The 43042-nt window shown below is 33.3% G+C and carries 42 protein-coding genes (1 of these 42 only partly in view); 32 read left to right on the plus strand and 10 right to left on the minus strand.

All coding sequences use genetic code 11. The features are described from left to right. Positions 1 to 553, minus strand: the beginning of a protein-coding gene (gene gdhA, locus SOM12_RS16415; protein WP_095928401.1) for an NADP-specific glutamate dehydrogenase. It extends 791 nt beyond the left edge of the window; the window shows 553 of its 1344 coding nt (coding positions 1–553); the start codon lies at positions 551 to 553; its stop codon lies off the left edge, out of view. Positions 554 to 880: 327 nt separating this feature from the next. Here gdhA and SOM12_RS16420 point away from each other — a divergent pair, with 327 nt between their 5' ends. Continuing rightward, the gene (locus SOM12_RS16420; protein WP_320494286.1) at positions 881 to 1672 is read left to right on the plus strand and encodes a THC0290_0291 family protein; all 792 of its coding nucleotides are present in this window, start codon (positions 881 to 883) and stop codon (positions 1670 to 1672) included. 171 nt (positions 1673 to 1843) lie between these two features. Here SOM12_RS16420 and SOM12_RS16425 read toward each other — a convergent pair whose 3' ends face one another. Further along, positions 1844 to 2986: a cystathionine gamma-synthase gene (locus tag SOM12_RS16425; RefSeq protein WP_320494287.1), complete on the minus strand. Its 1143-nt coding sequence runs from the start codon at positions 2984 to 2986 to the stop codon at positions 1844 to 1846. 104 nt (positions 2987 to 3090) lie between these two features. Between SOM12_RS16425 and SOM12_RS16430 the strand changes: the two genes are divergently transcribed. Further along, positions 3091 to 3834 carry a DUF3298 and DUF4163 domain-containing protein gene (locus tag SOM12_RS16430; RefSeq protein WP_320494288.1) on the plus strand — a complete coding sequence of 248 codons (744 nt, stop codon included), beginning with the start codon at positions 3091 to 3093 and terminating at the stop codon, positions 3832 to 3834. 113 nt (positions 3835 to 3947) lie between these two features. On the opposite strand, the gene SOM12_RS16435 is transcribed toward SOM12_RS16430, so the two are convergent. From SOM12_RS16435 to SOM12_RS16450, 4 genes are all read right to left on the minus strand, one after another. After that, the gene (locus SOM12_RS16435; protein WP_095928406.1) at positions 3948 to 5093 is read right to left on the minus strand and encodes an ATP-binding protein; all 1146 of its coding nucleotides are present in this window, start codon (positions 5091 to 5093) and stop codon (positions 3948 to 3950) included. A 109-nt stretch (positions 5094 to 5202) separates the two neighbouring features. Continuing rightward, positions 5203 to 5958: an SDR family NAD(P)-dependent oxidoreductase gene (locus SOM12_RS16440; RefSeq protein WP_095928407.1), complete on the minus strand. Its 756-nt coding sequence runs from the start codon at positions 5956 to 5958 to the stop codon at positions 5203 to 5205. An 88-nt stretch (positions 5959 to 6046) separates the two neighbouring features. Further along, the gene (locus SOM12_RS16445; RefSeq protein WP_320494290.1) at positions 6047 to 6553 is read right to left on the minus strand and encodes a GNAT family N-acetyltransferase; all 507 of its coding nucleotides are present in this window, start codon (positions 6551 to 6553) and stop codon (positions 6047 to 6049) included. 18 nt (positions 6554 to 6571) lie between these two features. Then, a complete protein-coding gene (locus SOM12_RS16450; RefSeq protein ID WP_320494291.1) occupies positions 6572 to 7447 on the minus strand; it encodes an aldo/keto reductase in 876 nt (291 codons plus the stop codon). Positions 7448 to 7659: 212 nt separating this feature from the next. Between SOM12_RS16450 and SOM12_RS16455 the strand changes: the two genes are divergently transcribed. The 11 genes from SOM12_RS16455 to SOM12_RS16505 all read left to right on the plus strand — a co-directional run bounded on the left by SOM12_RS16455 (position 7660) and on the right by SOM12_RS16505 (position 18075). Further along, complete coding sequence (locus tag SOM12_RS16455) at positions 7660 to 8664, plus strand: AAA family ATPase (protein ID WP_095928410.1); 1005 nt, start codon at positions 7660 to 7662, stop codon at positions 8662 to 8664. Positions 8665 to 8744: 80 nt separating this feature from the next. Continuing rightward, positions 8745 to 9608 carry a DUF58 domain-containing protein gene (locus SOM12_RS16460; protein ID WP_320494292.1) on the plus strand — a complete coding sequence of 288 codons (864 nt, stop codon included), beginning with the start codon at positions 8745 to 8747 and terminating at the stop codon, positions 9606 to 9608. 185 nt (positions 9609 to 9793) lie between these two features. Further along, positions 9794 to 10039, plus strand: a complete 246-nt coding sequence (locus SOM12_RS16465) for a four helix bundle protein (RefSeq protein WP_320494328.1) — start codon at positions 9794 to 9796, stop codon at positions 10037 to 10039. Positions 10040 to 10126: 87 nt separating this feature from the next. Continuing rightward, positions 10127 to 11764 (plus strand): hypothetical protein, encoded by a 1638-nt coding sequence (locus SOM12_RS16470; protein WP_320494293.1) that lies wholly within the window; start codon positions 10127 to 10129, stop codon positions 11762 to 11764. Beyond that, the gene (locus tag SOM12_RS16475; RefSeq protein WP_095928412.1) at positions 11764 to 12765 is read left to right on the plus strand and encodes a vWA domain-containing protein; all 1002 of its coding nucleotides are present in this window, start codon (positions 11764 to 11766) and stop codon (positions 12763 to 12765) included. Before SOM12_RS16470 ends, SOM12_RS16475 begins: the two co-directional genes overlap by 1 nt. Before the next feature lie 120 nt (positions 12766 to 12885). Next, positions 12886 to 13920 (plus strand): vWA domain-containing protein, encoded by a 1035-nt coding sequence (locus SOM12_RS16480; protein ID WP_248728578.1) that lies wholly within the window; start codon positions 12886 to 12888, stop codon positions 13918 to 13920. A 39-nt stretch (positions 13921 to 13959) separates the two neighbouring features. Beyond that, positions 13960 to 14721, plus strand: a complete 762-nt coding sequence (locus tag SOM12_RS16485; RefSeq protein WP_320494295.1) for a tetratricopeptide repeat protein — start codon at positions 13960 to 13962, stop codon at positions 14719 to 14721. A 108-nt stretch (positions 14722 to 14829) separates the two neighbouring features. Then, positions 14830 to 16578 (plus strand): BatD family protein, encoded by a 1749-nt coding sequence (locus SOM12_RS16490; protein WP_320494296.1) that lies wholly within the window; start codon positions 14830 to 14832, stop codon positions 16576 to 16578. A 90-nt stretch (positions 16579 to 16668) separates the two neighbouring features. After that, entirely contained in the window at positions 16669 to 17415 is a 747-nt protein-coding gene (locus SOM12_RS16495; protein ID WP_095928415.1) for a tetratricopeptide repeat protein, read from the plus strand. A 41-nt stretch (positions 17416 to 17456) separates the two neighbouring features. Next, on the plus strand, positions 17457 to 17681 hold the full coding sequence (locus tag SOM12_RS16500; protein WP_320494298.1) for a hypothetical protein: 225 nt from the start codon (positions 17457 to 17459) through the stop codon (positions 17679 to 17681). A 58-nt stretch (positions 17682 to 17739) separates the two neighbouring features. Further along, complete coding sequence (locus SOM12_RS16505; protein ID WP_320494300.1) at positions 17740 to 18075, plus strand: hypothetical protein; 336 nt, start codon at positions 17740 to 17742, stop codon at positions 18073 to 18075. 75 nt (positions 18076 to 18150) lie between these two features. On the opposite strand, the gene SOM12_RS16510 is transcribed toward SOM12_RS16505, so the two are convergent. The 3 genes from SOM12_RS16510 to SOM12_RS16520 form a co-directional block, all read right to left on the minus strand. After that, positions 18151 to 19698, minus strand: coding sequence for a vWA domain-containing protein (locus SOM12_RS16510; RefSeq protein ID WP_320494302.1), 1548 nt, complete (start codon positions 19696 to 19698; stop codon positions 18151 to 18153). 303 nt (positions 19699 to 20001) lie between these two features. Further along, on the minus strand, positions 20002 to 20571 hold the full coding sequence (locus SOM12_RS16515) for a 5-formyltetrahydrofolate cyclo-ligase (protein ID WP_320494304.1): 570 nt from the start codon (positions 20569 to 20571) through the stop codon (positions 20002 to 20004). Beyond that, positions 20558 to 21535 carry a succinylglutamate desuccinylase/aspartoacylase family protein gene (locus SOM12_RS16520; RefSeq protein WP_095928419.1) on the minus strand — a complete coding sequence of 326 codons (978 nt, stop codon included), beginning with the start codon at positions 21533 to 21535 and terminating at the stop codon, positions 20558 to 20560. Before SOM12_RS16520 ends, SOM12_RS16515 begins: the two co-directional genes overlap by 14 nt. A gap of 137 nt (positions 21536 to 21672) precedes the next feature. On the opposite strand from SOM12_RS16520, the gene uvrC reads away from it, so the two are divergent. The 14 genes from uvrC (at position 21673) to SOM12_RS16590 (ending at position 39165) form a co-directional block, all read left to right on the plus strand. Next, positions 21673 to 23466 (plus strand): excinuclease ABC subunit UvrC, encoded by a 1794-nt coding sequence (gene uvrC / locus SOM12_RS16525; protein WP_320494305.1) that lies wholly within the window; start codon positions 21673 to 21675, stop codon positions 23464 to 23466. A 7-nt stretch (positions 23467 to 23473) separates the two neighbouring features. Continuing rightward, entirely contained in the window at positions 23474 to 25744 is a 2271-nt protein-coding gene (locus SOM12_RS16530) for a patatin-like phospholipase family protein (protein ID WP_320494306.1), read from the plus strand. A gap of 318 nt (positions 25745 to 26062) precedes the next feature. Next, positions 26063 to 27220, plus strand: coding sequence for a homogentisate 1,2-dioxygenase (locus tag SOM12_RS16535; protein ID WP_320494307.1), 1158 nt, complete (start codon positions 26063 to 26065; stop codon positions 27218 to 27220). A gap of 146 nt (positions 27221 to 27366) precedes the next feature. Next, the gene (locus SOM12_RS16540; protein WP_320494308.1) at positions 27367 to 27726 is read left to right on the plus strand and encodes a four helix bundle protein; all 360 of its coding nucleotides are present in this window, start codon (positions 27367 to 27369) and stop codon (positions 27724 to 27726) included. Positions 27727 to 27805: 79 nt separating this feature from the next. Next, positions 27806 to 28966: a 4-hydroxyphenylpyruvate dioxygenase gene (hppD, locus tag SOM12_RS16545; protein ID WP_320494309.1), complete on the plus strand. Its 1161-nt coding sequence runs from the start codon at positions 27806 to 27808 to the stop codon at positions 28964 to 28966. Between the two features lie 297 nt (positions 28967 to 29263). After that, positions 29264 to 30034, plus strand: a complete 771-nt coding sequence (locus SOM12_RS16550; RefSeq protein ID WP_095928424.1) for a DUF3108 domain-containing protein — start codon at positions 29264 to 29266, stop codon at positions 30032 to 30034. Then, positions 30034 to 30975 (plus strand): tryptophan 2,3-dioxygenase family protein, encoded by a 942-nt coding sequence (locus tag SOM12_RS16555; RefSeq protein WP_320494310.1) that lies wholly within the window; start codon positions 30034 to 30036, stop codon positions 30973 to 30975. Before SOM12_RS16550 ends, SOM12_RS16555 begins: the two co-directional genes overlap by 1 nt. A 26-nt stretch (positions 30976 to 31001) precedes the next feature. Beyond that, complete coding sequence (locus tag SOM12_RS16560) at positions 31002 to 32222, plus strand: peptidoglycan DD-metalloendopeptidase family protein (RefSeq protein ID WP_095928426.1); 1221 nt, start codon at positions 31002 to 31004, stop codon at positions 32220 to 32222. A gap of 33 nt (positions 32223 to 32255) precedes the next feature. Beyond that, positions 32256 to 32876 (plus strand): hypothetical protein, encoded by a 621-nt coding sequence (locus SOM12_RS16565; protein WP_320494312.1) that lies wholly within the window; start codon positions 32256 to 32258, stop codon positions 32874 to 32876. Positions 32877 to 32905: 29 nt separating this feature from the next. Continuing rightward, positions 32906 to 33238, plus strand: a complete 333-nt coding sequence (locus tag SOM12_RS16570) for a hypothetical protein (RefSeq protein ID WP_320494314.1) — start codon at positions 32906 to 32908, stop codon at positions 33236 to 33238. Positions 33239 to 33350: 112 nt separating this feature from the next. After that, entirely contained in the window at positions 33351 to 34994 is a 1644-nt protein-coding gene (gene pgi / locus SOM12_RS16575) for a glucose-6-phosphate isomerase (RefSeq protein WP_320494315.1), read from the plus strand. Between the two features lie 321 nt (positions 34995 to 35315). Next, the gene (locus SOM12_RS16580) at positions 35316 to 38054 is read left to right on the plus strand and encodes a TonB-dependent receptor (RefSeq protein ID WP_320494316.1); all 2739 of its coding nucleotides are present in this window, start codon (positions 35316 to 35318) and stop codon (positions 38052 to 38054) included. 108 nt (positions 38055 to 38162) lie between these two features. After that, a complete protein-coding gene (locus SOM12_RS16585; RefSeq protein WP_095928431.1) occupies positions 38163 to 38585 on the plus strand; it encodes a hypothetical protein in 423 nt (140 codons plus the stop codon). Between the two features lie 91 nt (positions 38586 to 38676). Continuing rightward, the gene (locus SOM12_RS16590) at positions 38677 to 39165 is read left to right on the plus strand and encodes a septal ring lytic transglycosylase RlpA family protein (protein WP_095928432.1); all 489 of its coding nucleotides are present in this window, start codon (positions 38677 to 38679) and stop codon (positions 39163 to 39165) included. Positions 39166 to 39194: 29 nt separating this feature from the next. Here SOM12_RS16590 and SOM12_RS16595 read toward each other — a convergent pair whose 3' ends face one another. Continuing rightward, the gene (locus SOM12_RS16595; RefSeq protein ID WP_095928517.1) at positions 39195 to 39650 is read right to left on the minus strand and encodes a DinB family protein; all 456 of its coding nucleotides are present in this window, start codon (positions 39648 to 39650) and stop codon (positions 39195 to 39197) included. A gap of 80 nt (positions 39651 to 39730) precedes the next feature. Between SOM12_RS16595 and SOM12_RS16600 the strand changes: the two genes are divergently transcribed. The 5 genes from SOM12_RS16600 (at position 39731) to nadD (ending at position 42925) form a co-directional block, all read left to right on the plus strand. Further along, a complete protein-coding gene (locus SOM12_RS16600; RefSeq protein WP_095928433.1) occupies positions 39731 to 40078 on the plus strand; it encodes an arsenate reductase family protein in 348 nt (115 codons plus the stop codon). Positions 40079 to 40173: 95 nt separating this feature from the next. Then, positions 40174 to 41034 carry a YicC/YloC family endoribonuclease gene (locus SOM12_RS16605; RefSeq protein ID WP_095928434.1) on the plus strand — a complete coding sequence of 287 codons (861 nt, stop codon included), beginning with the start codon at positions 40174 to 40176 and terminating at the stop codon, positions 41032 to 41034. A gap of 2 nt (positions 41035 to 41036) precedes the next feature. Next, positions 41037 to 41633 (plus strand): hypothetical protein, encoded by a 597-nt coding sequence (locus SOM12_RS16610; protein WP_320494319.1) that lies wholly within the window; start codon positions 41037 to 41039, stop codon positions 41631 to 41633. A 26-nt stretch (positions 41634 to 41659) separates the two neighbouring features. After that, positions 41660 to 42232 carry a guanylate kinase gene (gene gmk / locus SOM12_RS16615; RefSeq protein WP_250834881.1) on the plus strand — a complete coding sequence of 191 codons (573 nt, stop codon included), beginning with the start codon at positions 41660 to 41662 and terminating at the stop codon, positions 42230 to 42232. Positions 42233 to 42343: 111 nt separating this feature from the next. Beyond that, positions 42344 to 42925 carry a nicotinate (nicotinamide) nucleotide adenylyltransferase gene (nadD, locus tag SOM12_RS16620; RefSeq protein WP_320494322.1) on the plus strand — a complete coding sequence of 194 codons (582 nt, stop codon included), beginning with the start codon at positions 42344 to 42346 and terminating at the stop codon, positions 42923 to 42925. The last annotated feature ends 117 nt before the right edge of the window (positions 42926 to 43042 follow it).

The raw sequence follows: 43042 nt of genomic DNA on the forward strand, positions 1-43042 counted from the left end.
TAATTCTTTTATATTGACCAAATAAGTAACCGATTTCACGTGCACCAACACCAATATCTCCAGCTGGAACGTCAAGATCTGGACCAATATGACGGCATAATTCTGTCATGAATGACTGGCAGAAACGCATAATTTCAGCATCAGATTTTCCTTCTGGGTCAAAATCAGAACCTCCTTTTCCACCTCCCATCGGAAGTGTTGTCAAACTGTTTTTAAATACTTGTTCAAATGCCAAGAATTTTAAAACTGATAAGTTTACCGAGTGATGAAATCTAATTCCTCCTTTGTAAGGTCCAATTGCAGAGTTCATTTGAATTCTGAAACCTCTATTTACAATAATTTCCCCTTTATCGTCTACCCACGGAACTCTGAATATTATTGATCTTTCCGGTTCAGCGATTCTTAAGAGAATATTCTTTCCATCGTATTTTTTACGCTCAGATATAAACGGAATTACAGTTTCTGCGAATTCTCTAACTGCTTGAAGAAATTCTGGCTCATTTGGATTTTTTGACTCAACAAGAGCCATAAATTCATTTATTTTTTGTTCCATCTTTAAAATAAATTTTCAGATAATTTAGATTTAATTTTTACTCTTATAAAAAATAAGAAATCATGTTTAAGAAAACGTTTTCGTTTTAACTGACAAAGATATATCAAATAATGATTCGATGTTACATTTTTCACTTTTTTGAAGCGATTTGTGTTTTTTTCAAACAATAGAAAAAAACACATTTTACATGTAGGTGTTTACATGCAAATCACCTTTTAAAAGTTAGTAAATTAAGTATTTTGCTAGTTATTTTTCAATACGTCAATTTAATATTTTGAATCGATTATGTTTTTTATATATTTGCCGAGATTTGTAAGCCCCTAAAAAATGCCTAAGCACCTATTTATCACATTATTTGCCTTATTGGGCATCTCAACTGCTGTATCAGCACAAGGATTAGCCCAAGAGATCGGAATCTACGCAGGACCTGTAACTTTACAGTCCGATTTTGGAGAAAGAAACAACTTTGATAATAATGTCGGAAACACAGGTTTTGGCATTGGAATCATGCACTTTATAAACTTTTCTGCCAATAACAATAGAGAAAATTTTTTCACAGAACATTTTAAAGTAAGATCTGATCTGTCTTACAGCAGAACCACTTTAAAACATCATGGAAAATGGGTTGATTATAAGCCCAATGGTTTATTTGCAACACAATTAAGAAACATGCATGCAAGTTCTAGTATAGTAAGCTTGGGAGCACAGATGGAATTTTCTCCTTTTATGAAAATCCACGATTTCGAAAACACAGTTGGTAGCTTCAGTCCGTATGGAGCTGTAGGGTTTCAGGTGAGCTATTATTCAGCAAAAGTTGGGTCACATTTAGGAGACATTACACTTCCTGCTATTACCCCAGGAAAATACTTAACTCCATCTGACGGACGTGCACATGGTTTTTCTACAGAAACTGGTGTAGCTTTAGCGGCAACAGCAGCAGTAGGTGTACATTATAAACTAACTGAAATGAGTGATTTAATGTTTGAAACTCGTTTTCATATGTACAGCTCAGACTGGATTGACGGATTAAACCCAAATAAAGATATTTATAAAGAAAACAAATCTAACGATTGGCAGGTTTGGTTTAACTTTGGATACATCTACTATTTAGAATTCTAAAAAAGTTTTAATCTCAAAATATAAAAAATCCCAAATTCCAAAACTATTCATTGGAATTTGGGATTTTTCATTAGACATTTTATCGCCTTCTTTATAAGAAATTTTAAAATAAGAAATCCCAAACTCCAGAATAAAAATTGGAATTTGGGATTTTCTTATTTGGAATTTATACTAAGCTAAAGCTTGCTCTAAATCGGCAATTAAATCTTCTGCATCTTCGATACCAACACTTAATCGAACTAAATCGTCTGTAATACCAACTTCTGCTCTTTTATCTGCAGGAATAGAAGCGTGAGTCATTAAAGCTGGATGATTAGCCAATGATTCAACTCCCCCAAGAGATTCTGCCAAAGTAAACACTTTCAATTTTTCTAAAAATGCGATAGAATCTTCTTTCTTCCCAGATTTAAAATCAAAAGAAACCATTCCTCCAAAAGCTTTCATTTGCTTCTTAGCAATTTCGTGAAAGGGATGATTCTTTAAACCTGGATAATAAACCGTTTTAATTTTAGGATGGTTGCTCAAATATTCAACTACTTTTTCCCCATTTTCACAATGTCTCTGAACTCTTAAAGCTAAAGTTTTGATCCCTCTTAAAACCAAGAAACTATCCATTGGCCCAAGAGTCGCTCCTGTTGCAAATTGCTGAAAATGCAATTGATCTCCAAGGGCTGCGTCTTTTACAATTAATGCTCCAGCAATAACATCAGAATGACCTCCTAAATATTTCGTAGCAGAGTGCATTACAATGTCTGCTCCTAAATCTAAAGGCTTTTGTAGATAAGGCGTTGCAAAAGTATTATCAACCGCAAGAAGAATATTTTTCTCTTTAGTAATTTTTGCAATTTCTTGAATATCTGCCAATTTCATCAACGGATTTGTTGGTGTTTCTACCCAAATTAACTTCGTATTTTCGTTAATTAAACTTTTCAGTTTTTCGATATTCGTCATATCAACAAAATGAAATTTAATACCCGAATCTTTATAAACACGAGAGAACATTCTGTAAGTTCCGCCATACAAATCATCCATCGCAATGATTTCGTCTCCAGCTTTAAAAGATCTTAAAACGCAATCTGTAGCTGCAAGACCAGACGAAAATGCTAATCCGCGAGTTCCGTTTTCAATACTAGCCAGCGCCTCTTCTAAAGCCGTACGTGTCGGGTTTGAAGCTCTACTATATTCGTAATCTGCCAAAGGTTTACCTGGACTTGTTTGTACAAATGTTGAAGTTTGATACACTGGTGGCATAACAGCGCCTGTACTTGGATCATGATGCTGTCCTCCGTGAATAACTTTTGTATTGAATTTCATATAGTTATAAATTTTAAATCCTTAATTCTTTTACAAATTTACCGCTTAATTTATTTTATCGCGACACAACTTCTTACCTTTGTAGATAATTAACACTTTTTGATATGAAAAATTCATTATTTATACTCTTTTTGTGTTTGATTTTTACAAGTTGCAAAAAAGAGCTTTCATTTGAGAATGAAACGTTTGAAGAGAAATCTACTGTCCCATGCAAAAATGATTGCCCAAAAATCACCATAGAAGTTCCAATTGCTAAAAATGTTAAAGTAACATCAGACAGCATTAACAAGAAACTATTTGCCGTCATTAAAGAGATTGTGTTTTTTGAAGACGATTCGGTAAAAGTTGATGGCTACAAAGCTTTGGCGAAATCTTTTATTGCCTCCTATCAAGAAATGCATCAAAAATTCCCAAACGATACCTTTGGCTGGGAAGCAAAAATCATTGGAAATGTCGAATTTGAATCTGACCAAATTTTAAATCTTAAAATTGACCATTATACTTTTACTGGCGGCGCTCACGGTTATCAAGGTTATCGCTCTTTATTATTCGATAAAAAAACAGGAAAAACCATTTTCAATAATCAGTTATTTAAAAACGAAAATGAGTTTAAAAATTTCGCTGAGAAAACATTCAGATCAAAATATAAAATTCCAGAAAAAGCTAATATCAACGCTACAGGTTTAATGTTTGAAAATGATAAATTTCAACTGCCTCAAAACATTTTTTACACCTCTGAAGGTTTGCTTTTATATTACAACTCATATGAAGCCGCATCTTATGCAGATGGCCCAAAAGAACTTATATTTCCGTATGAAGAAATAAAAAAATATTTGAATTTTCAATAGAAAAATAAAATCAAGACATTTTTATTTATTCCCTATCTAGCACAATCTTTGTAGATATAGTGGACGTAGACGCACTACAATGTATCTCTACAGAAAAAACTTAGAACCTTAGATTACTGAACATCATATTTCATCTTTCTTAAAACCCTCAAAGCTTCTTTAAAAGAAGAGTATACATTTTTATACGGTTTTAAAAGCAATTTTGCATCTATTAATTTTTGTCGAGCATCTTCGAAACCATTCAAATGACAAATCATAAAAGTAGAAGGAAGATTTTCCAGATCTTTCATTTCACGATCAGACAATGCAATTTCTTTTTGAAGTTTTCCGAGCAAAGCCATATTTGAATTATAAATATGATACAACATTTTTCGGTTGAACTCTGGTGGCTGAAAAAGCATTTGGCGATCTATTTTATAATAACCATTATCAAAGAAATGAATCGTTTGTTCTTCTAACGGATAATAACTCGTTTTGTCATTTAATCCCAACGGAACATATTCTGTAATGGTAAAAGTATCATCATTATATTGTATTGTAACAACATCTTGTGCCGAATAAAAAAGCTTAATTTGTTCGTTTATCAATTCGATATCTACGCGAGACAAATACGTTTTATCACGTAATTTTTTCGGAACTCCAGCCCAACAAATCACGAATAATTCTTTAAAAACACGGTATTTTGGCGACATATCTTTATGTCTGAAATTCATAAAATCGATAACACCGTCTAAAGTATATTGAATACTATTTCGAGAGCTATTTTCTATTCCGATTACCGTTTCTGTATTTTGATTGCTCTTTTCGATTATCTCATGTTCTTCTAGAGGAATTGAATTACTGCCACGTCTCACAAAAACACTGTTAGCAAGAATGGTATGAATTCCTTTTTTAAAATAAGAGATTTTACTTTTAGGTTTTATGGTAACCAGACCGATTACTTTGTCTTTTGGAAGATTGGGAAAAGGGACGTTTTCGTATTGAATTTTTGGTGGATTTTCTAAAAATGCATTTACCAGATTCTGAATTCGGCTATCATCGAAGAAATCATCGCCTACAATCTCATTATCTTGATCTTCTACTCCAACAACGATATAAGAATTATTGTTTGGATTGGAATTGGATAACGCACAAATGTGTTTTAAAAACTTGCCCTTCCCTTCGCGCGAATGAAGATTCAACTGCCTTTTCTTATCATAAAAACTGCTTTCGTCATTATGAGCGAGGAGATTTTTAATTAAAAGGCGCTTATTAATCATTCTTTTTAGATTATTAGACTGACTTAGATTTTTAGACTTCTTAGATTGATTTTCAGTTTCCTAAGTTAAACTAAAGATCCGACTTTCTAAGAAGTCTAATAATCTAGTTTTAAATATTCTTTTTAACAATCGTCGAAGAGGCCTGTGCTGTACTCATAACAACCAAATCGGCAATATTTACATGATAAGGTCGTGAAACTACAAAGTGAATAATATCGGCAATATCTTCTGCCTGTAACGGATCAAATCCTTTATAAACATTTGCCGCTCTTTCTACATCTCCTTTAAAGCGAACTTCGCTAAATTCAGTTGCTACCATTCCTGGATGAATTCCTCCAACTCTAATTCCAAACGGGTTTAAATCGATTCGCATTCCTGCAGTAATAGCATCAACCGCATGTTTAGAACCACAGTATACATTCCCATTTGGGTAAACCTCTTTTGCCGCTGTTGAACCAATATTAATAATATGCCCCGATTGTCTTTCGACCATTTGTGGAATTATCGCTTTTGAAACATACAAAAGACCTTTTACATTAATATCAATCATGGCATCCCAATCGTCTAAATTTCCATTTTGAATCGGATCTAAACCATGGGCATTTCCTGCATTATTAATTAAAACGTCAATCGCAGAAAAATCGTTTGGCAAAGCACCTATTTTTTCTAAAACTTCCTCTTTATTACGAACATCAAATTCTAAAGAATGTACTTCTGTAAAAGCCGAAAGTTCTTTCTCGAGTTCTTCTAAACGGTCTTTACGCCTTCCGCAAAGGATAACTTTATAATTGTTTTTTGCCAGAATCTGAGCGGTTGCTTTTCCAATTCCGCTTGTTGCACCAGTAATTAAAACTGTTTTTTTCATTTCATTTTTTTATTTTTTGCCACAGATTAAAGGATTAAAATGATTCTTTTGAAATCTGTGAAAATATTTTAATCTGTGGTAAAATATTTTAATTCTTATTTTTCCATTCTTCTAAATCCAATACCATGTTAAGTGCCGTCCATATTTCTCCCTCAATTTCTCTTATGTATTTTTTATCGGGATTTAAAGTAAACCCAACTTTTTCATAGCATTTTTGAGCTCCAATATTAAAATCGAAAACATTTAATTCTACGTTTCTTTCTTTTCTGTTTTCAAAAATATATTGCAATAATAAAGTCACCATCTGCTCACCAATCCCTTTTCCTCTTTGATTTTCATCAATAATGAGTATTCTTCCTAATTTCGCAAAATCATCTTTAAAGTAAATTTCGCAATGTCCAATCGTATTTCCATTTGAAATATTTGCAACTCTAAAAGCAACTCTGTTTTCATCAGAAAGCGTTTTATCTATTTGCTCTTCTGTTAAAGGAAAAGTAAATTCTGGTCCGCCAAATTGCATTAAATCTTTGGCACTTTTGACAGAATTAATTAATTCAAAGTAATCTTTTCTTTCAAATTTTTCTAGGCATATCATTTTCAGAATAGTACAAAATTAAGGCACATCATCACCCATGCTTTCTGTCCAGATAGCAAACCAATCTTCTTTATCCATTTCTAATTCAACTGCTTTTGACAGAGATTGAATTCTGGCAACGTTAACAGTTCCTGCAATAGGAATAACTCTTGCTGGATGTTTTAAAATCCATGCTAATAAAAGTGTATCTGCACCTAAATGATATTTCTCTAATAAAGTAGAAAACAGTTTTTTCAAACGGCGAGTTTGTTTTGTATCTTCTCTAAAAACCGTTCCTAGCGGATTCCATGATAAAGGTCGAATTCCGTTAGTCTGCATATAATCTAAACTTCCGTCAATCATTGCTTCATAATGCGTAGCAGAAAACTGAACTTGATTATAGCTTACTTCTGTTTTCTGACGAATCAATTCAGTTTGTGAGCTTGTAAAGTTTGAAAGTCCAAAATCAATAATTTTTCCTTCTCCTTTTAATTTCTCAACCGCTTCTGCAATTTCATCAGCCTGCATTAACGGACTTGGTCTGTGAAGTAAAAAAACATCTACATAATCTGTTTTTAAATTCTTCAAAGATGTTTCTACAGACTTAATAATATAGTCTTTAGAATAATCATAATGTTTGATTTTGTTTTCAGGGCGTTTTTCAGCAATCATCTGAATTCCGCACTTGGTAATTAATTGTAATTTTTCACGGGCAATCTTACTTGCGTGAAAGGCTTTTCCAAAATCGGCTTCGGTCGTATACGAACCGTAAATATCCGCGTGATCAAAAGTCGTAATTTTGTTTTCGATACTCACCTGTATCATGTTTTCCATTTCTTTAGTTGTAAGGTTTTTATCCCAAACTCCCCAATTCATAGTGCCCGAAATTATAGGCGATAAGACTGTTTTGCTCATAATAATTATGCGTTATTTTTGGTAATAATTATGCTTTACTAAAACATAATCATCAAAGTTCTTAAAAATATAAAAATAGATTCACAATTAGTCCTTAAAATTAGGTCTTTGGTCGAAGTTTTAACCATTCTTTAACATCTTACTTCTTAAAAAATATTCAATTTGCACTCTCAAAAATTAGGCGTTAAAATCAAGGTTTTAAAAATATTTATATGGAAGAAAATACAACGACTTTAGACATTAGAGCGATAAATGAAAAAATTGAGAGAGAAAGTGCTTTTATAGACCTTCTTACAATGGAAATGAACAAAGTTATTGTGGGTCAGAAACATATGGTCGAGCGTCTATTGATCGGATTACTTGGACAAGGGCATATTTTATTGGAAGGAGTTCCTGGTCTGGCAAAAACTTTAGCCATCAACACGCTTTCTCAAGCGGTTCAAGGATCTTTCAGCCGTATCCAGTTTACGCCAGATTTATTACCTGCCGATGTTATCGGAACCATGATTTACAATATTAAAGCAAATGAGTTCTCAATTAAAAAAGGACCAATTTTCGCCAATTTCGTACTTGCCGATGAGATTAACCGTGCTCCAGCAAAGGTTCAATCTGCTTTATTAGAGGCGATGCAGGAGAAACAAGTTACTATTGGTGACACTACATTTAAATTAGACCGTCCGTTTTTAGTATTAGCAACACAAAACCCAGTTGAGCAAGAAGGAACGTATGCACTTCCTGAAGCACAGGTTGACCGTTTTATGTTGAAAACTGTTATTGATTATCCAAAAATTGATGAAGAACGTTTTGTAATTCGTCAAAACTTAAAAGGAACTTACGAAAAAGTAAATCCAGTAGTTTCTGTAGATCAGATTCTACGTGCTCAGGAAGCTGTTCGTGAAGTTTATATGGATGAAAAAATCGAGAAATATATTCTTGATATTATTTTCGCTACACGTTACCCAGAAAAATACAAATTAGCCGATTTAAAACCGCTTATCAGTTTTGGAGCTTCTCCTCGTGGAAGTATCAACTTGGCTAATGCTGCTAAATGTTATGCTTTCATCAAACGTCGTGGTTATGTAATTCCAGAAGACGTTCGTGCAGTTGTTCACGATGTATTACGTCACAGAGTTGGAATCACTTACGAAGCAGAAGCAGAAAACATCACTTCTGTAGACATTATCAACAAAATCGTTAACGAGATTGAGGTACCTTAAAAATTTGTTTCAAGTTTCAGGTTTCAAGTTGTTGCAAGACAAACTTGAAACTTTTAAACTTTAAACTTTAAACAAATCAAATGGATACAAAAGAGCTTTTAAAAAAAGTACGGAAAATAGAAATCAAAACGAAAAGACTGAGTAATCATATCTTTTCGGGAGAATACCACTCTTCATTTAAAGGACGAGGAATGACGTTTAGCGAGGTGCGTCAATACCAATACGGAGATGATATTCGTAACATCGATTGGAATGTAACCGCACGCTACAACGAAGCTCACGTTAAAGTATTTGAAGAAGAACGCGAATTAACGATGGTTTTAATGGTCGATATTTCGGGTTCAGAATCTTTTGGTTCTAAAAATCAATTCAAGAAAGACATCGTAACCGAAATTGCGGCAACGATGGCTTTTTCGGCTACACAAAATAATGACAAAATTGGTTTAATCTTATTTTCTGATACTGTAGAATTATATATTCCGCCTAAAAAAGGACGTTCTCATGTACTTCGCATCATTCGTGAATTGATTGAATTTGAACCAAAAAGTCATAAAACAGACATTGCTCAAGCCTTGAAATTCTTATCTGGAACACAGAAAAAGAAAGCCATCATTTTTATGATTTCCGATTTTATGTCTGATTCTTATGAGCATACATTAAAGATTGCTTCTAAAAAACATGACATTACAGGAGTTCGTGTGTACGATATTCGCGAAGAAAGAATTCCGAATTTAGGAATGGTAAGCATGCTGGATGCCGAAACCGGAAAAATACAATTGGTTGATACAAGTTCTAAAGCTGTTCGAATGAATTATGAAAAACATTATCAAGAAAAGCTGAATTACTTTAAAGATACTTTCCGTAAATCTGGAGCAGGAATTGTCAACACCAGAGTTGACGAAAATTATGTAACTAAACTATTAGGCTATTTCAAATCGAGATAAGTATTTTTGATTTTTGATTAACGATTTTTGATTTATGATGTGTGTGATTTGAGATTAAAGGGAGTATTTAAGAAATGACCAAACAAGAATTAGAAAATAGATTGATTGATTTTGCAGCAACAATTATAATTATAGCAAGTAAGTTTGAGAAAAATTATGCAGGAAATCATTTGTAAGGGCAAATAATCCGATCGGGAACATCACCAGCGCTAAATTACGGTGAAGCGCAAAGTGCAGAGAGTAAAAAAGATTTTATTCATAAAATGGGAATTTGTCTGAAAGAATTAAGAGAAACATTTGTTTGTTTGAAAATCATAGAAAAAGCAAATTTATCAACAGACAGAGAAAGTTTAATGCAAGTAAAAATAGAAGCAAATCAATTAATCTCCATTTTTGTATCCAGCATTAAAACATCAAAAAATAATTCATAAAAATTAAAGATTACTATTTTAGAAAACTATTGACAATCCTTGGAAAAATCAAAAATCAAAAATCGTTAATCTTCAATCGTTAATCAAATGAAATTTAAACTTTATATATTTTTATTGCTTTTTTCTACTATGATTTTTGCACAGCAGAAACCAGTAGAAACGAGTATTGATACCACCAAAAATAAGATTGGTGCTGAGTTCAAACTGACGCTTAAAACGGTTGTGACTTCAACATCAAAAGTTGAATTTCCTAAACTTAAAAATATTGGTCCGTTAGAAGTTATCCAGTCTTATCCAATTGATACGGTTAAGAAAGATGCCACTAATTACGAACTTATAAAAAAATATGGTTTAACGCAGTTTGATTCTGGCCGTTATACGATTCCGAGCATCAAAATTTTAATTGATAAAAAACCTTTTTACTCTGATTCTATTAAAGTTGAAGTTGCCGCTGTAAAAGTTGATACTTTACAGCAGAAAATGTACGACATTAAAGATATTTCTTCTGTTGATGAAGGAATGGGAAATTGGTGGATTTATACTTTAATAGTTCTAGTAATTTTAGGAATTGGCGCTTTCGTTTACTGGTATGTCAAAAAACGCCAGCTGAAAAAAATCGAAGAAGAAGTTTACAAAACTCCTATCGAAAAAGCGACTAGTTTATTAAATAATCTAGAACAAAAAGAACTGGTTCAAAAAGGAGAAATTAAAGAATACTATAGCGAACTGACCGATATTGCTAGAAATTATATTGAAGAAGCAATTCATATCCCAGCAATGGAAAGTACAACTTCTGAGTTAATTGCTGCAATTAGAGGAGCTTCGACCAAAAAGAAAATGACCCTTACGCCGGAAACGGTCGAAAATTTAGAACGCGTTTTACGTCAGGCCGATTTGGTAAAATTTGCTAAATCTAAACCGCTTGATTTTGAAATTACTGACGACAGAAATAAAATACAGAAAGTAATTTTAACCCTTGATAATGCAATTCCAACTGAAGTTCCAGAAGAAATTGAAGATCAGTTATTAAACGAAGCGCAAAGACAAAAACAAATTCAAGCGCAGCTTAAAAAACAGCGCAATGCTAGAATTGGTTATGCGGTTGCAGCTATCATACTTTTATTGTTTGCTACAACCACTTTCTTTGTGGTTACCAAAGGGTTCAATTATGTAAAAGATAACGTAATTGGCCACCCTTCAAAAGAATTATTAGAAGGCGAATGGGTAAAAAGTGCTTACGGAAATCCAGCTGTTCTTATTGAAACGCCAAAGGTTTTAAAAAGAATGGACGCGCAAAAAGTACTTCCAAAAGAAGCAATGGCACTTATCAAAGAAATGCAACTTTTTACATACGGAAGTATGGTTGACAATTTTTACGTAACGGTTTCAACATCTAAATTCAAACAGCCAACAGATATTGATTTAAGTAAAACTCTTGAGGGTAATCTAAAAATTATCGAGGCTCAAGGCGGACAAAATATTATATTAAAACAAGAAGATTTTCAAACAAACGAAGGTATTCAGGGAGTAAAGGGTTACGGGACAATGACTGTTTTGAATCCGGCAACCAAAACGAGTACAAAAGCATATTACGAATTGTTACTTTTCAAACAAGATCAAGGTTTACAGCAAATCCTGATTTTGCACGAAGAAGGCGATACTTATGCAAATGAAATCACGACCCGAATATTAAATTCTGTTGAACTTCAAAGAGCAAACAACTAATGAGCAAGATCACTTTTTTAAATCCAGAGTTCCTTTGGTTGTTTCTATTAATTCCGATTGCGATAATCTGGTTTTTCTGGAAACGCAACCAGCAGTCGGCTACCTTAAAAATGAGTTCGACAGCAGGATTCCAAAATAATCAATCGTTTTGGATCAAGTTCAAACCTGCTTTATACGTTTTCAGAATTCTCGCTTTAAGCTCATTAATTATAGCATTGGCACGCCCAAGAACTGTAGATATTAGCAACCAGACTAAAACAACAAAAGGAATTGATATTGTAATGGCAATTGACGTTTCTGGATCTATGCTGGCAAAAGATTTAAAGCCAAATCGTATGGAAGCTTTAAAACGAGTTGCAGCCGATTTCGTTGAAGAAAGACCAAATGACAGAATCGGATTGGTTTTGTACGCTTCTGAAGCTTACACAAAAACGCCTGTTACAAGTGATAAAGCTATTATTCTTGAAGCTATAAAAGGAATTAAATACGATACGGTTTTACAAGACGGAACTGGAATTGGAATGGGATTGGCAACTGCTGTAAATCGTTTGAAAGATAGCAAAGCAAAAAGCCGCGTTATTATCCTCCTTACTGACGGTGTAAACAATGCTGGTTTTATTGAACCAGAAACAGCGTCAGATATTGCGAAACAGTATGGAATTAAAGTTTACACGATTGGTCTTGGAACAAACGGAATGGCAGAATCTCCATACGCATATGCTCCAAATGGCGGTTTCTTATTTAAAATGCAGAAAGTTGAAATCGATGAAAAGCTAATGAGAAACATTGCTAGAAAAACAGATGGAACGTATTTTAGAGCAACAAGCAACGATAAATTAGCAGAAATATACAAATCGATCAATAAATTGGAAACTACAGAAATTCAGGAACTGAAATTCTACGATTACGACGAAAAATACAGGTTTTTTGTCTTATTTGCAGGTTTAATGTTATTGCTTGAAGTTGGATTAAGAAATACGGTTTACAGAAGCTTTATTTAATTTAAAAAAATTCCAATTCTAAAAATTCCAAATAACAAATTGGAATTTAGGATTTGAAGATTAAAAATTAGAAAGAGGATTTGGAATTTGGAATTTCAATATTGGAATTTAAAAACATTTATGGAATTAGACGAAAAAAAATATTTATATCTCTTATTACTTATCCCAATTGTGGTATGTATTTTTCTTTTCAACATGTATTGGAAAAGAAGAACGCAACGTGAATTTGGTGATTTGGAAATGGTAAAAAGATTGAGCCCAGAGAAATCGGTTTTTAAACCTGTTTTAAAAATTGTTGTAATTCTTTTGGCGCTTACTTGTTTAATTATTGGCTTGGTAAATCCGAAAATCGGAACCAAAATGGAAACCGTAAAACGAGAAGGTATTGATATTGTTTTTGCTGTTGACGTTTCTAAAAGTATGCTTGCAGAAGATGTTGTTCCTAGCCGTTTAGATAAAAGTAAACAGTTGGTCTCTCAAATCATTAACAATTTAGGAAGCGATAGAATCGGAATCGTGGCGTATGCAGGAAGTGCTTTCCCAGTTTTACCAATTACATCAGACTATAGCGTTGCAAAAATGTTCTTGCAAAGTATGAATCCAGGAATGGTTTCCTCTCAAGGAACCTCTTTGGATGAAGCGATTAAATTATCCTCTACTTATTTTGATGAAAAGAGTAAGACCAGTAAATTATTAATTCTGATTTCTGACGGTGAAGATCATTCTGAAGGTGCAACTGCTGCGGCAGAAGAAGCGAATAAGTTAGGAATGAAAATCATCACAATTGGTGTTGGAACAGAAAGAGGAGGAACAATTCCGTTAAAAGAAAATGGCGTTGTAAGAGGCTATCAAAAAGACCAGAACGGAGAAACAGTTATTACCAAATTAAATCAAGAAGGTTTAAAAACAATTGCAAAAGCAACAAAAGGTGGTTATGTTTACGGCGGAAGCACGAAAGAAGTTTTAGAATATGTAAAAAATGCTTTGAACAATATTCAGAAAACAGAATTTGAAGCTACACAAATGGCAGAATTTCAATCGCAGTTCCAATGGTTTATCGGATTTGCATTTTTACTGCTTTTCCTAGACATTTTCTTATTAGAAAGAAAAACAAGCTGGATCAAAGAGTTGGATTTATTTAATGAAAAGAAATAAATGTTCAGAATGAAATTCAGAACAGAAAACAAAATTAGAATGAAAAATTTACTCCTTTATATTTTACTAACCGTTTCTTTTGCAGCTGCTGCACAAGAAAAAGACAAATCATTGCCTGCTGGTAATGAAGAATATAAACAGAATAAATTTACTGATGCTGAGGCAAACTATAGAATTTCGGAATCAAAATTTCCTAAAAAATCAGCAGCTCCATATAATTTAGGAAATACCATTTATAGACAAAATCAGATTTCGGAAGCTAAATTTGCTTACGCGAAAGCGATAAAAAATGCCAAAACGAGGCCTGAAAAACATAAGGCTTATCATAATCTTGGAAATGCTTTTATGAAAGAGAAAGATTATTCTCAAGCAGTTGAAGCTTACAAACAAGCACTTCGCAACGATCCGACTGATGATGAAACACGTTACAATTATGCTTACGCAAAACAAAAACTAAAAGAGAATCCTCCTAAAAACGATCAGAAAGATAAAAACAAGGACAAAGACAAGGATAAGGATAAAAACAAAGATAAAGACAAGGACAAAAATAAAGATAAAGACAAGGATAAAAAAGACGATAAAGGCGACCAGGATAAAGACAAAAAAGACGGTAAAAACGATCCTAAGAAAGATGACAAATCTGATAATCAAGGAGAGCCAAAACCACAGCCTGGAGGAATATCAAAAGAGCGTGTTCAGAATTTGTTAGATGCTGTAAACAATGAAGAAAAGAAAATTCAGGACAAAGTAAACGCTCAAAAAGTAAAAACTAATCCTAAGAAAACAGAAAAAGACTGGTAAAATTTGGTTAATCGTTTAACCGTTAATTTGTTTATTTGATCCAAACAATACGATTAAACAAAATAACGTTTAAACGATTAAGCATTAAAAATAACGATTAAACAAGTAATGAAAAGATATTTAATTCTATTTCTACTCACTTTTCAAGGACTTATGGCTCAAGTACAATTTGAAGCCAGAGTCAGCAAAAACTCGCTTGGAATAAATGAAAGACTTCGCATCGACTTCATCATGAATGTTGACGGAGATAATTTCGAGCAACCTTCTTTTGAGGGGTTTAAAATGGTCGCAGGACCAAGCCAACAGATTAGTCAGTCTTGGATAAATGGGCGAAGCTCTTTTCAGAAAATATATTCTTATATCTTGCAGCCTGAGAGAAAAGGAGTTGTCACCATTAAGCAGGCCGCAATAGAATTCAACGGTCAGGTTTACAAAACAAATCCGATTAAGGTTACTGTGACCAATGCCGTGGCTCAAGAAAGAGATCCAAACGATAGACCTCCAGGATCTGGAAATGAATTATTGACTCTTGTTGCCGAAATTTCAAAAACAAATCCGTATCTAAACGAACCAATAACAGCGGTTTACAAATTGTATTTCAATAATATTGGAGTTACAGGATTTAAAGAATTGGCCAAACCTAAATACAATGATTTCTGGAATCAGAACATTGATATCAAACAATTAGCAATTGAAGAAGGAAATTTCCAAGGCCAAAAATGTTATTATGTTATCCTGAAAAAGACCATTTTATATCCTCAGAAATCAGGAAAACTTACTATTGAACCTCTTTCGCTAGATATTGGTGTGCAATTGCCAACAAATCGTCGTGATATGTTTGGTCAAATGATTATTACAGAAGACAATAAAATAGTTTCTGCTGGAGCAAAAACAATCAATGTAAGACCTCTTCCCGAAAGCACAAAACCAGAAGGATTTACTGGAGCTGTCGGAAGACTGAATTTTACCGTTACTCCATCAAAAACAACGCTTAAAAATGGCGAAGGTCTTGACTTAATCGTAAGTGCGCAAGGAACTGGAAATATGAAGTTGTTTACGCTTCCAAAACCAGTTGTTCCAAATGCATTAGAAATGTACGATCCTGTTCATGACGAGCAAGTAACTACTTCTCTAAGCGGCATGTCTGGAAGAATTACAGACAAATACACTATTGTACCACAATACCGAGGAAAATATGCGATAAAACCAATGCAGTTTTCGTATTTCGATTTGAGTTCTGGTACTTATAAAACCATCACTTCAAAAGAAATTATGATTGATGTTTTGGACGGTCCAACGCCTGCTGAAGCAAATCCAGGAGCATCAGCTTCTAAAAATGCAGTAGCAAAAGCAGATCAGTTCAAAAACATTAAATCTAGAACAGCATTAATTCCTATTGAGAAAAAAGATTTTTACGACTCAAACTTATATTTAGGATTATTGTTTGCTCCATTTATCATTATCCCGATAATTATTCTGGCTAGAAAGAAAAAAGAAGCTATGGATAGTGATGTTACTGGAAATAGAATTAGAATGAACAATAAGCTGGCTAAAAAATATTTATCGCAAGCGAAGAAACATCTTAACAACAAAGAGCCTTTCTACATTGCACTTGAAAAAGCAATGCATAATTTCTTGAAAGCAAAACTACATATCGAAACTTCAGAAATGAGTAAAGATAATATTAGAGAATTGCTGCTATCTAGAAATGCAAATCCAGAAACGGTTCAGAATTTTATTGCTCTAACTGAAAACTGCGAATTTGCACGTTATGCACCAGCATCGAGCGCTTCGATTCAGCAGGATTATGATAAGGCTGTATTGATTATTTCTGAACTAGAAAAACAGATTGTTTAATTTTTTTTACCGCAAAGTTCGCTAAGGAAATTGATTTAGATTGAGTCGAATTTAAGTTCGCAAAGTTGATAATCTTTATTATAATAGAAAATGAAAAACATACTATATCTCTTTTTATTCATCTCGCAGGTTTTCTTTGCGCAAGGTCGCTTTGAATCGGCTAATGCATTGTACCAAAAAGGACAATATAAAGAAGCGGCGCAGGTTTATGAAAACATCATAAAAGAAGACAAATTACATTCTGCTGAAGTGTATTTTAATCTTGGAAACTGTTATTACAAACTAAATCAGGTTGCACCTTCAATTTACAATTATGAAAAGGCTTTGGTTCTTAAACCAAACGATCCTGAGACTTTAAACAACTTAAAATTTGCCAAAAAACTAACGATTGATGAAATCAAAGAAGTTCCAAAAGTAGGTTTTGCCAAACTGATTCAGAACTTTACTTCTATTTTTGACTATAATACTTGGGCCAAAATTTCTATAGCGCTTGGGTTTGTGTTTTTATTGAGCTTTATTGGGTATTATTTTTCGAACGCTACACTTGCAAAAAGAATTTATTTTGTCGGAATGTTTATCATTTTGGTGGCTTTTGCTTTAAGCATTTCAGCGGGAATGTCTGAAAAAAATCATTTTGAAAACGACCGTGTAGCCATTGTTTTTTCTGAATTAAGCCAAGTTAGACATGAGCCTAAAAAATCTTCGACTGGAATTATTTTATTGCATGAAGGAGCAAAAGTTTATGTTTTAGAAAGTATTGCAGGTTGGAAAAAAATCGAATTGACAGACGGAACGCAAGGTTGGATCGACTCTTCAACAATTAAAGAGGTTAAATAGTTTTTTTAGAATGCAATTGAAATAATTTAAAATTACATTCAATGGTCAAAAAACAACTCTTAATTATACTATTTACTTTATCCTGCACAATCTATGCTCAGGAAGAAAAATTAAAACCAGAACAGCGCCAAAAACACTTTTTTGAAGAAGGACTAAAAGCTTTAAAAGAACAAAATTTTTACCGTGCCTACGGTTTTTTCTCCTTAGCTCAAACCGGTTTTAGTCCAGACAAAGAAATCTTAAGCAAATCGATAAAAAAAAACTGATTCCTTAAAAGTCATCGTAAGAGCAGAACAAAGACAAGAAATTATAGGGAATTGGAAAATGCTTACTCCTGACTCTTGGGCAATGAGAGATCCTTCTGACAGTATCGTCGGGAGAATGATTACTATCGATCCTGATCAAATATTGTTTTACGAACTTTATGATAAAGCAAAAAACTGGAATTTAGCCAAAACAGAAAAAATCATTTTTTCAGATAAAGAAAGTTTAACTTCTGATCCTTTATTGATAGTGTATTCAAACAAGGAAGTTTGGCGTTATTATATTGATGAGGCTTCGGGTAATTTGATTGCTTTTTATATTGGAGAAGAAAATGAAAACGGAATATCAGAATTGTTCTGCAGTAATCAAAAATTACAATATTTTAAATTGCAATAATTTACATTAAAAAATAAGAAATCCCAAATTCCAAAGAAGACTGGAATTTGGGATTTCTTATTTTGAAATTTTAAATTAATTTACTGCATCGACCAATCTTACAAACTCAGATCTGTAACCTTCTTCGTCGTTTGACAAACCAGATTTTGCCAATCTTTTAATATCAGAACTTGAACTGTTTGCTATATATTTTGAGTCACGTAATTTTAATCCGAACCAAGAAACGGCAGTTGTGAATTTGAAATCTTGAGAACTGTTTTCTAAGTCCGTTTTTTGGTCTGCAATTACATTTACGATTTCAATACTTTTGTTGCCATCAGGTTTTTTATATCTAAATTTTACTGTAGCTAATTCATCACTATGATTTCCAGCCACTTTCTGCGTTTTAGTATATTTTAAATCTGAAGGAACATAATCACTTTCTACACCAATCGGAACAATCTCATACAAAGCCGTAACCGAGTGTCCGCTGCCTAATTCGCCTGCATCAATTTTATCATTTTTAAAATCTTCAGCATTTAATTTTCGGTTTTCATAACCAATCAATCGATACGCCTGAACGTGATTCGGATTAAACTCGATTTGGATTTTTACATCTTTCGCGATAGCAAACATAGAACCTTTAAATTCTTTTCCAAGAAAACGATTTGCCTCTTGAATGTTATCAATGTAAGCGTAATTTCCATTTCCTTTATCGGCAAGAATTTCCATTTTACTGTCTTTGTAATTTCCCATTCCAAATCCAAGAACGGTTAAGAAAACTCCAGATTCTCTTTTTTGTTCGATCAATTTCAGCATATCATCATCTGAAGAAGCGCCAACATTAAAATCACCATCTGTAGCTATTACCACTCTATTATTGCCCTCTTTAATAAAATTCTGCTGTGCCAATTTGTACGCTAATTCGATTCCTTCTCCTCCTGCCGTACTTCCACCTGCATGTAAATCATTAAAAGCATCCATAATTTCATCCTTATTATCTCCAGAAGTGGGTTCTAAAACTACTCCCGCAGATCCCGCATAAACTACAATCGAAACTTTATCCATGCTTCTCAGTTCTTTTACCAAAACTTTCATCGATTCTTTCAACAATGGCAATTTATTCTGTTCATCCATTGAACCCGAAACATCAACCAAAAAAACCAAATTAGTAGCCGGCAGATTCGCCATAGGAATATCTTTTCCTTGCAAACCAATCTTTAGCAATCGGCTGTTTTTATTCCAAGGACAATCACTGTATTCTGTATTAATAGAAAACGGATGCTGACCCTCTGGCTGCGGATATTTGTATTTAAAGAAGTTAATCATCTCTTCCACACGAACAGCATCTTTAGGAACTTTTTGCCCTTCGTTTATAAATCGGCGGATATTGGTATAGGATGCATTATCAACATCGATAGAAAAAGTAGAAAGAGGCTCTTTTAAGGGAGATTCAAAAGGATTTTCTTCCAATCCTGCGTAGCTTTCTGTATTCGGTTCAATGTACATTTCCTCTGGAATTGCATCTGTTACAGCCGCAGCAGAATCAACTGTCTCGTAACTTTGATCTGGTGCATACGCTTTCTTACAGCTGAAAATAGTAAGTACAAGGAATGCCATCATAAAGAAATTAAGATTTCTCATAAAGTAAATTTTTAGAAATTAATAAAAGGTTATAGGCTTCAAATAAGGACTAGCATTCCGGATGTACTAGAGGCGATTATTTGCATTTTTTCGAGTAAGCAAAATCGTGCCAAAAAAATTAAAAATCCTTTTCTTACGTAAAAATAAAATGAGAAACCTTGATTTTAAAGGGATTTAGTGTAGAATATTTTTTTTGTGAAATTCGAATATTTTCTTGCCACAGATTAAATGATTAAATAGATTAATCTTTTAAAATCTTTTAAAATCCTTTAATCTGTGGCATTATTTTTTTTTGCTATTAAATTAAAACTGATAAATCTTTTCTGGCGTTACGCAATAATCCAACTTGATATCCGACTCAAAAACATCATCAATCTGATTTACGGCTTCAAAAAATGAAAGTCCAATTTTTAAGGTTTCGGGTTTGCATTCGGCAAGGAATTTATCATAAAAACCTTTTCCGTAACCAATTCTATTTCCAAAAACATCAAAAGCCAAAAGGGGTACAAAAACTACTTCGACCTTAGACGAAGGAACCTCAATTCCGTCAACAGGTTCAGGAATGTTGTATTCATTTTTTTTGATTTTAGTATTATCCGTTAAAAGAAAATGAGTCATTTTTCTAGTTTCGAAATCACTTTTAGAAATCAGAATTTCTTTGTCTTTTCCAGAAAGTAAATGCAGAACAAATTCGGTATTGACTTCTTTATGTTCTTCAATTGGAAGAAAAACATGATAATAAATTTTATCCCAAATTGGAATTTGAATCAATTGGTTTGCAATTGCCAAACTCTTCTCTTCTACTTCATCAAAAGAAAGTGCTTTACGGAAATTTTTATATTCTATTCGAAGTTCTTTTTTACTCGTCGGCATTGTCTGGAGTTTTAGATAAATGATAAATAGCATCGCCTTCATAAACAATTGGCGAATGATTGGCATTAATTACATAACCATCGTGCGGCGCTTTGATTTTTTGTTCAAACTTCCCAAACGGATCTGTAATAATAGCCAAGATAGTGCCTTTGGTTACAAATTTTCCGATCAAGTTAAAATCATGAAGCAAACCCGAACATTTTGCTCGAAGCCAAACCGATTGCTTGATGTAAATTGAAGGTGTTAAGGCAGGTTCCATAATTTGTTTAGAATCTAACATTCCCAGATAATGCAGTAAACGTTTTGTTCCTAAAACACCTTGATTTGCAATTTCATTATTGATATCTAAAGATTTTCCTCCTTCAAAAAGAAGCATTTTTACATTGGCACTTTCAGAAGTTTTTCTAAAAGAACCATTTATATTTTTAGAATAAAGTGTAAATGGCGCATTAAAAATATCGGCCAAAACTTTAAGTTCAGGATTGTTTTCTGTGATTCTAATTTGTGGCGCGTTAAATCGGCTTGCTCCGCCTGCATGAAAATCGACTGCATAATCCAAAATTGGTAAAATTTCTTCGACAATATGATAGGCAAATCTGCTGGCAAGCGAACCTTTTTTACTTCCTGGAAAAACACGATTCAAGTCGCGCCCGTCCGGAAACTCGCGAGATTTATTCACAAAACCATACATGTTAATCACCGGAATGCAGATTATTGTACCGCGTGCAGGTCTGTTGATTTTTTTACTGATAATCTGACGAACAATTTCAACACCGTTAATTTCGTCTCCGTGTATTCCGGCAGAAAATAAAACAGTCGGACCTTCGTTCTTGGAACGACGAACAATAACAGGAATATTTAGTTTTGTTGTAGTATGAAGCCGAGCAATTTCGACGTTTATCGTTCTGTGTTCTCCCGGCAAAATCGATTCGCCAAAAATAACCAATGGAGTACTATTTTTCATGTAGAATTATAAAATCTAAATATAGAAATTATTCTTTTGATTTTGTAAATTTGAAACTAATTCAATGTTAAGCTTCATTTGGAAATCGGAATGGTTTTTGAAAAAAGCTTTTCGAGTATCTTCACACATAAAAAAGAATGCAAAAACCAGCCTTAGATCTTCAAATTTTAACTTTACCAGACAATCCTGGCGTGTATCAGTATTATGATAAAGACGGGAAAATCTTGTATGTCGGCAAAGCTAAAAATTTAAAAAAAAGGGTTTCTTCTTATTTCAATAAAATTCACGATACTGCCAAGACAAATGTACTGGTAAAAAAAATAGTAACGATAAAACACATCGTAGTTCCAACCGAAACCGATGCGCTTTTATTAGAAAATAATTTAATTAAAACCCTACAGCCGCGATACAACGTACTTTTGCGTGATGACAAAACGTATCCGTGGATCTGCATCAAAAAAGAACCTTTTTCGAGAATATTTTCAACTCGAAACATGATCAAGGACGGCTCTGAATATTTTGGCCCCTACACCAGTTTCAAAACAGTACATACTATTTTAGATTTAATCAAAGAATTATATCCGCTGCGAACTTGCAATTATGACTTGAGCGCATCTAATATTAATTCAGGAAAATTTAAAGTTTGTCTGGAATATCATATTGGCAATTGCAAAGGCCCTTGCGAAGGTTTGGAACCTTTGGAGGAATACCAAAGACAAGTCAATGCAATTCGCGAAATCCTGAAGGGAAACTTCAAAGAAAGTTTAAAGGATTTCAAGAAACTGATGAACACTTATGCGCAGAATTTACAGTTTGAAGAAGCGCAAAAAATAAAAGAAAAGATTGAAGTTTTAGAGAATTATCAATCCAGGTCTACCATTATCAATCCGAAGATTACCAATATTGATGTTTTCTCTATTATTTCTGACGAAAGTGCGGCTTATGTCAACTTCCTTCAGATTTCTCATGGTTCAATTATTCGTTCGCACACTTTAGAAATGAAGAAAAAGCTGGATGAAAGTGATGAAGAATTATTAGAATTGGCGATTATAGAACTTCGCGAGCGTTTTCAGTTATTATCAAAAGAAATCATTGTTCCTTTTGAAATGGATTTGGGCGAAAACATTAAAATAACTGTTCCTCAGCTTGGAGATAAAAAACAGATTTTAGATTTGTCAATTCGAAATGCTAAATTTTATCGAATCGAACAATTAAAGCAATTACAGATTGTAGATCCAGATCGTCATGTGAACAGAATTATGGCGCAGATGCAGAAAGATTTACGTCTTCCTGTTGAACCAAGACATATAGAATGTTTTGATAACTCGAACATTCAGGGAACAAATCCTGTTGCGGCCTGCGTTGTTTTTAAAGACGGAAAACCAAGCAAAAAAGATTATCGCCATTTTAACGTTAAAACTGTTGAAGGCCCCGACGATTTTGCTTCGATGACCGAAATTGTTTATCGCCGTTACAAAAGATTATTAGACGAAAATCAGCCTTTGCCTCAGCTAATAATCATTGACGGTGGAAAAGGACAATTATCATCGGCTTTAAAAAGTATTGATGAATTAGGTTTACGCGGTAAAATTGCCATTATCGGAATTGCAAAACGTTTGGAAGAACTTTTTTATCCAGGCGATTCGATTCCATTATATTTAGACAAAAAATCAGAAACCTTAAAAGTGATTCAACAGTTACGAAACGAAGCGCACCGATTTGGAATTACTTTTCACAGAGACAAACGAAGCAAATCGGCACTTAATTCTTCTGTTGAAAGCATTCCTGGAATTGGCGAAAAAACCATGCTTGCTTTGATTCAGCATTTTAAAAGTGTTAAAAGATTAAAATTGGCCACAGAAAAAGAAATTTCAGACGTTATAGGTGTTTCTAAAGCCAAAAAAATTGTCGACTTTTACAAAACCAATTAAAGTTTTTATGCGTTCATTCCAACTGTACATTTCAAAAATTTGTTTCAAAGGAGCTTCTTCGTACGCATTCTCATTTGTTTTATTGCTGACCTTTTTGTTTTCGTCAAAATCATTTTCGCAGGAAACAAAAAAAGATAGTGTTAAAAGACCCAAAATAGGATTAGTTTTAAGTGGCGGCGGCGCCAAAGGTTTTGCACATATTGGAGTTTTGAAAGTTTTGGAAGAAGCCGGAATCAAAATCGACTACATTGGCGGAACCAGTATGGGATCTGTAATTGGCGGACTTTATGCCTCTGGTTACAATGCTTCTCAAATCGATTCTATTTTCAAACGAACCAATTTCGACGAATTAATAAACGATTATATTCCGCGTTCTTCTAAGAATTTTTATGGCAAGAAGAATGACGAATTATATGCGATTGTCTTGCCTTTCAGTAACTTCAGAGTCGGCATTCCAGAAGCACTTTCAAAAGGAATGTACAATTATAATTTATTAAGCAGTTTAACTAGAAATGTACGTCACGTTCGGGATTTCAACAAACTGCCAACTCCTTTTTTATGTATTGGAACTAATATTGAAACAGGTGAAGAAGTTTTACTTAATAAAGGAAATCTGGTTCAGGCCCTGATGGCGAGTTCGGCTTTCCCTTCGCTATTTACACCAGTTGAAATTGACGGAAATTTGTTGGTTGATGGTGGCGTTGTCAATAATTATCCCATACAAGAAGTTCGCAATCTCGGCGCAGATATTATTATTGGTGTAGATGTTCAAGACGATTTGCTGAAAAGAAAAAACCTGAAAAACGCCACACGAATCTTGGTTCAGATTACCAATCTGCAATCCATCGAAAAAATGAAAAGCAAAATAAAGGACACAGATGTTTACATCAGACCCGATATTCGTGATTTTGGAGTTATTTCGTTTGACCGAGGAGAAGAAATCATTAGAAAAGGAGAAGAAGCCGCTTTTGCGGTTTATGAAAAAATCAAAACTTTGAGTGATGAAAACCACTTTTACAAAAAGCCAAAATTAAAAGTTGAAACAGACACACTTCATATTCAAGACATAAATACTGATAAATTAGAAAATTACACCAAAGAATATATTCACGGTAAACTTCGTTTTAAACCAGGAAGTACCATAACTTATGATGGACTTAAAGCTGGGATAAACAACTTAAATGCAACACAAAACTTTAGCACTATCTCCTATTGCCTTCAGCCAGATGGCGATAAGGACGATTTGGATTTGGTTTTAAGAGAAAATCCAACGCAAACGTATCTAAAACTTGGACTTCATTATGATGGTCTTTACAAAAGTGCGGTTTTATTAAACCTAACTCATAAAAAGACTTTTTTAAAAAACGATGTTACTTCTTTAGATATCATTTTGGGTGATAATTTTAGATATGATTTTAACTATTATGTCGAAAATGGTTTTAACATCAGTTTTGGCTTCCGTTCGAGACTGAATCAATTTAATAGAAATGTAACGACTAGTTTGAGTGGCGTTCTTAAAGAGAATCCAAATGTCAACCTTATTAATGTTGACTTCATGGATATAACCAATCAGGCTTATTTTCAGACTATTTTTGTCCAGAAATTTTTAATGGGCGGTGGATTAGAATATAAGTATCTAAAAATTAACTCCCCAACACTTACCAATGAAGATAACATAATTGAAAAAAGCAATTATTTTAGTGCCTTTGCCTATTTAAAATACGATTCGTTAGATGAAAAATATTACCCAAGTTCTGGATTATATTTTTCTACAGATCTGCAAACCTATATGGCATCATCAGATTATACAAAGCAATTTAAACCTTTCTCGATTGCAAAAGCCGAAATATCAGTTGTTAGACCGCTATTTAGAAAAGCAACTATAAAATTTGGAGCCGATGCTGGGTTTAATATTGGCAGCGACAGTGTTCCGTTTTTTGATTTTATATTTGGTGGTTATGGCTACAACAAAATAAACAATTTCAATTATTTCTACGGATACGATTTTCTAAGCATTGCCGGCAACAGTTATATTAAAACTGATATTAATATTGATTACGAAATCTTCAAAAAAAATCACATCAATGTATCAGCAAATTTTGCCAACTTAGGAGATGATATTTTTTCCTCTGTAGATTGGGTTTCTATGCCAAAGTATACAGGATATGCCATAGGTTATGGTTTAGAAACCATAATTGGACCTATCGAAGTAAAACAATCTTGGTCTCCAGAAATGTCCAAAAGCTTTACGTGGTTTAGTATCGGGTTTCAATTTTAGTATTATAACAGAGAATACTTCAATAAAAACAGTGTATTTTTTTACATCACAAAAATTAAATCAAAAAAACTAAGTTATTTTATAGTTATAAATAATATAATTTTTATTTTTACTCCGAAAAAATTACGACATTTGTTATAATGAAAACAAATTGGACAGGTTTATTAGAGTATCTTCAATTTCTTATTAAGAGAAATCCAGAATAATGCTTCTATCGAATTGAGATAATTAGTCAATTGAAAAAAATTGGACTGATTATTCACTCTGCAATTCAAATTTTCGAATTATCTAATTTACTAATTATCTAATTGAAAAGCCATGCCATTATATCACAAACTCGGAGAATTTCCGCAAAAGCGACACACCCAATTTGAAAAACCAAACGGAGGTTTTTACTATGAACAATTGTTCGGAACCGAAGGTTTTCACGGGCATTCGTCATTGTCTTATCACGTACACAGACCAACTCAGGTTAAAGAAATTTTAAACTCTTATTCGGTTGAGCCTAAAATTGCAATCGGAAAAAATATAAAATCACTTCTATTTAAAGGTTTTGAATTGAAACCTGAAAACGACTTTTTGGATAGCCGAAAAGCAATGCTGGTCAATAAAGACTGCATTATTGGTTTGGCTGCGCCGAAAGAATCGCTTCGTAATTATTTCTATAAAAATGCCGATGCCGATGAAATGCTTTTCATTCATAGAGGAAAAGGAAAATTAAGAACCATGTTAGGAAATATTCCGTTTGAATATGGTGACTATTTAATTATTCCACGCGGTATTATTTATCAGATCGATTTCGAAACAGAAGACAACCGATTATTTTATGTAGAATCTTATTCTCCTTTTTACACTCCAAAACGTTATAAAAACCAATCTGGACAGCATCTAGAACATTCTCCGTTTTGCGAGCGTGATTTTATTTTGCCAAGCGAATTGGAAACTCATGACGAAAAAGGCGATTTTTTAATTAAAATCAAAAAGGAAGGAATGATTCATGAAGTGGTTTATGCCACACATCCGTTTGACGTTGTAGGCTGGGACGGCTACAATTTCCCATACGGATTTTCAATTCATAACTTTGAACCTATAACTGGACGCGTACACCAACCACCTCCAGTACATCAAACTTTTGAAACGGCAACTTTTGTCGTTTGCTCATTTTGCCCAAGACTTTACGATTACCACCCTAAAGCAATTCCGGCGCCATACAATCACAGCAATATTGATTCTGACGAAGTTCTATATTATGTAGACGGCGATTTTATGAGCCGTAATAATATTGAGCAAGGCCATATTACTTTACACCCAAAAGGAATTCCGCACGGACCAGCGCCAGGCGCAATGGAACGAAGTATTGGTCATAAAGAAACTCAGGAATTAGCTGTAATGGTGGATACGTTCCGTCCATTAATGGTTACTGAAGAGGCTATGGGGCTGGATGACGGGAAATATTACAAATCCTGGACGGAGTAATTTTTAATGTGGCAATATGTCAATTAGAAAATTAGAAAATGGTTTTAAAACCGCATAAATGAGAAAATACAAATAATTTAATTGTAATTTTAAACCTACAAAAAAATTATCTTATTTTCAAATTTTCTAATTAACTAATTCAAGAAATGACTTTCAATGAAAAATATAAAGACAACGCTCTTTTAATTAAAACTTTCAATTTCGCCTTAAACATAATAGATTACACAACTGAACTTCAAGAGCAAAAGAAATTCGTAATTGCAAATCAGTTATTAAAAAGCGGAACGTCTATTGGAGCAAACTCAAAAGAATCACAAAACGCAGAAAGCAAAGCAGATTTTATTCATAAATTAAAAATTGCAATTAAAGAAGCAGACGAAACAGAGTATTGGTTGTTTTTATGTGATGCTCATAGAGAATATCCAAATTGCAAACGTTTATTAAATGATCTTTCAGAAATTTTAAAAATTTTAAATAAAATAATATCAACATCAAAGAGGAATTAGAAAATTAGAAAATGTGTCAATTAGAAAATTAATGCATTTCAAGAATCATCTCATTTTCTCATTATCAAATTATCTAATTATGAGCAAAGAAGTAAAATCAGTAGAATACGGATTAGAGAAAATATTTGAAGGAGCACAAGATTTCCTTCCATTATTAGGAACAGATTATGTAGAATTTTATGTGGGAAATGCCAAACAAGCTGCACATTATTATAAATCTGCATTTGGATATCAATCTTTGGCTTATGCCGGATTGGAAACTGGAGTAAGAGATAGAGCATCTTATGTTTTAAAACAAGATAAAATTAGAATTGTTTTGACAACGCCATTAACAGCTGATTCTCCAATAAACGAACATTTGAAAAAACATGGTGACGGTGTAAAAGTGGCTGCTCTTTGGGTTGAAGACGCTACAAAATCGTACGAAGAAACCATGAAACGTGGTGCGCGTTCTTTTATGGAACCAACGGTTGAAAAAGATGAATTTGGACAAGTGGTTCGTTCTGGAATTTACACTTACGGAGAGACAGTTCACATTTTTGTAGAAAGAAAAAATTATAATGGTGTTTTCTTGCCAGGTTATAAAGAATGGAAATCTGACTTTAACCCAGAATCAACTGGATTAAAATACATCGACCATATGGTTGGAAATGTAGGTTGGAACGAAATGAATACTTGGGTAAAATTCTACGAAGAAGTAATGGGATTCGTGAATTTCTTATCTTTTGATGACAAACAAATTACTACAGAATATTCAGCTTTGATGAGTAAAGTAATGTCTAACGGAAACGGAAGAATTAAATTTCCAATCAACGAACCTGCAGAAGGAAAGAAAAAATCTCAAATTGAAGAATATTTAGATTTTTACGGCGGACCTGGAATTCAGCACATTGCCATTGCTACAGACGATATTATTAAAACGGTATCACAACTTAGAGCACGTGGTGTTGAATTTTTATCGGCTCCTCCACACGCATATTACGAAGCAATTCCTGAAAGATTGGGTGTTCATATGGACATGATGAAAGAGGATTTGAGCGAAATCGAAAAATTAGCGATCATGGTCGATGCCGACGAAGACGGTTACCTTTTACAGATTTTTACAAAGCCCGTTCAAGACAGACCGACGCTTTTCTTCGAAATTATTCAAAGAATGGGGGCAAAAGGGTTCGGTGCAGGTAACTTTAAAGCCCTTTTTGAGTCTATCGAAAGAGAGCAAGAATTGAGAGGAACGCTGTAAAATGTTAATTTTAATGCATAAAATCACATAATTCGCCAAAAAACGATGCTTTTTTTGCAAATGTTATGTTAAACTTGACTTTTGCTATTTTATTTTTGAACTTTCTATCTATCTTTGCACCGCAAATCAGGAAGGGGTGGTTTCCTTCCGAATTGATATAAATTTCATAATTTATAGTTTTTTGGTTAGTTAATAGCATAAAAACTCAGTCATTTTTGACTGAGTTTTTTTGTTTTGGTACATTTGGAATAAAATTTGCATTTGTCTATCTTTATAATAAAATGTAAAGAATGTACTATGAAAAAGCTCATCCTCACTATATTAGCACTAACAACACTCTCATTTGCGCCTCAAAAAGAAGATGCCTTCGATACTGGAGAATATTTCAAATTTAGAATACATTACGGAATTGTAAATGCCGGCTATGCTACACTTGAAATTAAAGATGCTACGATAAACAACAAAAAGGTATACCACTCTATTGGAAAAGGTTACACAACTGGAATGTCTAAATTTTTCTTTAAAGTAGAAGATTTATACGAAAGTTATTTTGACAAAGAAACAGGAAAACCCTATCGTTATGTTAGAAAAATTGACGAAGGTGGCTATACCAAAAATCAAGAAGGTTTTTTCAATCAAGCAGAAAATAGAGTTTTGGTAAAAGACTATAAAAGAAAATCAGAGAAAACGATTCTAGTATCAGAAGATGTGCAAGATATTGTTTCGGCATTTTACTTTTTGAGAAACCATCCCAATATCGATAAACTTAAATCTGGCGAAGCCATTACAATCGACATGTTTTTTGATGAAGAAATCACAAAATTTAAGTTAAAATTTGTAGGCCGTCAAGATATTACGACTAAATTTGGAACCGTTTCTACGATGGTCTTTAAGCCATTGGTACAGACAGGTAGAGTATTTAAAGAAAAAGAGAGCTTAACACTCTGGATAACAGATGATGTAAACAAAGTTCCCATAAGAATTAAAGCAGATTTGGCCGTCGGATCGCTTAAGGCAGATCTTGATGATTATAAAGGATTAAAAAGTCCACTTAAAGTAAAAAAATAATGAACCCTACAGATAATTCTGAAGCACTTTTAAAAGAAATTGATCTTAAATTTCAAGCCATAAATCAAAAAACTGATGTTCAATTAGAAGGATTGCTTTGGGCTAAACCTATCACATATTGGGATTATATTCAGACCGATGCTCTTTTGAATCTGCAAATTCAGCGTACTACACTTCCTGACGAAATGGTATTTATAATGTACCATCAGGTAAACGAATTGATTTTTAAAATGATTCTGTGGGAAATTGATCAGATTGCCGAAACAGAAAACATTCAAGTTGATTTTTTTAGCGAAAGACTATCAAGAATCACAAGATATTTTGACATGCTTACCAACTCTTTCAGTATTATGGAAAATGGTATGGAAGTAGATCAATACATGAAATTTAGAAATACGCTTACTCCTGCAAGCGGATTCCAAAGCGCTCAATATAGAATGATCGAATTTGCTTCGACTGACGTGATCAATTTGACAGACCGCAGATACAAAGCAAACTTTGACGAAAATACCGATTTAGAAACTAGCTTTGAACATCTTTATTGGCAAGCTGCCGGAAAAGATTATCATACTGGCGAAAAATCATATTTGCTAAATGAGTTTGAAAAAAAGTACAAAGAGCAGTTTTTAAGACAAATGGCTTCTTTTAAAACCAAAAACCTTTGGCAAAAATTCATTCAATTACCTATTAAAGACCAACAAAATACAGAACTAATTGCAGCAATGCGCCATTACGACAAAACGGTAAACATTACTTGGGTAATGCAGCACCTTAATACGGCTAGAAAATACATTTTGGAGAGCGGAAAAGGTAACGGAGAAGCTACTGGAGGAAGTGATTGGCAAAAATATATGCACCCAAAATACCAAAGACGCATCTTTTTTCCTAAATTGTGGACCGAAGAAGAATTGTCCAATTGGGGAAATGAAACCGAAGTTTAATTTCACCACAAAAAAATATTAAAAGTTTGAAAAAAGCAGTCGTAATTTTAATTGTCTTGTTTTCTATTTTTTCATGTAAAAAAGCAGAAGAAAAAGTAGAAACAAAAATTACTAAACCAGCAACCAAAAAAATAGAATTCGGTTTTAATTACGCAGATTTTAATGTTGTTAATGATACTATTTCAAAAGGAGATTCTTTTGGCTCCATACTCCAAAGTCAAAATATTGGAGATAAAAAAGTACATGATATTGTAGAACAGGTAAAAGATTCGTTCAATGTCAGAAGCATTCGTTATGGCAAACCCTTTACTTTACTTCGTTCTAAAAACAAAACGAATAATCTTCAAGTTTTTGTTTATCAGCCAGACGCCTTAAGTTATTATGTTATTGATTTAAGAGATAGCATTGCAAAAGCATATAAAAAAATAAAACCTGTTTCTCTCAAAAGAAAAATGATTGGTGGCGTTCTTAAAAGTTCATTATCTGAAACTTTAGGAAACGAAAGTGTTGAAACAGCTTTGGCCAGCAGAATCACAAAAGTATTTTCTTGGTCTATTGACTTTTTTAAACTTAAAAAAGGAGATCGCTACGGATTAATTTTCACTGAAAGATTTATCAACGGAAAAACATATGATGGCGTTGAAGATCTTGAGGCCGCATTTTTTGAATATAAAGGCAAAATAATTTACGCCTTCCCTTTTGCAAGAGACACCACTTCTGGTAAAGTTGAATATTATGATGATGAAGGAAAAACACTTAAAAACTTCTTCTTAAAAACTCCAATTAAATTCAGCCGAATCACTTCAAGATTCACTATGAATAGATATCATCCGGTACAGCACACCTGGAAAGCGCATAAAGGAACAGATTACGCCGCTCCAACAGGAACGCCAATTTCTACAACCGCTTCTGGTGTTGTTGAAGCTACAGGATATACTGCAGGAAACGGAAACTTTGTAAAAGTAAAACACAACGGAACCTACTCTACTCAATATTTACATATGTCTAAAATCTTGGTTCGCCGCGGACAGCGCGTTACTCAAGGTCAGACAATTGGTTTGGTAGGAAGCACCGGCCTAGCTTCTGGCCCTCACGTTTGTTACCGTTTTTGGAAAAATGGAATACAAGTCGATGCCCTTCGTTTAAATTTACCGACTGGAGAATCTTTGACAGGAAACGACAGAACTCGTTTCATGAAACAGATTGAACCTCTAAAAAGAGAATTAGATAGTATTGGGAATCTTTAATAACCCATTTTATAATCTTTTTGATTTAAAGCGATGAAAAATGAACGCCTTAAAACCATGTATCATGAAACTTTTTCTGGTTTAAAATTATTTTACAGAGATACAAATCTTCCTGAAAGTCTAATTTTAAATTATAAAGTCGGACAGATTATTCAGGAAAAAGCTTTTACTGATATGAGTTCGATTGGCGGAGGACTTTCGAGCAACCTTAGATATTTGATTGCCAGTTCGCATGCAAAAGACTTGTCGAAATTCAATCCTGACTCATCAAAAATTGGTCATTTTCTATTAGATTCAATTACCTATTTTAAAGTATTAGACATTCAGAAGATTGGAGATAAAACTCAAATTTTTCTTTTGAATATTCCAGACAATTCAATTTCGCTTTTCAAAAATTCATCTTCAAACTTAGAGGAAGAAATTATAGAAAAAGCTCAAAAACGCTTTCGCGAAAAAATCGATTTACCTTTCGTTTCAGAATTGCAAACCGAAGAATGGAAAGAAAGAACAAAATCTCCTCTCGGAATGGACGAAAGCGGACAATTATTTTTTGACGATTCTAAAATTAAAATCGAATCTCCAAAAAGAATTGATGTTGATGTTTCGAAGAAAATTATAGAAATTAACAAAAAACCTTGGTGGAAATTCTGGTAAAATTTTTTTTCTTAAACTCTTATTTATTCATGCAAAAATCCTTTCTGATACTTTTATCACTATTAGCCGTAGGATGCTCCAATCCAAAAGTTTTTATTTTAAATGAAAAAGAAGAAAGCAAATATTTTGTACAGCAACTAGTTGGCACTGCCTTCGAAAAAGATTTGATTGGAGAATCGCCATTGATTGTAATAAACGGAATTCCATTTAAATACAATAAAAAACAAGACACCATCTTCTTACCACTTAAAAAACTTGACATTATTACTTTAGACTTTATAAACAAAAACAGCAGCCGTATAATTTATAACGAAAAGGAAAATGATGGAGCAATCATTATAACTTCCAAAAATCAAAAGTGATAATTCATAAAACGTTTTCGTAACTAATTGCTATATAATCGCAAACCGTTCCCCTTTTAAAAGTTATTTCAGTATTTTTGTGTTTCAGAAAACAAACTCAATTATAGATAAAATGGCTTTAAACACAACAAACCCAACTGGGACTGAAGCGTGGAAAAATCTACAAAACCACTATAACGCAATTCACGAAACCACAATACAAGAATTGTTTCAACAAGATAGTGCCCGTGCTGAAAAATTCAATTTACAATGGAATGATTTTTTAGTAGATTACTCAAAGAACAATATTAGTCAGGAAACTGTTTCTCTTTTGTTAGAGTTGGCAAACTCAATCGGACTGAAAGATGCGATCGCACAATATTTTGGAGGAGAATTAATCAATCAGACAGAAAATCGTGCTGTTTTACATACGGCATTACGTGCTCCAGAATCAGCAGTTATTAAGGTTGACGGAGAAAATGTAATTCCAGAAGTTTACGAAGTAAAAAATAAAATCAAAAACTTTACAGAAGAAGTAATCTCTGGGCAAAGAAAAGGATATACAGGAAAAGCTTTTACTGATGTTGTAAATATTGGTATTGGTGGTTCAGACCTTGGTCCAGTAATGGCGGTTGAAGCTTTACAATTTTATAAAAATCACCTAAACACACATTTCGTTTCAAATGTTGACGGTGACCACGTAAATGAAGTTATCAAAAAACTAAATCCTGAAACGACACTTTTCGTGATTGTTTCTAAAACATTTACAACGCAAGAAACGCTTTCGAATTCAGAAACTATTAAAGAATGGTTTTTAAAATCGGCTACTCAGGAAGATATTGCGAAACACTTTGCAGCGGTTTCTACAAACATTAAAAATGTAACAGAATTCGGAATTAATCCTGACAACGTTTTTCCAATGTGGGATTGGGTTGGAGGAAGATTTTCTCTTTGGAGCGCAGTTGGTTTGAGCATCGCTTTAGCAATTGGTTTTAAAAACTACAATCAATTGTTAGTTGGAGCAAATGAAATGGACGAGCATTTCAAATCGGCAGAATTCGACGAAAACATTCCGGTTATTTTGGCTTTATTAAGCGTGTGGTACAATAATTTTTATGGTGCTGAAAGCGAAGCTTTGATTCCATACACACAATATTTACACAAACTTGCTCCTTATTTACAGCAAGCTTTTATGGAAAGCAATGGAAAAAGTGTTGGTCGTGATGGAAAACCTGTTAACTATCAAACTGGAACAATCATTTGGGGAGAGCCAGGAACAAATTCTCAACACGCTTTTTTCCAATTAATTCACCAAGGAACAAAAAGAATTCCAACAGACTTTATCGGATTTGTAAAACCTCTTTATGGCAATGAAGATCACCACGATAAATTGATGTCTAACTTCTTTGCTCAAACAGAAGCTTTAATGAATGGTAAAACTCCAGATCAAGTTCAAGTAGAATTTGACAAACAAGGACTTGCTGCTGAAAAAGCTTCATACTTATTACCGTTTAAAGTTTTCACAGGAAACAAACCAACTAATACAATTTTAATTCAAAAACTTACTCCAAAAAGCTTAGGATCTTTAATCGCATTATATGAGCACAAGATATTTGTTCAAGGTGTGATCTGGAATATTTTTAGTTTTGATCAATGGGGAGTTGAATTAGGTAAGCAATTAGCAAACTCAATCTTAGATGAGATCAATTCTAAGACTGTTAAAAATCACGACAGTTCGACTTCATTTTTGTTAAATCATTTCTTAAAAAACAAATAGAAACATTGTCTTAAATATTCTATAACTTTTGAAACGTCCTAATTACTAGTAAAATTAGGACGTTTTTTGTATAAAATTCCGACAAAAGACAGAAAAATCCGCCAATTTACATTTTTAACATTGCTTGACTATGGAAATAATTACAGTTTTAACAAAAAAGCATTGCATAAATTCAATAAATCAATATTTTTTCTAATAAAAAGAGAAAAATTCATTTTAATGCGCAGCACAAAAAGCAAAACTTGTTTTTCTTAACATTTCGATAACATTATCTGAGTTATTTGTTATAATTTTGCCAAAAACAATAAACTCAATAACAAAATGAAGAAAATGAAAAATTGGTTACTGACCGGACTATTCTTTATGATAGTTTCAACCGTATTTTCTCAAGGAAAAGTTACTGGTAAAATTACCGACGGAACAGGTGGATTACCAGGAGCAAATGTAGTGATCAAAGGATCTACTACAGCAACTTCAACAGATTTTGATGGTAAATTTACTCTTACTTCAACATCAAGCACAGGAGAGATTGTTATCTCTTTCTTAGGTTATGACAACCAAACTGTGAAATTTAATGTGTCTAACGGCGCAACTACAAACTTAGGAACTATCACTTTGGTTTCTAACTCAAACGAATTGAGCGAGATTGTAGTTAAAAGTAGCACAGTAGATATTGCAAAAGACAGAAAAACTCCTGTTGCAGTATCAACAATTAAAGCTTCTGAAATTCAGGCAAAACTAGGAAACCAAGAACTTCCTGAAATGTTAAAAAGCACTCCATCTGTTTATGTAACTAAATCTGGTGGTGGATTTGGAGATTCTAGAATCACAATTCGTGGATTTAGCCAAAACAACGTTGCGGTAATGGTTAACGGTATGCCAGTTAACGACATGGAAAATGGTGCTGTTTACTGGAGTAACTGGGCAGGTTTATCTGACGTTACTTCTTTCATTCAAGTACAAAGAGGTTTAGGTTCTTCTAAATTAGCTATTGCTTCTGTTGGAGGTACTATGAACTACGTAACTAAAGCTTCAGATTTAAAACAAGGTGGTACAGTTGGTACTTCTTTTGGTAACGATAATTTCTTCAAATCTAACGTTGCTTACAACACAGGAAAATTAGATAGCGGATTCTCTGCTTCTGTATTATACAGCCACACTCAAGGTGACGGATATGTAGATGGAACTCAATTTAACGGAGATAACTACTATGTAGCTCTTGGTTATACTACAAAAAACAACAAGCACGATTTCCAATTTACAGTTACTGGTGCTCCACAATGGCACGATCAAAGATCTACATTCATCACTATAGCACAGTATCAACAATATGGTTCAGTATCTGATCCAAACATTAGATATAACTCTGATTGGGGATACAAAGATGGTCAGGCTTTCAACATGGTAAGAAACTACTACCACAAACCTGTTACTTCATTAAACTATGATTTCCAAATTAATGAAACATCTAAATTATCTGCTGTTGCTTACGCTTCTTTCGGACGTGGAGGAGGATCTAGAGGAACTGGATTTATTAAAGGATTAAATTATGCTAACGCTGCATTTAGAACAGCAGATGGTTTAGTGGATTATGATAAAATCGTAGCTTACAACTCAGGTGAAACGGTAATGATCAATGGAGCTGCTTCTACTCGTACAACAACAGGTACGACTGGTCAATACCAAAATACTTCACTTACTGGAAACAATACTACAAATGGTATTTCTCAAATTTCATCTGTTAACTCTCACAACTGGTATGGTGCAATTGTTAACTTCAACAAAAAATTCACAGAAAATTTAACTTGGGATTTAGGAGTTGATGTAAGAGGATACAAAGGTCTTCACTACCAAAACGTAAACAACCTTCTAGGAGCAGATGCATTCGCTGACAATTTTGATGTAAACAACCCTAATAGAGTTTTATACGGTACATATTCTACATACCCAGCTTGGAATGTATTCAAAAGCACTGACAAAGAAGAAAAAATCAACTTCAACAATGACGGTGACGTAAGATGGTATGGAGGATTTACTCAATTAGAGTATACTTCTGATAAATTTACTGCATTCGTTCAAGGTGCACTTTCTCAACAAGGATTCAAAAGAGTTGACTATTTCAAATATGCAGCTGGAACTCCATTAGCAAGTACAGATTACGAAAACATCTTAGGTGGTAACGTAAAAGGTGGTGTTAACTACAACATCAACGAGCACCATAATGTTTTTGTTAACTCAGGATACTACTCAAAACAACCATTCTTTAATGCAGTTTACCCAAACAACAGTTCAATTGTAGCTGGTAACTTAACAAACGAAAAAATCTTTGCTGTTGAAGCTGGATATGGTTTACGTACAAGTAAATTTACTGCAAATGTTAACTTATACAGAACTTCTTGGAAAGACAGATACCAAAGATCTAATGATGGTGCTGCTGATAATCCAGGTGGTTACTTTGATTTCGCTGGAATTACAGAAATCCACTCAGGTATTGAGATTGATGGTACTGCTAAAGTTCTTGACAAACTTACTATTACAGGTATGCTATCTCTTGGAGATTGGAAATATGAAGGAACAAGTACAAGTAACCGTTACGATTCAGCTAACAATCAAATTGGAACTGGTTCAACATTATTCCTTGACGGTGTAAGAGTTGGTGATGCTGCTCAAACAACTGCTGCTTTAGGAGCAACTTATGAAATCTTACCTCGTTTTACTGTAGATGCAAACTACAACTATGTTGACAAATTGTATGCTGCTATCTCTCCAGGAAACTTTACTAAAGAAGATAACAGAGGTGCATTACAATTACCATCTTACGGTACTGCTGATGCTGGTTTATCATACAAATTGTTAGTAGGCAGAAACAAAAGCAACTCAGTAGGTTTCAGATTAAATGTAAATAACCTTTTTGATTACACTTACATTGCTGAAGCAAAAACAAATATATTTGCTGCTGATGTTCCTACTGTTACAACTTACAAAGGAATTGCTACTACAAACCAAGTATACTTTGGTTTCGGTAGAACTTGGAACTTCGCATTACGTTACGATTTCTAAGAATTTAGAATCTAAATAAATAATAAAAACGGCATTGACTTTTAAGTTTAATGCCGTTTTTTTATAGCCTTTTTTGTTATATTTGTTTTTGAACAAAAAACACAGTTTATGTATAATTTTCTACAAAAATTTCACTCTGGCTGGGCGTACTTAGCATTGCTTCTTTTAGTAATTGCAGTTGTTAACGCTATCATCGGAGTAACTTCAAAAAAAGAATTTACTGGTAAGGATCGTAAAATCGCTTTATTTGCTTTAATTGGCACACACACTCAATTATTGATTGGTTTAATCTTATATTTTGTTTCTGCGAGAGGCTTTGCTGTATTAGGTCAAATGTCAAATGCAGAATTAAGATTAACATCATTAGAACACCCTCTAATTAATATTATTGCTATCATCTTGATAACTATCGGATGGTCTAAACATAAAAAATTAATCAATAGCGAAGCTAAATTTAAAACCTTTGCTATTTTTTACGGATTAGGATTATTGCTTATTTTAAGTAGAATTCCATGGAACCTTTGGTTCTAAAAAATACCAATTAAAAGCCCTTTATCAGGGCTTTTTTTATCTCGGCATATTATTTGTACAAACTCCCCCCAAGTCTGAAAAAGAATAACCCATGAGAAATAAAAAGAACATTTTATTCGCCACAATCGCTTTAACCTTAATTAGCGGCTTTACGTATGTCATAAGCCAGACCAAACCTACAACAGAACCTAAAATCATTCAAGATACTGTTAAAAATGTAAAACCAGTTATTATTCCGTTACCGGATTCTGTTTTTACTGACAAAGGTTTAAAACTAAGACCATACAAGAAAAACGCTCATGCCTCCTACTACGCAGATCGTTTTAACGGAAAAAGAACCGCTAATGGAAGTAGATTTAACAACAACAGCTATACTGCAGCTCACAAAAAACTTCCTTTTGGAACAAGAGTTAAAGTAACCAATGAAGCCAATGGAAAATTCGTTATTGTAAAAATTACAGATCGCGGACCTTTTGTAAAGACTCGTGAAATCGATTTGTCTAAAAGAGCTTTTATGGACATTACAAAACACAAAGGTGCCGGAGCTATGAAGGTTACCATTGAAACCATAATTGAATAAAAAAAGTCCCGCTTAAAGCGGGACTTTTTTTAAACCAATTTTCTTAATGCCATTGCGACTCCACTATGAAGCCCTTCGTGGTAATTATTAAAATCCAAGGCTCCTTGAACATGACGAAGCGTGAAACCGATACTAGTAGTATATTCGTGGTAATCAACAAAAAGTCCGCTCTCAAAATCATTTTTTGTTTTTTCTAATGTTGTAGAAAGCAATGTTCGAATCTCATCAACTTCAGCTTGAGAAACATCCCCTTCTGGTTTGGTTCCTTTTCTGTATTTGTTAATGAACTCTTCAGAAACCATTGTCGGAAGGCCCGATAATTTATAAACCAAAACCTGCTGCGACGAAATACAATGACCTATATTCCAAATAATATTGTTGCTAAAACCATCTGGAACTTTGTTTAATTGCTCTAACGAATGACTGTCTAAGATTTTCAAGAGAATTTCTCTAATAGTCTTCTGTACATCAAAAACTGAACTCATAATTTTATTTTTTTTTCTAAAATTAATCATTTTTAAGCTTCAAATGGATTTTCTTTGTATTCTAACAAATTCATAAAATAATGAACAAAATATATTACTTAGCATCCTGCGATACTTGTCGCAAAATCATTAAAAGTCTTCCAGAAAACAATCTAGTTTTTCAAGACATTAGACAAGATCCAATTACAGAAGAACAACTGGAAGAAATGTATAAACTTTCTGGAAGTTATGAAGCGTTATTTAGCAAAAAGGCTCAATTGTACAAGTCAATGGGATTAAAAGAAAAATCTTTAACTGAAGCCGATTTTAAAAAATATATTTTAGAGCATTATACTTTCTTAAGCCGTCCGGTTTTTATTATTGACGGAAAAATTTACATCGGCAACAGCCAAAAAAATGTAGCCGAAGTTATAAATGCACTAACGTAAGAATAACCGCAAATTTTGATCTATAAAACTGATTCACAATTTACAACGTAACACATCAAACTTTTATTTATCTTTGCGCCTTTATACTCAATTATATGATACAATCTATGACAGGGTTTGGCAAAGCTTCTTTGCAATTGCCTACAAAAAAAATCACCGTTGAAGTAAAATCTCTAAACTCTAAAGGTTTAGATTTAAATGTAAGAATGCCATCGGTTTACCGTGAGATGGAACTTGGATTACGAACTCTTATTTCGACTAAGTTGGAAAGAGGAAAAATTGATTTTGCAATCTATGTAGAAAGTACTGCAGAACAAACTTCAACTAAAGTAAATGTACCTGTCGTAAAAAATTATATTGCGCAGTTAAAAGAAGTAAATCCAAATGCTGATGAAACTGAATTAATGAAAATGGCGGTTCGTATGCCTGACACATTAAAAACAGAACGCGAAGAAATTGATGAGAATGACTGGGAGCAGATTCAGGTTATTATTGATGAGGCACTTCAAAACATTTTAAACTTCCGTAAAGACGAAGGTGAATCTCTTGAAAAAGAATTCAATTTAAGAATTGGAAACATTCGCCAATTCATGAATGATACCTTGGCACTTGATCCAGAACGCGTACAAGCAATTAAAGATCGTTTGCAGACTGCAATTTCAGAATTACAGGTTAATGTTGACGAAAACCGTTTTGAACAGGAATTAATCTATTATTTAGAGAAACTGGATATTACCGAAGAAAAAGTTCGTTTAGGCAATCATTTGGATTACTTTATAGAAACCCTTAATGGAACTGAAGCTAATGGACGAAAACTTGGTTTTATCACTCAGGAAATGGGACGTGAAATCAACACAATGGGATCAAAATCTAATCATGCTCAAATGCAGAAATTGGTCGTGATGATGAAAGATGAATTGGAGAAGATTAAAGAGCAGGTATTGAATGTTCTCTAAATATGAGATCTTATTTAATCTTTTTCTTTTTCATAATTCTCAAATGTTTTGGTCAAGAAGTATCTGAAGTAAATAAGGTTTTAGAAATACCAGATAATTTAGAATATCAACAAGAAATACGTATTTACGAAGATTATTCTATTGGAAATAGAATTGTTTTTTTTAGAATGTTCAATGATAAAGCCGTTGGATGGATAGTTCAGAAATTTTGGTATCAAAAAGATTTCAAAAGCGTAACCAAAATTGACCAATCAAGTTTTCCAAAGGAAAGCAGTGGAAAGCTAAAACCAGTAAATGCAGATTTAATTTGGCTCAAGATACTAATTACAAATGTTGAATTTCTTCCAAATATGGAAGAAATCAGATATAAATTTGGAAAGCCTGAAATTACATCCTATAAAGGAGAATTTGAAATTAAAACTCGTAAAAAAATTGCTTTAGACGGAATTGGCTATAAAGTATATATTAGGAACGGAAAGAGTAAAAACAGTTTTTTCTTTGATAATCCAGAAATATACTTAAAAGATTATCCAACTGTCGATGAATTAATTTCATACAATGAATTACTATCTGTCTTAAAAAAAGAATTAGATTTCTAAAATGACAGATCACACATAAACACACAATGAACAAAGGAAAATTAATTGTTTTTTCGGCACCGTCTGGATCAGGAAAAACAACTATCGTAAAACATTTATTAGGTCAGGAAGATTTAAATCTTGAATTTTCGATTTCGGCAGCGTCACGTGCACCACGTGGTGAAGAAGTAGACGGAAAGGATTATTATTTTATTTCGTTAGAAGAATTCAAAAAACACATTAAAGCTGAAGATTTCTTGGAATGGGAAGAAGTATATCGCGATAACTTCTACGGAACTTTAAAATCGGAAATTGAAAGAATCTGGGCTTTAGGAAAAAATGTCATTTTTGATATTGACGTGGTTGGCGGCCTTCGTATTAAACACAAATTTCCAGAAGAAACTTTAGCTGTTTTTGTTAAACCTCCAAGTGTTGACGAATTAAAACGTCGATTAAAACAACGTTCTACAGAAAGCGAAGACAAAATCAATATGCGTATCGCAAAAGCTTCTGTAGAATTGGCAACAGCGCCTCAGTTCGACGTGATTATCAAAAACTATGATTTATCAGTTGCTCTTGAAGAAGCACATCAACTGGTAAAAGATTTCATAAACAAGTAATTTTATTCCACAGAGATACACAACAAAAAAACACAGAGATTCGCAAAAGTATTATTTTAAACTTTGCGAATCTTTGTGCTATCTTAGCGACTCTCTGTGAAACTATAAAAAATGAAAATAGGTCTTTACTTCGGAACATACAACCCTATACATGTTGGTCATTTAATCATTGCGAATCACATGGCCGAGTTTGCAGATTTAGATCAGATTTGGATGGTTGTTACGCCTCACAATCCGTTAAAAAAGAAATCGACTTTATTAGACGACCAACAGCGTCTGCAAATGGTTTTTCTAGCCACAGAAGATTACACAAAGATAAAACCGTCTGATATTGAGTTTAAATTACCTCAGCCGAGTTATACCGTTATCACGCTCGCTCATTTACAAGAGAAATATCCAACCCATGAGTTTTCATTAATTATGGGCGAAGACAATCTGAAAACGCTTCATAAATGGAAAAATTATGAAGTAATTCTGGAAAATCATGATATTTATGTATACCCGAGAATTTCTGATGAACCGGAAAATTTAGAGTTAAAATCGCATCCCAAAATTCATGTTATTGATGCGCCAATTGTAGAGATTTCTTCGACTTTTATTAGAAACAGCATTAAAGAAGGCAAAAACATTCAGCCTTTATTACCTCCAAAGGTTTGGGAATATATTGATCATAATAATTTTTATAAGAAGTAGACAAACAAATTATACCACAATATTGTCATTTCTGTAAAGGTTAGATATTTCGGTAACAAAATTTACCTTTAATAAATTTTGTTGCGATGAGAAATAACAGTCATGATTCAACACTAG

It is taken from the genome of Flavobacterium sp. CFBP9031 (assembly GCF_034044945.1).
Lineage (GTDB): Bacteria > Bacteroidota > Bacteroidia > Flavobacteriales > Flavobacteriaceae > Flavobacterium.

Coding starts and splice junctions, on each gene's coding strand:
- SOM12_RS16430 (WP_320494288.1), top strand. CDS start 3,091: ATGAAAAATTCATTATTTATACTCTTTTTGTGTTTGATTTTTACAAGT.
- SOM12_RS16425 (WP_320494287.1), bottom strand. CDS start 2,986: ATGAAATTCAATACAAAAGTTATTCACGGAGGACAGCATCATGATCCA.
- SOM12_RS16600 (WP_095928433.1), top strand. CDS start 39,731: ATGAACAAAATATATTACTTAGCATCCTGCGATACTTGTCGCAAAATC.
- SOM12_RS16420 (WP_320494286.1), top strand. CDS start 881: ATGCCTAAGCACCTATTTATCACATTATTTGCCTTATTGGGCATCTCA.
- SOM12_RS16440 (WP_095928407.1), bottom strand. CDS start 5,958: ATGAAAAAAACAGTTTTAATTACTGGTGCAACAAGCGGAATTGGAAAA.
- uvrC (WP_320494305.1), top strand. CDS start 21,673: ATGCAAAAACCAGCCTTAGATCTTCAAATTTTAACTTTACCAGACAAT.
- nadD (WP_320494322.1), top strand. CDS start 42,344: ATGAAAATAGGTCTTTACTTCGGAACATACAACCCTATACATGTTGGT.
- SOM12_RS16435 (WP_095928406.1), bottom strand. CDS start 5,093: ATGATTAATAAGCGCCTTTTAATTAAAAATCTCCTCGCTCATAATGAC.
- SOM12_RS16445 (WP_320494290.1), bottom strand. CDS start 6,553: ATGATATGCCTAGAAAAATTTGAAAGAAAAGATTACTTTGAATTAATT.
- SOM12_RS16550 (WP_095928424.1), top strand. CDS start 29,264: ATGAAAAAGCTCATCCTCACTATATTAGCACTAACAACACTCTCATTT.
- SOM12_RS16455 (WP_095928410.1), top strand. CDS start 7,660: ATGGAAGAAAATACAACGACTTTAGACATTAGAGCGATAAATGAAAAA.
- SOM12_RS16490 (WP_320494296.1), top strand. CDS start 14,830: ATGAAAAGATATTTAATTCTATTTCTACTCACTTTTCAAGGACTTATG.
- SOM12_RS16610 (WP_320494319.1), top strand. CDS start 41,037: ATGAGATCTTATTTAATCTTTTTCTTTTTCATAATTCTCAAATGTTTT.
- SOM12_RS16475 (WP_095928412.1), top strand. CDS start 11,764: ATGAGCAAGATCACTTTTTTAAATCCAGAGTTCCTTTGGTTGTTTCTA.
- SOM12_RS16540 (WP_320494308.1), top strand. CDS start 27,367: ATGACTTTCAATGAAAAATATAAAGACAACGCTCTTTTAATTAAAACT.
- SOM12_RS16505 (WP_320494300.1), top strand. CDS start 17,740: ATGCTTACTCCTGACTCTTGGGCAATGAGAGATCCTTCTGACAGTATC.
- gmk (WP_250834881.1), top strand. CDS start 41,660: ATGAACAAAGGAAAATTAATTGTTTTTTCGGCACCGTCTGGATCAGGA.
- SOM12_RS16585 (WP_095928431.1), top strand. CDS start 38,163: ATGTATAATTTTCTACAAAAATTTCACTCTGGCTGGGCGTACTTAGCA.
- SOM12_RS16520 (WP_095928419.1), bottom strand. CDS start 21,535: ATGAAAAATAGTACTCCATTGGTTATTTTTGGCGAATCGATTTTGCCG.
- SOM12_RS16450 (WP_320494291.1), bottom strand. CDS start 7,447: ATGAGCAAAACAGTCTTATCGCCTATAATTTCGGGCACTATGAATTGG.
- SOM12_RS16590 (WP_095928432.1), top strand. CDS start 38,677: ATGAGAAATAAAAAGAACATTTTATTCGCCACAATCGCTTTAACCTTA.
- SOM12_RS16485 (WP_320494295.1), top strand. CDS start 13,960: ATGAAAAATTTACTCCTTTATATTTTACTAACCGTTTCTTTTGCAGCT.
- SOM12_RS16570 (WP_320494314.1), top strand. CDS start 32,906: ATGCAAAAATCCTTTCTGATACTTTTATCACTATTAGCCGTAGGATGC.
- SOM12_RS16500 (WP_320494298.1), top strand. CDS start 17,457: ATGGTCAAAAAACAACTCTTAATTATACTATTTACTTTATCCTGCACA.
- SOM12_RS16530 (WP_320494306.1), top strand. CDS start 23,474: ATGCGTTCATTCCAACTGTACATTTCAAAAATTTGTTTCAAAGGAGCT.
- SOM12_RS16510 (WP_320494302.1), bottom strand. CDS start 19,698: ATGAGAAATCTTAATTTCTTTATGATGGCATTCCTTGTACTTACTATT.
- SOM12_RS16515 (WP_320494304.1), bottom strand. CDS start 20,571: ATGCCGACGAGTAAAAAAGAACTTCGAATAGAATATAAAAATTTCCGT.
- SOM12_RS16605 (WP_095928434.1), top strand. CDS start 40,174: ATGATACAATCTATGACAGGGTTTGGCAAAGCTTCTTTGCAATTGCCT.
- SOM12_RS16595 (WP_095928517.1), bottom strand. CDS start 39,650: ATGAGTTCAGTTTTTGATGTACAGAAGACTATTAGAGAAATTCTCTTG.
- SOM12_RS16565 (WP_320494312.1), top strand. CDS start 32,256: ATGAAAAATGAACGCCTTAAAACCATGTATCATGAAACTTTTTCTGGT.
- SOM12_RS16470 (WP_320494293.1), top strand. CDS start 10,127: ATGAAATTTAAACTTTATATATTTTTATTGCTTTTTTCTACTATGATT.
- hppD (WP_320494309.1), top strand. CDS start 27,806: ATGAGCAAAGAAGTAAAATCAGTAGAATACGGATTAGAGAAAATATTT.
- SOM12_RS16480 (WP_248728578.1), top strand. CDS start 12,886: ATGGAATTAGACGAAAAAAAATATTTATATCTCTTATTACTTATCCCA.
- SOM12_RS16580 (WP_320494316.1), top strand. CDS start 35,316: ATGAAGAAAATGAAAAATTGGTTACTGACCGGACTATTCTTTATGATA.
- SOM12_RS16535 (WP_320494307.1), top strand. CDS start 26,063: ATGCCATTATATCACAAACTCGGAGAATTTCCGCAAAAGCGACACACC.
- SOM12_RS16460 (WP_320494292.1), top strand. CDS start 8,745: ATGGATACAAAAGAGCTTTTAAAAAAAGTACGGAAAATAGAAATCAAA.
- SOM12_RS16555 (WP_320494310.1), top strand. CDS start 30,034: ATGAACCCTACAGATAATTCTGAAGCACTTTTAAAAGAAATTGATCTT.
- SOM12_RS16495 (WP_095928415.1), top strand. CDS start 16,669: ATGAAAAACATACTATATCTCTTTTTATTCATCTCGCAGGTTTTCTTT.
- pgi (WP_320494315.1), top strand. CDS start 33,351: ATGGCTTTAAACACAACAAACCCAACTGGGACTGAAGCGTGGAAAAAT.